The 44,605-nt window shown below is 69.8% G+C and carries 45 protein-coding genes; 18 read left to right on the top strand and 27 right to left on the bottom strand.

All coding sequences use genetic code 11. The annotated features are described in order from the left end of the window. Nucleotides 1–186 precede the first annotated feature (186 nt). Nucleotides 187–747, top strand: coding sequence for a hypothetical protein (locus tag E1293_RS12275; RefSeq protein ID WP_207938804.1), 561 nt, complete (start codon nt 187–189; stop codon nt 745–747). An 84-nt stretch (nt 748–831) separates the two neighbouring features. On the opposite strand, the gene E1293_RS12280 is transcribed toward E1293_RS12275, so the two are convergent. From E1293_RS12280 to E1293_RS12305, 6 genes are all read right to left on the bottom strand, one after another. Next, nucleotides 832–1,464 carry an HhH-GDP family DNA glycosylase gene (locus tag E1293_RS12280; protein ID WP_132197094.1) on the bottom strand — a complete coding sequence of 211 codons (633 nt, stop codon included), beginning with the start codon at nt 1,462–1,464 and terminating at the stop codon, nt 832–834. Between the two features lie 70 nt (nt 1,465–1,534). Beyond that, on the bottom strand, nt 1,535–2,284 hold the full coding sequence (locus E1293_RS12285) for a ribonuclease HII (RefSeq protein ID WP_424923623.1): 750 nt from the start codon (nt 2,282–2,284) through the stop codon (nt 1,535–1,537). 108 nt (nt 2,285–2,392) lie between these two features. Continuing rightward, entirely contained in the window at nt 2,393–2,998 is a 606-nt protein-coding gene (locus E1293_RS12290; RefSeq protein WP_132197096.1) for a response regulator transcription factor, read from the bottom strand. 5 nt (nt 2,999–3,003) lie between these two features. Then, on the bottom strand, nt 3,004–4,197 hold the full coding sequence (locus E1293_RS12295; RefSeq protein ID WP_132197098.1) for a sensor histidine kinase: 1,194 nt from the start codon (nt 4,195–4,197) through the stop codon (nt 3,004–3,006). A 45-nt stretch (nt 4,198–4,242) separates the two neighbouring features. Beyond that, nucleotides 4,243–4,974: an ABC transporter permease gene (locus E1293_RS12300; protein WP_132197100.1), complete on the bottom strand. Its 732-nt coding sequence runs from the start codon at nt 4,972–4,974 to the stop codon at nt 4,243–4,245. After that, on the bottom strand, nt 4,971–5,906 hold the full coding sequence (locus tag E1293_RS12305) for an ABC transporter ATP-binding protein (RefSeq protein WP_243716183.1): 936 nt from the start codon (nt 5,904–5,906) through the stop codon (nt 4,971–4,973). Before E1293_RS12305 ends, E1293_RS12300 begins: the two co-directional genes overlap by 4 nt. Before the next feature lie 185 nt (nt 5,907–6,091). On the opposite strand from E1293_RS12305, the gene E1293_RS12310 reads away from it, so the two are divergent. Both E1293_RS12310 and E1293_RS12315 read left to right on the top strand, forming a co-directional pair. Further along, nucleotides 6,092–8,623, top strand: a complete 2,532-nt coding sequence (locus E1293_RS12310; protein ID WP_132197102.1) for an AAA family ATPase — start codon at nt 6,092–6,094, stop codon at nt 8,621–8,623. 47 nt (nt 8,624–8,670) lie between these two features. Next, complete coding sequence (locus tag E1293_RS12315) at nt 8,671–9,366, top strand: histidine phosphatase family protein (protein ID WP_132197104.1); 696 nt, start codon at nt 8,671–8,673, stop codon at nt 9,364–9,366. On the opposite strand, the gene E1293_RS12320 is transcribed toward E1293_RS12315, so the two are convergent. From E1293_RS12320 to E1293_RS12370, 10 genes are all read right to left on the bottom strand, one after another. After that, nucleotides 9,363–10,211 carry a 5-oxoprolinase subunit C family protein gene (locus tag E1293_RS12320; protein ID WP_132197106.1) on the bottom strand — a complete coding sequence of 283 codons (849 nt, stop codon included), beginning with the start codon at nt 10,209–10,211 and terminating at the stop codon, nt 9,363–9,365. The genes E1293_RS12315 and E1293_RS12320 overlap by 4 nt on opposite strands. Beyond that, entirely contained in the window at nt 10,208–10,822 is a 615-nt protein-coding gene (gene pxpB / locus E1293_RS12325) for a 5-oxoprolinase subunit PxpB (RefSeq protein WP_132197108.1), read from the bottom strand. Before pxpB ends, E1293_RS12320 begins: the two co-directional genes overlap by 4 nt. After that, on the bottom strand, nt 10,819–11,571 hold the full coding sequence (locus E1293_RS12330; protein ID WP_132197110.1) for a LamB/YcsF family protein: 753 nt from the start codon (nt 11,569–11,571) through the stop codon (nt 10,819–10,821). The genes pxpB and E1293_RS12330 overlap by 4 nt, the downstream gene beginning before the upstream one ends. A 29-nt stretch (nt 11,572–11,600) precedes the next feature. Next, nucleotides 11,601–11,969, bottom strand: a complete 369-nt coding sequence (locus E1293_RS12335; protein ID WP_132197112.1) for a hypothetical protein — start codon at nt 11,967–11,969, stop codon at nt 11,601–11,603. Then, nucleotides 11,966–13,975 (bottom strand): SseB family protein, encoded by a 2,010-nt coding sequence (locus E1293_RS12340; protein WP_132197114.1) that lies wholly within the window; start codon nt 13,973–13,975, stop codon nt 11,966–11,968. Before E1293_RS12340 ends, E1293_RS12335 begins: the two co-directional genes overlap by 4 nt. A gap of 62 nt (nt 13,976–14,037) precedes the next feature. Beyond that, nucleotides 14,038–15,522 (bottom strand): SseB family protein, encoded by a 1,485-nt coding sequence (locus tag E1293_RS12350; RefSeq protein ID WP_243716184.1) that lies wholly within the window; start codon nt 15,520–15,522, stop codon nt 14,038–14,040. A gap of 96 nt (nt 15,523–15,618) precedes the next feature. Next, nucleotides 15,619–17,157 carry a hypothetical protein gene (locus E1293_RS12355; RefSeq protein ID WP_165978179.1) on the bottom strand — a complete coding sequence of 513 codons (1,539 nt, stop codon included), beginning with the start codon at nt 17,155–17,157 and terminating at the stop codon, nt 15,619–15,621. Between the two features lie 174 nt (nt 17,158–17,331). Beyond that, nucleotides 17,332–17,580 (bottom strand): hypothetical protein, encoded by a 249-nt coding sequence (locus E1293_RS12360; protein WP_132197119.1) that lies wholly within the window; start codon nt 17,578–17,580, stop codon nt 17,332–17,334. Nucleotides 17,581–17,727: 147 nt separating this feature from the next. Further along, nucleotides 17,728–18,486 carry a cytochrome b/b6 domain-containing protein gene (locus E1293_RS12365; protein ID WP_132197121.1) on the bottom strand — a complete coding sequence of 253 codons (759 nt, stop codon included), beginning with the start codon at nt 18,484–18,486 and terminating at the stop codon, nt 17,728–17,730. After that, nucleotides 18,473–19,177: a molybdopterin-dependent oxidoreductase gene (locus tag E1293_RS12370; protein WP_207938805.1), complete on the bottom strand. Its 705-nt coding sequence runs from the start codon at nt 19,175–19,177 to the stop codon at nt 18,473–18,475. Before E1293_RS12370 ends, E1293_RS12365 begins: the two co-directional genes overlap by 14 nt. 95 nt (nt 19,178–19,272) lie before the next feature. Here E1293_RS12370 and E1293_RS12375 point away from each other — a divergent pair, with 95 nt between their 5' ends. From E1293_RS12375 to E1293_RS12385, 3 genes are all read left to right on the top strand, one after another. Next, entirely contained in the window at nt 19,273–19,854 is a 582-nt protein-coding gene (locus E1293_RS12375) for an HhH-GPD-type base excision DNA repair protein (RefSeq protein ID WP_132197123.1), read from the top strand. 345 nt (nt 19,855–20,199) lie between these two features. Next, nucleotides 20,200–22,338 carry a SpoIIE family protein phosphatase gene (locus E1293_RS12380; RefSeq protein WP_132197125.1) on the top strand — a complete coding sequence of 713 codons (2,139 nt, stop codon included), beginning with the start codon at nt 20,200–20,202 and terminating at the stop codon, nt 22,336–22,338. A 253-nt stretch (nt 22,339–22,591) separates the two neighbouring features. Continuing rightward, nucleotides 22,592–24,271 (top strand): RNA polymerase sigma factor, encoded by a 1,680-nt coding sequence (locus tag E1293_RS12385; protein ID WP_132197127.1) that lies wholly within the window; start codon nt 22,592–22,594, stop codon nt 24,269–24,271. 50 nt (nt 24,272–24,321) lie between these two features. Here the strand turns inward: E1293_RS12385 and E1293_RS12390 are convergent, their stop codons facing one another. After that, entirely contained in the window at nt 24,322–25,065 is a 744-nt protein-coding gene (locus E1293_RS12390; RefSeq protein ID WP_132197129.1) for a YaaA family protein, read from the bottom strand. A gap of 24 nt (nt 25,066–25,089) precedes the next feature. Here E1293_RS12390 and E1293_RS12395 point away from each other — a divergent pair, with 24 nt between their 5' ends. Continuing rightward, a complete protein-coding gene (locus E1293_RS12395; RefSeq protein WP_132197131.1) occupies nt 25,090–25,815 on the top strand; it encodes a GNAT family N-acetyltransferase in 726 nt (241 codons plus the stop codon). Nucleotides 25,816–25,996: 181 nt separating this feature from the next. Here the strand turns inward: E1293_RS12395 and E1293_RS12400 are convergent, their stop codons facing one another. From E1293_RS12400 to E1293_RS12410, 3 genes are all read right to left on the bottom strand, one after another. Continuing rightward, nucleotides 25,997–26,227 carry a DUF7455 domain-containing protein gene (locus tag E1293_RS12400; protein WP_132197133.1) on the bottom strand — a complete coding sequence of 77 codons (231 nt, stop codon included), beginning with the start codon at nt 26,225–26,227 and terminating at the stop codon, nt 25,997–25,999. A gap of 119 nt (nt 26,228–26,346) precedes the next feature. Beyond that, nucleotides 26,347–27,420: an ABC transporter permease gene (locus E1293_RS12405; protein WP_207938806.1), complete on the bottom strand. Its 1,074-nt coding sequence runs from the start codon at nt 27,418–27,420 to the stop codon at nt 26,347–26,349. Next, nucleotides 27,417–28,319, bottom strand: coding sequence for an ABC transporter ATP-binding protein (locus tag E1293_RS12410; RefSeq protein ID WP_132197135.1), 903 nt, complete (start codon nt 28,317–28,319; stop codon nt 27,417–27,419). The genes E1293_RS12405 and E1293_RS12410 overlap by 4 nt, the downstream gene beginning before the upstream one ends. 212 nt (nt 28,320–28,531) lie before the next feature. Here E1293_RS12410 and E1293_RS12415 point away from each other — a divergent pair, with 212 nt between their 5' ends. From E1293_RS12415 to E1293_RS12460, 10 genes are all read left to right on the top strand, one after another. Further along, entirely contained in the window at nt 28,532–30,622 is a 2,091-nt protein-coding gene (locus E1293_RS12415) for a DNA gyrase/topoisomerase IV subunit B (protein ID WP_132197137.1), read from the top strand. Between the two features lie 81 nt (nt 30,623–30,703). Next, nucleotides 30,704–31,186, top strand: coding sequence for a hypothetical protein (locus E1293_RS12420; protein ID WP_132197139.1), 483 nt, complete (start codon nt 30,704–30,706; stop codon nt 31,184–31,186). Next, nucleotides 31,183–32,310 (top strand): sensor histidine kinase, encoded by a 1,128-nt coding sequence (locus tag E1293_RS12425; RefSeq protein WP_207938807.1) that lies wholly within the window; start codon nt 31,183–31,185, stop codon nt 32,308–32,310. The genes E1293_RS12420 and E1293_RS12425 overlap by 4 nt, the downstream gene beginning before the upstream one ends. 15 nt (nt 32,311–32,325) lie before the next feature. Continuing rightward, entirely contained in the window at nt 32,326–32,985 is a 660-nt protein-coding gene (locus E1293_RS12430) for a response regulator (RefSeq protein WP_207938808.1), read from the top strand. 73 nt (nt 32,986–33,058) lie between these two features. Beyond that, nucleotides 33,059–33,421: a hypothetical protein gene (locus E1293_RS12435; RefSeq protein ID WP_132197141.1), complete on the top strand. Its 363-nt coding sequence runs from the start codon at nt 33,059–33,061 to the stop codon at nt 33,419–33,421. A gap of 71 nt (nt 33,422–33,492) precedes the next feature. After that, entirely contained in the window at nt 33,493–33,858 is a 366-nt protein-coding gene (locus tag E1293_RS12440; RefSeq protein WP_132197143.1) for a nuclear transport factor 2 family protein, read from the top strand. 96 nt (nt 33,859–33,954) lie between these two features. Beyond that, nucleotides 33,955–34,506, top strand: a complete 552-nt coding sequence (locus E1293_RS12445) for a TetR/AcrR family transcriptional regulator (RefSeq protein WP_132197144.1) — start codon at nt 33,955–33,957, stop codon at nt 34,504–34,506. Then, the gene (locus E1293_RS12450) at nt 34,503–35,033 is read left to right on the top strand and encodes a DUF2867 domain-containing protein (RefSeq protein WP_132197145.1); all 531 of its coding nucleotides are present in this window, start codon (nt 34,503–34,505) and stop codon (nt 35,031–35,033) included. Before E1293_RS12445 ends, E1293_RS12450 begins: the two co-directional genes overlap by 4 nt. Further along, on the top strand, nt 35,030–35,464 hold the full coding sequence (locus tag E1293_RS12455) for a DUF6463 family protein (protein WP_132197146.1): 435 nt from the start codon (nt 35,030–35,032) through the stop codon (nt 35,462–35,464). Before E1293_RS12450 ends, E1293_RS12455 begins: the two co-directional genes overlap by 4 nt. Before the next feature lie 2 nt (nt 35,465–35,466). Continuing rightward, on the top strand, nt 35,467–35,973 hold the full coding sequence (locus tag E1293_RS12460) for a RidA family protein (RefSeq protein ID WP_132197147.1): 507 nt from the start codon (nt 35,467–35,469) through the stop codon (nt 35,971–35,973). A gap of 24 nt (nt 35,974–35,997) precedes the next feature. Here the strand turns inward: E1293_RS12460 and E1293_RS12465 are convergent, their stop codons facing one another. From E1293_RS12465 to E1293_RS47365, 4 genes are all read right to left on the bottom strand, one after another. Beyond that, nucleotides 35,998–36,474 (bottom strand): GNAT family N-acetyltransferase, encoded by a 477-nt coding sequence (locus tag E1293_RS12465; protein WP_132197148.1) that lies wholly within the window; start codon nt 36,472–36,474, stop codon nt 35,998–36,000. 92 nt (nt 36,475–36,566) lie between these two features. Beyond that, complete coding sequence (locus tag E1293_RS12470) at nt 36,567–36,908, bottom strand: ArsR/SmtB family transcription factor (protein ID WP_132197149.1); 342 nt, start codon at nt 36,906–36,908, stop codon at nt 36,567–36,569. Between the two features lie 204 nt (nt 36,909–37,112). Then, nucleotides 37,113–38,375 carry an MFS transporter gene (locus tag E1293_RS12475; protein WP_207938809.1) on the bottom strand — a complete coding sequence of 421 codons (1,263 nt, stop codon included), beginning with the start codon at nt 38,373–38,375 and terminating at the stop codon, nt 37,113–37,115. A gap of 181 nt (nt 38,376–38,556) precedes the next feature. Further along, the gene (locus E1293_RS47365; protein ID WP_165978180.1) at nt 38,557–39,780 is read right to left on the bottom strand and encodes an MFS transporter; all 1,224 of its coding nucleotides are present in this window, start codon (nt 39,778–39,780) and stop codon (nt 38,557–38,559) included. 141 nt (nt 39,781–39,921) lie between these two features. Here E1293_RS47365 and E1293_RS12485 point away from each other — a divergent pair, with 141 nt between their 5' ends. Next, entirely contained in the window at nt 39,922–43,308 is a 3,387-nt protein-coding gene (locus E1293_RS12485; RefSeq protein ID WP_165978181.1) for a DUF4132 domain-containing protein, read from the top strand. Between the two features lie 45 nt (nt 43,309–43,353). Here E1293_RS12485 and E1293_RS12490 read toward each other — a convergent pair whose 3' ends face one another. The 3 genes from E1293_RS12490 to E1293_RS48565 form a co-directional block, all read right to left on the bottom strand. Beyond that, complete coding sequence (locus E1293_RS12490; RefSeq protein ID WP_132197152.1) at nt 43,354–43,554, bottom strand: DUF397 domain-containing protein; 201 nt, start codon at nt 43,552–43,554, stop codon at nt 43,354–43,356. After that, nucleotides 43,551–44,411 (bottom strand): helix-turn-helix domain-containing protein, encoded by an 861-nt coding sequence (locus E1293_RS12495; protein WP_132197154.1) that lies wholly within the window; start codon nt 44,409–44,411, stop codon nt 43,551–43,553. Before E1293_RS12495 ends, E1293_RS12490 begins: the two co-directional genes overlap by 4 nt. After that, nucleotides 44,404–44,605, bottom strand: a 202-nt coding sequence (locus E1293_RS48565) for a hypothetical protein (protein ID WP_207938810.1), incomplete at its 5' end; no start/stop codon positions are given. The genes E1293_RS12495 and E1293_RS48565, both read right to left, overlap by 8 nt.

Here is a 44,605-nt window from a genome sequence, read left to right on the forward strand (position 1 = left end):
CCTCCGCCCCCGCCTCCGCCCGGCGGGCAGTACGTTCCGCCTCCGCCTGGCGGCCAGTACACGCCGCCGCCTCCTCCTCAAGCCGCCCCTCCCCAGCCGCAACCGCAGCAGCAGGGTGGCGCGATCTCCCTGACGAAGAACGCTCCGTCGGTGTCGCTCACCAAGCACGGCGCGACCTCCGGCCACATGCGCGTCAACCTCAACTGGACCGCGCGTGAGGGCGTCGCCAAGGGACGACTCGGAAAGCGTCGCCGCGGTGTCGACCTCGACCTGGACCTGTGCTGCCTTTGGGAGCTGCAGGACGGCCGAAAGGGCATCATCCATGCGCTCGGTGACATGGGAGCGCTGGACCGTCCACCGTTCATCAAGCTCGACAAGGACGACCGCACCGGGGCCATCGAGGCGGGGGAGAACCTCCACATCAACCTCGACCACATGGCGCAGTTCAGGCGGATCCTCGTGTTCGCCGAGATCTATGACGGCGCGGAGGATTTCCGTGGCCTGGACGCGATCGCCACGCTTTTCCCGGTGGGCGCGCCACCGATCGACATGCGCATGAACGACTGTGTCGACGCCTCCCGTGACGCGGTTCTGGCGCTCATCGAGAACGTGAACGGCGAATTGGTCGTGCACCGTGAGGGCCGCTTCGTTCTTCCGCCGCCCGGCCGTCCGCGCTGGGGGAAGATGACGGTCGACCAGGCGTACGCGTGGAACCTGGAGTGGGTCGCCTCGCGCGGCAAGGACTGAGCGTTCGGCCGCGTAGCCGAAACGCCCAGAGTGCTGCAACGGGCCCGGAACGTTGGCTGACCCTGCCGATCGTCCCGGGCCCGCTTACGCGGCCTTCACGTGGTCCGCGAGCTTCTTGTCGCGGGCCACCCTGACCAGCGCCGCCGTCAGCCTGGCAAGGTCCTTGTCCGGAACCTTGGAGGCGAGCTCGCCCGCGTCGGTGGGAAGGCCGAGCCGCTCGGCGCCCTTCTTCACCTGGTCGTCGACGTAGGGGCGAAGCCACGGCCAGATGGCCTGTGCCTCGCGGCAGAAGATGTCCACGCCGGTAGGCCCGATGCCAGGGAACTCCTGCAGCAGTTCCGACGCCTTCTTTGGGTCGCGCTCCGCCTCGATGGCGAGACGCCGCAGGTCGCCCTGGTACCTGTCCTGGGCGATCTCCGCCGTGTCCCCCAGGCGGGACGCGGTGCTCTCGTCGTAGCGGACGTAGTGGCCGCGTCCGAGCGCGTCGACGCGTTGCTGCCACGTCAGTTTGCTCATACCGCGTGCGGTGCCGCCTCCGGCCTCGAAGAGCTCCCGGGCGGCGGCCAGTGCGATCTCAGAGGAGATACGGGCACTGAGCAGGTTGGCCAGGACGAGGAGCTTGAACAGCGCTGCCGGCTGGTCCTTCAGCGGTATTCCAGCCTCTTCGGCGAACGTTTCGCCGGACTCGTGCAGCAGCTTCTTCACGACGGCATCCATGGCATCTACCTCCTGTTGCGCCGCCTACCCGAGCGGAGGGAGATGACTCATGCACGCGCGCGAGGCAGGGTCACAGAAGGCTGAGTTGGCCTTCACCGGCGAGCGGGTCGCGGTGCTTCTTCAGGTGCCGCCAGCGTGGGAGGTCGTCCATATACGACCACGACAGCCTGTGGTGCGGCGTCGGGCCGTGCTCCTCCAACGCCTTCTGATGGACGGGGGACGGGTATCCCGCACTGTCCGCGAACCCGTAGCCGGGGAACTCGCCGTCCAGTTCGGCCATGAGGCGGTCGCGGTGGACCTTCGCCAAGACGGACGCGGCCGCGACCGTGACCGACCGCTGGTCCGCCTTGACCTCGCACCGAACCCGCCAGGGCCGGCTGAGGAAATCGTGCTTGCCGTCGAGGATGACCACGTCGGGCCGCTCAGGCAGCGACTCCAACGCGCGGACTGCGGCGCGCCGCAGTGCCTCGGTCATCCCCACTTCGTCGATCTCGCCGGGTCCAGCCGCGCCGATGGCGTGGCCCGTGAGCCAGCCGGGGAGAAGCTCGGCGAACGACTCGCGATGCGCCTCGGCGAGGAGTTTGGAGTCGGTCAGCGCGATCGTCTTGTTGCCGCGTCCGGGCAGCGCAGGAGGCGGACTCAGATCGGTGACCGCGGCGCACACCACGACAGGTCCCGCCCAGGCGCCGCGTCCGACCTCGTCCACCCCGGCGATCGCGACGGTGCCGCCACGTCCGGACGGTGCGGCGCGCAATTCATGCTCGATCTCGTAGTCCGCGGCACGGGAGACGCCCTTGGCGGCAGCAGAAGCGGGGACCAGGCCAGGCAGGGCACTGGTGGAGTCGGTCAATGGGTCTCCTCAGGACAGGGAACGGCCCGCGGCACCGATCGTAGAGGCGCGGCTCCCTGCACGCGCGGAGGCTGCCGGTCAGAGCCAGCCGTTCTGGCGTGCCGTGCCCACCGCTTCGATGCGGTTGCGCGCGCCCGTCTTGCCGATGGCGGCGGACAGGTAGTTGCGGACCGTGCTCTCCGAGAGGTGCAGCCGCCCGGCGATGTCGGCGATGGTCGATCCGTCGGCCGCGGCGGTCAGCACGTCCCGTTCCCGGTCGGTCAGCGGGTTCGGGCCCACCGACAGTGCCGCCGTGGCCAGGGCCGGGTCGACGACCTGTTCACCGGCCAGCACCCGCCGCAGGGCGGCGACAAGGTCCTCGATGGGCCCGTCCTTGACCAGGAACCCGCGTGCGCCCGCCTCCATGGCGCGGCGCAGGTATCCGGGCCGCCCGAACGTGGTGACGATCAGGACCTTGCAGGCGGGCAGTTCCCGGCGCAGGTCGGCGGTCACGTCCAGGCCGCTGCGGCCGGGCATCTCGATGTCGAGCACGGCGATGTCAGGGGTCGTCCGCAGTGCCTCGGGCAGTACCTGCGCACCGTCGCCGACCTGTGCGACGACCTCGATGTCGTCCTCCAGGCCGAGCAGCAGTGCGAGCGCGCCCCGCATCATGCCCTGGTCCTCGGCGAGCAGAACTTTGATCACGGGCCTCATTTTCCACCGGCGCCCAGGGCCGACGCGACGGGGACGGTGACGCTGAGCAGGAAGCCGCCCTCCGGTGCGGACCCCGCCTGGACCGTGCCGGAGACCGCCTCCATCCGCTCCGACAGGCCGCGCAGACCGTGTCCGCCGGCCCCACCGATCCCGCCCTTTCCCGTGCCGTCGTCCTTCACCTCTAGGACGGCATCATCCTCGTCTATCCGGACCGTGATTTCGCAACGCGCGGCGCCACTGTGCCTGATGACGTTGGTGACTCCCTCACGTACGGCCCAGCCGAGGAGAGCGTCCTGCTGGGGCGGCAGTGGCGGGCCCGTGCGCCGGACGATGACGTCCACCCCGGAGTCCGACAGCGCGACCCGTGCCGCGTCCAGTTCGTCGGCGAGCCCGCGGCCGCGATAGCCGCTGACGGCCTGGCGCACCTCGTCCAGGGCCTGCCGGCCCACGGTCTCGATGTCGGCGGCCTGTTCCGCGGCCACCGCAGGGTCGCGTTCGGCGATGCGACGGACGGCCTGTGCCTTGACCACCATGAGGGACAGCGTGTGGCCGAGCAGGTCGTGCAGGTCCCGGGAGAATCGGAGCCGTTCGCTCGCCACGGCCGCCTCGGCGAGTTCCTCCCGGGCGTCGCGAAGCAACCCGATGACGGTGAACAGGCGCAGGATGACCGCGGTGACGATTCCCGCCGTCACGGTCCCGTACCAGTTGGCCGCCAGGGCGCCGTTGTCCTCCCCACCCACCCAGCCGACCAGGACGCTCAGGCATGAGACGGTGCCGATCCCGATGAGCATGTGCAGTTCCGGGCCCTTGGCCCTGCGGGGCATGTGTCCCACGACGACGCCGGTGGCGAGCCCGAGGAGCGGGAACAAGGTGAACCAGCGTCCCTGGAACCCCAGTGCGGCGGCGGACGCGACACCCGTCTGAGCGACGAGCAGCAGAACCGGCACTCGCATCGGGAAGCGACCGTCGAACGAGGTACGGACGACGGCGAGATGCAGGAACGCGAACGCGGCCAATGCCAAGGCGGCGAGCCACAGGGGATGGTTGTGCCCCTTGGCCATGTCCCACACCGGCCATACAAGAACGATGAGCCAGAACACGAACGCTTGGCCACCGGGACCATTGCGGTCCACCTGCTCCAGGTCCAGGTCGGGAACACGCCGTTGCGGGGAGCCCTTCCAAGGGTTCACCTGTCATTCTCCTCGTTCACGGGGACACGCTACGGGGCCGGAGGTTCATACCGTCCGGGACGAGCAGCGATAGCCGTACACGGCGAACGCCGCGAAAACGGCCGCCCATCCTGCAAGGACCAGCACCCCGGTCACCGTCGGGGCGTTGCCGTCAGTGACGCGCCAGGAAAGCTCTCCGTACCGATTGATGGGCGTGGCGGTCGCCACGTGCTCCAGCCAGCCGGGGAACTTGGCGATTGGCACCCACAGGCCGCCGAGCAAGGACAGGCCCATGTAGCAGACCAGACCTGCCATCTGCGCTTGCTGCCCCGTGAGCAGGTAGCCGACGCCGATGCCGAGCACGGCCATCGGCGCGATGCCCACGAAGAGCAGTACGAGTACCGACGCCCATTGGGCGGCGCTGAGCGACACGTCATTGACCAGGGCGCCCGCCAGGCAGACCGAGACGATCGGCGGGACGGTGCCGACCATGGCGGTCAATGTCCTGCCCACGACCACCTCGAACGGGCGCAGGGGAAGCAGACGCAACTGGCGTATCCAGCCGAGCGGCTTGTCCTCGGCGATGGCCACGCCATTGCCCATCACTGCACCGACCGCGCCGAACCCGGCCATGCCGACCATCGCGTAGGCCGCCGCCCCCTGATGCCCGGACTCTCCTGTCAGGTCGAGATTGGTGAAGACCAGATACATCGTCAGAGGCGACACCAGGCTCAGCACCAGGTAGCCCGGGTCGCGCAGCAACCGAAGCATTTCCAGCCGGATGTAATGCACGATCATCGCGCGTCCTCCTGTGATCCGGTCAAGGTGAGGAACGCCTCTTCCAGGCCGGCGCCCGTCACCTCCAGGTTGCGGACGGCCCCGGCACCGGCCAGCGCCAGCACAGTCGCGTCCGAGTCGGTGGTGTGCAGCTTGGCGCGGTTGCCCCGGACCTCACTGCTGACCACACCGGGGAGGCCGTCCAGCGTCCCCATGGAGCCGTCGAGGTCGAAGCTGACCGTCCGTCCGGGTACGCGCTGCTTGATGTCGTCGCTGGTGCCGTCTGCGATGACACGGCCGCGGTCGATGACGACAATCCGGTCCGCGTGGGCGTCGGCCTCGTCCAGGTAGTGCGTTGAAAAGAGCACGGTCCCTCCTTGCGCGGCGTAAGCGCGAACGCTCGCCCACAGTTCGCGTCTTGCCTCGATGTCGAGCCCGGTGGTCGGCTCGTCGAGCACGAGGAGTTCGGGTGCGCCCGCAATGGCTATGGCGAATCTGACGCGTTGCGCCTGCCCGCCCGACAACTGGTCTGCCCTGCGGCGTGCCAGGTCGGTGACGCGCGTGGCCCGCATCAGCTCGTCCAGGGGAGGGACGGCTTTCGCTCGTGCGCGTGCCTTGGCCGCGTAGGAGCGGCGGACAAAGGCGAGCAGTTCGCGGACGGTCACGCCACTGATCAGCCGCCCGCTCTGCGGCATCGCTCCGATCCGGCCGTCCCGTACGGCTCGCTCTGGAGACGTACCGAGGACCTCGACCGTGCCGGAGTCGGGCGCCAGTAGTGCCAACAGCATCGCGATCGTCGTCGACTTGCCGGCACCGTTCGGTCCCAGCAGCGCCACGGACTTCCCTTGGTCGAGCCTAAGGTCGAGACCGTTCACCGCTCGCACGGTCCCGTAACTCTTGGTCACGCCGGCCAAGACCGCCGCCCCTGCCATTTCCGTCGTCTTGACTTCCATGACGAAGACGTTACGAATACGGCCGGAGGTGGCTGCAGAGCAGAACATCCACGTCTGGGCGGGACAAATGTCCTGGTGCGTGGACTGATCTGTGCTCCGGTCCGCGCCGGGCCGGATTGGTGGAAGCCAACGAACCGGGCGCGGGGAGTCCCGTTCCGGGCGGTCCTGCGCTTTACTCGCTCTTGATGGCTTTGTTCGGCAGGTCCCGCTCCCGCCCGGCGAAGGACGCCGCTGCGCGGGATCTTTTCGAGCGCCTGAGATGGCGCTACTTCCAGGTCACCCCCGGGGTGAGGTTCCTGGGGGCGCTACTGGTCGCGGCGCTCGTTCTCGCCGCGACGGTCGTCCTGGACGGGCCGATCCTGGGCGCGGCCGCGTTCACGGTGATCCTGCTGGTCGTCGTCCACCTGACGCTGCGCTCGCCCACGGGGATGGCCGTGGTCGCGGTCATCCTGTCGTGGCTGGCACTGTCGGTGCCGCTGGGGAGGCTCTACCCGGACGACGGAAAGCCTCCCTATCTGAGTCCGACTCTGCTTCTCGGAGCGCTGGCTCTGCCCGTCGCGTTCGTCGCCTTCCGCCTGCGCGGGTACGCGCCGTGGCGGACGACCCTCCTTGCGCTGGCCGCCGCAGGGGTGGTGACGGCGGCGTTCGTCAATCCGCTGCCGGAAGCGAGCGTGGCGCCCGCTTGGGCGGCGGCCTTGGGCGTCGTCGCCTACCGCTGGGACCGGGCCAGGCGCACGGTCCCCGCAGAGGCCTACGAGACGGGCTGGGTTCAGGAGCAGGAGAGCCCGAAAGGGGACGGCATGGCAGGGCCGCGCGAACGGCCGGACAAGCCGGGCAGGCCCGAACAGCGCAATTCCGGTGAGGGCAGCGGGGCGGGGGCGCAGGCGGCGCACGACCAGCGTGCCGCCGCGCAGGCCGCCGATGCCGCGGCCGTGCCCGAAGCGAAGGCGCCGCCGGAGCGCCGGACGGAGGAGTCGCCCGACATCTCCGTCGCGGACGCGCTCGCGGAACTGGAGAACATGATCGGGCTGGAGCCGGTCAAGCGCCAGGTCCGCTCCATCGCCGCGTCCATCGAGGCCGCGCACATGCGCGCCGCCGCGGGGGTGCCGACCGAGAAGCCCATGCGCCACTTCGTCTTCGTCGGGCCGTCCGGGACGGGCAAGACCACCGTCGCCCGCGTCCTGGCCAAAATCTTCTACGCATTCGGGCTGCTGCCGGAGCCGGCTCTGGTCGAGGCGCATCGCGCCGACCTCGTCGGTGAGTTCCTCGGTGCCACGGCCATCAAGACCAACCGTCTCGTCGACTCCGCCCTTGGCGGGGTCCTGTTCATCGACGAGGCGTACAGCCTGGTCAACTCCGCCGAAGGGCAACCCGACCGGTTCGGGGATGAGGCGGTCCAGACCATGCTCAAGCGCGCCGAGGACGACCGCGACAACCTGGTCATCATCCTTGCGGGGTACGACGCGCAGATGGCCGAGTTCCTCGACTCCAACCCTGGGCTGGCCTCACGGTTCGGCACCCGCGTGCATTTCCCGTCGTACCGTCCCTCAGAGTTGCTGCAGATCGCCGACTACCACACGGGTCTCCGCGAAGACCGGCTCGATGCGGAGGCCCGCGGACGGCTTTCCACCCGCTTCGAGGAGGTCGAACGGCGCGGCATCATCGACGACCTGGGCAATGGAAGGTTCGTCCGGTCGCTGACCGAGGCGGCGGCGCGCGCGCGGGACGTGCGCGTTGTCGAAGCCGTCTCCTCGTCGGGGGAACCGGCCAGGCCCACGGCCGACGACCTCGTCACCGTGCGGGCCGAGGACGTCGAGACCGCCTTCGCCGAGGTCACCGAGCGGTTCCGCGGCTACGCGGAGACGCCCACGCTGGACGAGGCGCTCGGCTCCCTCGACGCGATGATCGGCCTGGAGCCCGTGAAGCGGCAGGTCAGGGAGATCGCCGCCCAGCTCCAGGTGGCCAGGATGCGACAGGAGCAGGGGTTGGTCACCCGCCCGCCTACACGTCATTTCGTCTTCACGGGACCGCCCGGGACGGGCAAGACCACCGTCGCGCGCGTTCTCGGCCGCATCTTCGCGGCGTTCGGCCTCCTCGCCCGCCCGGAGGTGGTCGAGGCCCAGCGTGCCGATCTCGTCGGTGAGCACCTCGGTGCGACGGCACTGAAGACCAACAAAATCATCGACTCCGCCCTGGGCGGGGTCCTGTTCGTGGACGAGGCGTACGCGCTCAGTAACCCGGGCTACTCCGGCGGCGACGCGTTCGGCGCGGAGGCGGTGCAGACACTGCTCAAGCGTGCCGAGGACGATCGCGACCGCCTTGTCGTCATCCTGGCCGGTTACGAGGCAGACATGGGCCGCTTCCTGTCGTCCAACCCCGGGCTCGCCTCCCGCTTCGACGTGCGCGTGGACTTTCCGTCCTACGGGCCTGACGAACTGCTCCGCATCGCGCAGCTCATCGCCGAACAGGGCGGTGACCGATGGGAGGAGAGCGCCCTTGACGACCTCGCCCTCGTGTTCCAGCGCGCATGCGGGACGGGCCGGATCGACGAGCTGGGCAACGGGCGCTTCGCACGCTCCATGTACGAGAAGGCGTGCGCGCGCCGTGCGCTTCGAGCGGCCCGGCTCGGCTCCGCGGCGACCGCCGCGGACCTGACGCTCCTCCTCACCGACGACGTCCGGGACGCCTTCAACGAGCTGGCCCAGCGGCTGGCCTGACCCACCTCCACACCCGACCTGCGAAACGGGTCGTCTAGGGTGCCAGCGTGGATGAGCGCGACGAGCCGACCGAGTACCGGCAGGCACGGTACGAGACACCCGACGGCGCCACCGAGGTGCTTCTGATCCGGCACGGCGCGTCTGCGCCGGCCCGTCCCGACCGGCCCTTCCCGCTCGTGGACGGCCAAGGCGACCCCGAACTCGCGCCAGAGGGACGCGAGCAGGCGGAGCGGATAGGTGAGCGCCTTGCCGAAGAGAAGCTCGACGCGATCTACGTGACGCCTCTGCGCCGGACATCGGAGACGGCGGCACCCCTGGCCGGGCGTCTCGGATTGGAGCCTCATGTAGAGGCAGGTCTGCGCGAGGTCCATCTCGGCGACTGGGAAGGCGGATTGTTCCGCAAGATGGTCGCCGAGAACGATCCGGTCGCGCAGCGGATGTTCGTCGAGGAACGCTGGGACGTCATCCCGGGAGCGGAGTCCGGCGAGGTATTCGCCGGACGCGTCGAGGAGAGCCTCACACGGCTGGCGGCGGCGCACGCGGGCGGCCGGATCGCGGTGTTCACCCATGGCGGCGTGATCGCGCAGGCGCTCGCCGCCACGACCGGCTCCAGGCCGTTCGCGTTCCTTGCCGCCGACAACGGATCGATCTCCCGGCTGGTGCGGCTAGGCGACCTGTCGTCGATCCGCGGGTTCAACGACGTCTCGCACCTGGACTGGTCCGTCCCCGCGCCGCTGACCTAGGAGCGGAACCGGAGCCGCTGCCCGGGACGCAGTTGCGCGGCTTCGGCCACCGAAGCGGAGGCGAGCACCGCGACGACCGGATACCCGCCCGTGGTCGGATGGTCGGCCAGGAAGATGATGGGCAGCCCGCTGGGCGGCACCTGCAGGGAACCCGTGACCATGCCCTCGCTGCCCAGTTCGCCGTCGCGCGCGCGTACGAGGGGAGGCCCGTCCAGCCGCACGCCCACGCGGTTGCTGTCCGGCGACACTTCGTACGGCGTGGACGTGAGCGTGGCCATGGCGTCGTCGGTGAACCAGTCGTCACGGGGACCGGGCAGGATGCGGAGGATCGGCGTCTCCGGAATGGCCGGCGCAGGCGCGAGGTCCACACTGATGTCCGCAAGGCCCTCGGAAGAGCCGATGGGCAGACGGACACCCGGCGAAAGCGGTGCCGGGCCCAGACCGGACAGGAGATCGGTCGAGCGGCTCCCCAGGACCGCATCGACCACGACACCGCCTCGCACGGCGAGATAGCTGCGCAGCCCGGACGAGGGCGTGCCGAAATCGACTTCTGCACCGGCCGCCACATGACAGGGCGCATGCGTCCCGTAGGCGCGGCCGTCGATGCGCAGCGGAACCGGAGCGCCGGTGACCGCGATCCAGGCGCGGCCATGGAAACGCAATGCCGCCCCACCGAAGGTGAGTTCCACACCAGCCGCGTCCTCGGGATTGCCCACGAGCCGGTTGGCGAGCCTGAACGCGCGCTCGTCGGCGGCCCCGGACCGTGGGACGCCGAGGTGGGCACGGCCGGGCCTGCCGAGATCCTGGACGGTCGCCAGCGGCCCGGGCCGCACGACCTCGATCAAGGACGCTCCTTCGCGACGAACCGGACGCGCGTACCCGGCCGGAGCAGGGACGGCGGATCCCGCGACACGTCCCACAGGCGGAGTCCGCTGTGCCCGAGAAGCCGCCAGCCGCCCGGCGACCGGGACGGGTACACGGCCGCGTACGGTCCGGCGATCGCGACCGAACCGGCCGGAACGGCCGTCCTGGGGGACTCGCGCCGGGCCACGTGCAGCGCCGGGTCCAGCCCCGACAGGTAGCCGAAGCCGGGGGAGAAGCCCAGGTAGGCGACCGTGTACGAGGCCGCCGAATGCCTGCGGACGAGCTCGTCGCGGGACAGCCCGGTGAGGTCGGCGACCTCGTCCAGATCCGCACCGTCGTAGACGACGGGAATCTCGACCGGGTCGGCATCGCCCTCCGCGTCGCCGGGCAGCGGCAGCCGCGGCAGGCGTGCGGCCAGGCGATCCAGGTCGGCCGAGGCATCGGCGACCACCAGGACGGTCTGCTCCCCGGGAACGACGTCCACTACCCCCGGCAGGGGCGTGTCCCGTAGGGCCGCGTTCAGCCGGTGCGCGGTCGCTAGGTCGCCGGTCTCCACGAGCAAGGCCGCGTCACCGGCCCGCAGCACTCTCACGCGAACGGCTCCAGCGCGACCCCGGCGTGCGACAGGGCCGACCGGACGGAGCGGGCCAGAGCCACCGCACCGGGGGTGTCGCCGTGCACGCAGATGGAACGAGCCTGCAAAGCGACCTCACTGCCGTCCACGGCGACGACAGTGCCGTCGACCGCCATCCGTACCGCGCGCTGGACGACGGCTTCCTGGTCGTGGACGACCGCCCCCGGTTCCCGACGGGACACGAGCGCGCCCGCCGGCGTGTAGGCACGGTCGGCGAAACACTCGGCGACCACGGTGAGCCCATCGGCGACCTCGTGCACCGCGGACGTGGGCAGGGTCAGCAAGGGCAGCGACGGGTTGTACGCCCGTACCGCGTCCGCCACCGAGCGGGCCTGGGCAGAGTCACGCGTGACTCTGTTGTAGAGCGCCCCATGCGGTTTGACGTAGGACACGCGTCCGCCTTCCGCGCGCGCGATGCCGTCCAGTGCCGCAAGCTGGTAGAGGACCTCGGCGGTCAGTTCGGGTGCGGCGACGTCCATCTCGCGGCGGCCGAACCCGGCCAGATCCCGGTACGACACCTGAGCGCCTATGGTCACCCCGCGCTCGACGGCCGCCGCACACACCCGGCGCATGATGAGCGGGTCGCCCGCGTGGAAGCCGCACGCCACGTTCGCGCTCGTGATGACGTCGAGCAGCGCCAGGTCGTCGCCCAGCTCCCAGATGCCGAACCCCTCGCCGAGGTCGGCGTTGATGTCGATGACCGCCATGCCCAAGACCTACCACCGATCCCCGTGCCTCAGACGGTCTCCTCGTGCACGTCCTCGACCTCGTGCCGGGACGCCCACGCCTGGTACACGCCGCGGTCGAAGAGCTCCAGCCCGAGCCCTTCCGCCACTGGGGCCTTGCCGCCGCTGTACTCCACCCGCAGCCAGCCCTCGTGTTCGCCGAGCACAACGAACGGCTCGCCACGCCACGTGCAGTGCGTCGTCACGTAGTGGAGGTGGTCGACGTCCGCCAGAGGCACCACCTGGACGTAGCGCTCAGGTGCGATCTGGCGGAACCCGTCGGCGTGCCGCGCGGCGTAGAGCCGGACACTGTCGCCGTCCGGGCTCGCCTCGTACTCGGCGCCATGCCAGGCCGCGTAGAAGCCGTGCCGGACGCTCATCCGCGTCCTCCCGGCAGTTTCACGAGCCACCTGCGCAGATCCGCGTCGTAGCCGGCCGCGAGTGTCTCGGCACCGTGCGCGTCGAGCCGGTACATCTCGGCGCCGTGCGGCAGCCGCTGGCTGTCGACCTTGAACTCCGGGATGGCGGGCCCGTCCCCTGGCGTGTACCCCGACCCGGGGAACGGCGCCTTCTCGATCACCCAGCCGCCCGGAATGATGCCCATGCTCCACTCGTCGATGCCGCCCAGCGGGCGCCGGAACAGAGCGGGCTTCACCGCCGGCCAGCGGAGCATGAAGATCTGCTCGTCCGCATACGTGAAGGGCGACCCTTCGTAGACCAGTCCCAGCGCCCGGATCAGCGCCGCGGGCGACGTTATCTCCCGCACGTCCTGTAGCCGGTGGACGTAACCGGCGACCAGGTCGTATCCGCCCTCCAGGTAGTGCTGCACATGCTCGGGCCGTACGACCTTCTGCATGACCACGACCTGGGAGGCGTCGTCCGCAGGCGCTTGCTGCGACGGTGCGCTCCGGGCTTGGGCCGGCGTTTCGCGGGCGACGCCGCGAGCACCCTTGCCCTTTCGCTCGCGTTGGCCGTAGAGGGGCGCCACCGGAAGGCCGTGTGGGTCGCTCGGCGTTTCGCGGGATGGATTCGGGCGTCCGGCGGGCTCGTGGACGGGCAGCCCACGGGGGTCGACCGGGGTCGCCCTGGGAGCCGGAGTCTCCGGACGGCGCTCTCGCGGTGGAGCGGAGGGACGCTGCCCGTGCGGCGGGGCGCCCATCGCGGGGCTCGGCTGAGGCTGAGTGGGAGCCGGCTCCCGCGGAGCCGGAGCCGGAGCCGGAGCCGGAGCGGGTGCCGGAGCCGGAGCGGGCGCTGGAGCCGGAGCCGGGGTCGGTGCCGTCGGCTGCGGTGCCGTCGGCTGCGGCGGCTGCGGAGCCGGCGGCCGGGACACGGGCGGGGCTGTGGCCGCCGCTGCGGGCGCGGGAGCCTCGGAGGGTGTCTCCGGTCGGGGCCGGCGCGGTTCGGGTCTCTGCGGCGACGTGGCGGCCCGCCGGCGATCGGCCGCCGCGCGCCGGCGGGACCGGGTGCGCGTCGACGGGCCGGCCACATGGACGTCCGTCGGAACCGGAGGCGTGGGGGTGGCGGCGGTCCTGGGCTCCTCGGGTTCCAGGAGCGCGTTGGCGTCCAGGTAGCACGCGCTCGGAAGACCGGGATTCACTGCGAGCTGCCACTCCGGGTGAGGCCAGTGCCGGGACAGCTCCGCCAGCGACGCCTGCCGGTGATGGACCGCCTGCCCCTGGAGGGAGCGGTCCATCGCCTCGGGCGAGGTGAACGCGAGGACGAACGTGCCCTCGCCGAACTGCGCGGTGGCGAACTGGTACTCGGCCGCCCCGGGGTCGCCCGGCGATGGAAGGTACAGGACAGCGCGCGCGAGAAGCTCCAGGTATCCGTGCTGATCCCCGAGTTCGCGGGCCTCGGTGAGGGCCATCTCCAGGCTGGAGCCCGACGGCCGCGCACGGCGCGCGGAGGACGACGCGGAACGGCCCTGGTTCTCGGGCACGGCCAGCGGGATGCCGAGCCCTGGCAGCGCCAGCGGCCCGCCCTCAGCCCCGGACTTGCTCGCCTGGTAGACGAGCTCCAGCGGGGACTCGACGCGGTAGACGTCGCGGAACGCGCCCATCATCTGCCCGGCGAGCAGAGCGGACGCCTCCAGGAGCTCGGCGGACGCACGGCCACCGCGCTCACGGAACGTGTGCCGGTCCCACCAGTTCTTGCGCTCCTCCTCGTCCGGCGGTTCCCAGCCGAGCGCCCTGAGCCTGCGCTCCTGGCGCGGGGCCAGCGGACGGGGCAGGAACGCGCTGCCGACGGCCTCGGCGTCGAGCACCCCCTCGGACCTCATCGCCTGCACGTAGGGGAGACCGCTCGGCCCCTGCACGATGAGGAACGACGTGATCGGCAGCCGTGAAAGCTCCAGTGTCAGCCGTTTGGCGAAGTCGTTCCAGTCCACTCGGATCCACTTTCACGTCCACGGGGCGGGGATTCCGTACTCGACGGTAGCCGAACGGTGCGTCACTCGGTCCAGGGAGCCGGTACGGCGTCGGCCCGTACCTGCGCCCAGACTCCGCCGATGGCGTCGTAGATCGCGACGGGCGTCCGGTCCCCCTCGCCTGCCGAACGCCAGAGGCGGGTTCCGTGCGGCGGCCGCAGCGGGACGCCGGCGGGGCGCCGTTCCGAAGCGGCGGCTTCGGCGGCCTCCCCGTCGGGTGGGGCGGCCAGGGGGAGCGCAGCGGCGGGTTCCGGTTCCGGGGTCTGCGGCGGAGGGATGCCGGCGTCGAGTGCCGCGCGCAGGTCGGCCGTCGTGTAGGGGTCGATCGCGGTGTGGGAATCGTCGTGCGGACCGTCCACGCCTGGGACGGAACCGTTCGCGACGGGGGTCGAGCCCCCGGCGACCGGGTTCGGCCCAGAGAGCGCGTTGGGGTCGACCGTTCCGTACGGGTTGGGCACGTCCTGCCCGGCGGCAGGGGGCACGTCCACGCCACTGGCGTCCTGTTCACCGTGCAGACGGCCGATGACCGACGAGTCCAGGAGGACTTCGCTCGGCAGGCCCCAGTTGATGGCAAGCCGCCACATGGGGTCGGGCCAGCCGGCGGCCAGCCGCGCGAACGAGGTGCGCCGGTACAGGCCCGGATGCCGGTCACCGGTGCGCGCCAGGGCACCGGGCGAGGTGAACACCGTGACGTAGGTGCCGCTCCCGATCGTGATGGTGGGGAACTCGGCGCGGTCGGGGTCCTCCACGGCGGATGCGGTGGCGGGCAGGACCAGGTCAGCGTTCGCCAGCAGCCTGAAGTAGGTCGTGTTGTCGCCGTTCGCCTTGGCCTCCGCCAGGCGCGGTTCGAGGAGTTCGGCGTCCACCCCGGGGACCCCCTGCGATTGCAGCGGCATCGGGTTCTCAACCGGAGGAGGACCGGCCGGCAAGGGGTTCGCCTCTGGGAAGCCCTCCGGGAGGCCAGGTGGGAGACCCTCCGGGAGGCCAGGTGGGAGGCCCTCCGGGAGGTTGCCGCCGGACGATGCGCGGCGCTTGTTCACGCGCGACGGGTCGGCCACATCGATCCCGAAGTCGAGGAGTTCGATGAGGCCGGTCCCATGCCGGTGGAACGACTCGTACACCAGATCGGACGGGCGCCGGACGCCTTGGACGTCCCGCAGTGCCGTGACCATCACGTCGGCCAGCCGCGAGTAGTCGGCGTCGGTCACGGTGAGCATCCCGCCGGGCATGCCCGCCTCGGGCAGTTCCGTCCACCAGTTGCGCGGGGCAGGCTCGGCGGGCGGACGCCAGCCCGCGTCGCTCATGACCTCCTCGTCGGCCAGCGTGAGCAGCAGGGGCCCTTCGAGGAAGTTGTTGCTGACGGCCTCGGCGTAGAGCCGGTCGGGCTCGCGCATCGCCTGGACGTAGTGACGGCTCTCATCGCGCTCGCGCACGATGAGGATCGTGTCCCGTTCGAGACCCGCCAGCTCACGTCCCAGCCGCCGGGCGAACTCGGACCACTCCAACAAGATCACTCCCTACGACCGGGGGCCGGCCCGGCCCCCGCGAGACCATGCCCGGGAACCGATGATTGTCGCCGGGAGCGCCGGGCGCAAACCGGGAGTTCACTCGGGTGGGGGTTCGTGACGAAGCACACTCAGGGCCTCGCGGAGCGCTTCCGGATCGTGCCCGGAACGGTCGAGGACGTCGATGAGCCTGTGCAGGATCTCGTGGCGTTCGTAGCCGACGTCCAGCAGCGATTGGGCCGTGTCCCACAGTTGCGGAGGCTCGCCCCGCCACAGCTTCTCGGTCACGCGTTCGTGCGCGTCGAGGTGGTCTTCGCCACTGCCGGGATGCTCGAACTCCAGGATGACGCGGCGGTCCTCGGGGTCGGCCGGGTCCAGTTTGGACAGGTCGATGTAGCCGTGCCGTCCAGAGCGCCTGTGCGTGCCGGACAGGAACGGCAGGGCGAACGCGCGGCGGGGGAGGGCCTCCAGGTCGCCGTCGGGCAGCAGCCGGTCGACCAGCTCGCGGTCGAGGCCGAATGCGGACGGATCCCGGTACGCCTCGGCGAATTTCCCGGTGGCGTCCCAGAGGGCGTCCAGTGTCGCCCTGATGCCTTCCTCGGGCAGCCCCGTGCGCTTCCCGGCCCACCGCACCCACGCGGCCAGGACGTGGGGGACGGCCTCCTGTTCCGACGGGGAGAGCAGTACCTTCCGCGGCAGCCAGTCGAGGAGGAACATCTCGCACTTGACCGGGCTGACCCGCAGCGGCCGTCCGAAGTCGTGTGCGCAGCCGTAGTCGATGATGCGGTCGATGCACCGGCTCGCGGCGGAGAGGTCCGACAGCTCCTCCGCCTCGTCCGAAGCGAGGAAGCGGGCCGCGATCGTCGCGCGCCTGTCGCGTCCGTAGACCGGCGGCTGGGGCAGACGTCCACCCGGCGGAAGGATGTCCACGCGCGCGCGGACGAACGCGTGGTAGGTACCGAAGTTCTCGTTCACCGGCGGGTGATCGATGTCGTCGGTGAGGTCGAGAGCGCTCTGCAGCAACGCCTTGGTGTCGCGTGGGTCGAGTTCCTCGAATCGCATCAGGGGGTTGTTGCGGCCTTCGCGGCGGCAGTGGTCGAGGAGCTTGTCGACCCGGGAGGAGACCCACGCGTCCCGGACCATTCCGCTCGTCGACGGCTTTCCGGTGCGCACGGCAGGTGCGAACAGGCCCCCGGACGGCTGCACGGCCCCGGCCTTGTTGCGATCGACCAGGATGACGAGGGCGTGCCGTTCCGCCCCGCCGTAGGTGTAGGTGCAGACGATGGAGTCCTGGTCGCCGTAGACGTCCCTCGACACGAAGCACGCCTCGGGTTCGACCATGCCCACGTGGTCGGCCCACCCAGGCCTGGCGACGCCGTCGGCCATCAGTTGCAGGGCCGCGCGTTCCGCCTTGGCCGCCTGCCGTGGGGTGCCCATGTAGGCGATCCCTGTGAGCAGTGCCAGCGCCGCCGGTGTCCCCGCCGATCCGGCATAGCCGACCAGGGCCTCGCCGATGACCTCCTCGACGTCGCCGCCCGGTACGCGTTGTCCCCACCACGAACCGAGGATTTCGCTGACGATGAGTTCGGCGTCCAAGGGGCTGCGCACGGCGAGCAGTTCGCGGGCGTGCTGGAGCATGCCATCGAAAATCGCCGAGACCTCGTCCGGGGGGTGCGGTCCGTCCCGGGCAGGGTCCCCGGAGGAGCGGCTGCGGGGACTCACCCTTCTAGCTTCTCAGATCCGGCGCGGGCGGTGGTGGGGACACGGCCGAAGACCGGAACGGGCCGCCGCCGCGCCATCGGCCGTCTCGGCTCAGCCGTCCACCCCGCCGGCGGGGTTCCGCCCAGAGGGCGGCTCCGATTTCAGGATTCCGGTGAGATGTTCACGCGCCATCCGCTCGACCTTGGCCGGCGTGGCTTCGAGCCCCAGATGGGCCATGCACGCCTGGACGTCGGCCACGCACTGGTGGACGGCGTCCGAGGGGAAGGTCGTGAATTCGTCGCAAAGCCGGCGAGCGAGCGCGTCGCGGGTCTCGCTCCGGTGATCGGCTAGTGCAGGCATCTACGCACACACCTCCGCGCACGGGGTTCCGGCGGACGGGGACGCCGCCGGGGGCGAGACGGAGCGCGACATGGACCGACCCTGGTATGGGAGCTTCCGTGGAGAACTCCGCCTCGATGTCCCATTCCAGCGCTTTTACGGGGAGAGTCAAGACATACCCGGACGTCGTTTCGCAAAATTCGGACCGGGTTCACCGGAGCCGTCGTCCGGATCGCCGTCCACCGTCCTGACCTGCGCGTCTTCCTGGCTGTTCGGTGATTTTCCACCGGCCTCCCGTGATCTGCTCACGGCGCCGGCCCAGTCCACGTGATGGCGTGCCGCCCAGTCGGGGTCCACGCGCCCGGTCAGCATCCCGGTGAGGGCGCCGCGGTCCCGGGACGCCTCCCACAGGTGCCCTGCCGTCACCACGACGATGATGAGGAAGAGCCAGTCGTGGACGAACGTCGCGCCCGTCCGCCACCGATCGCCCCACGGCCCGGGGAACGTCATGATCTCGCCGGTGCCGAGCATGATGAGGATCGCGCCCGCCGTGAACGCCGCGTTCAGCTTCTGGCCCGCGTTGAACTTCCCCACGGGAAGGATCCCGCGTCCGCCCTGCACGGCCCTGCGGTCGCCGCGCTTGAGCCACTCCCAGTCCGCCGGGACGAATCTGTTCAACCGGCCGAGGTCGGCCCGGAACGCCCGGGACAGAAGACCCAGAACGATCGGCACGGGCAAGGCGAACCCGCACCACACATGGACGGTCTTCACCATCTCCCTGCGGCCTACCAGGGTCGACAGCACAGGCACGTAGAGCAGCGCCGCGGTCGCCAAACACGCCAGCATCAGCAGTGCGGTGACGTGATGGATCGACCGTTCCGCCCTGGTGAACCGCAGAAGCCACCTTGATGGGTCAGGTCGGTTCATCGTCACGCCCGTTCGACCGTCCCACCCAGGCGTCCACGTCGTAGCCGAGATCCTCCCAGTAGCCGGGCTTCACCTTGTCGGTCAGCTCGATTCCGCCGAGCCACTTCAGTGACTTGTAGCCGTACATGGGCGCCACGTAGAGCCGCGTGGGCCCGCCGTGGTCGTGCGTGACCGGCTTGCCGTCCATCTGGGTCGCCACGAGGACGTCCCGGCGGCGCGCCTGTTCAAGCGTCAACGACTCGGTGTACACGCCGTCGAACGACGTGAACCGCACAGCCTTGGCTTGGGCGGACACTCCGACCGCGTCCAGCAGGTCGGGCAGTGCCACGCCGACCCACCGCACGTCGGGTACCCGCCACCCCGTCACGCACTGGAAGTCCTTGTCGAGCGTCATCTGCGGGAACCCCGCCAGATCGGCCATGCTGAACGACCGCGGCTTGCCGACGAGGCCGGTAACGGCCACGTGGTGGGTCTCGACGCTGTGCCGCTTCACGCCGGCGGTGACGGAGTAGTAGCGGAATCCTCCGGCGGCCGGCAGGACATCGCCGATCGGCCCCACCGGCGCCAGCGTCCGCGCCACCCTGTCCTGGACGGACGCTCCCACGGCGACCCCCGCCGCGCCGAGGCCGAGCATGCCGAGCACGACCCGGCGTCCGACCGGGCTGCCTGCGGCTCGTTCCTCCTCGTTCACCTCTCCATTCGAGCACCACGGCCCCGCGCCCGCCAGGTCTCCCGGATCCCCGTAAGACTTCTGACAGATCTGGACACCGCCCTAAGCTTGAGCCCATGGCCACGAAGGTTCACCTTGCACAGCGTCCCGAAGCCGACGAGCTGCTCGGACGTAGCCCGCTGGCCGCGCTGGTGGGCATGCTGCTCGACCAGCAGATCCCGATGGAATGGGCGTTCTCCGGTCCGTACACCATCGCCCAGCGGCTCGGCGCCGACGACCTGGACGCGCACGAGATCGCCGCCCAGGACCCCGAGCGGTTCGCGGCGCTCCTGTCGGAGAAGCCGGCCGTCCACCGCTATCCCGGTTCGATGGCCAAGCGCGTGCAGCAGCTGTGCCAGTACCTCGTGGACCAGTACGACGGGGACGCCGAGAAGGTGTGGGAGGGCGCCGGCAGCGGCAAGGAGCTGTTCAAGCGGCTCAACGGCCTCCCCGGCTTCGGGAAGCAGAAGGCCCAGATCTTCCTGGCGCTGCTGGGGAAGCAGTACGGGATCCAGCCGGAAGGCTGGCGCGAGGCGGCCGGCGCTTACGGTGACGAGGGCTCGCACCGGTCCGTCGCCGACATCACCGGTCCCGAGTCCCTCGCCAAGGTGCGGGCCTTCAAGCAGGAGATGAAAGCCGCCGCCAAGGCCGCCAAGTAGGGGAGACCCGGAGCGGCCGCGGCAGAGGTGCGGCGGCCGGAACTCGCCGAACGATTCGAGTTGACGCCCTGTGACGCCGCAGCGCCGTAACATCTCCTACTCGCCGACCCGGCGGGCCGCCTCCGCGTCCTTCCGTGACGGTGACCGAATCCGACGAGTTCGTCCGGGGCCGAAGGGACAAGGATGTTCATCAGGGCTTCCGTACGCGGCGAACCATCGGGATGATGATTACCTGACTCCGACCGGTGTTGTGATGGAGGCGGGAGCGCTAACCTGCTCCCATTCACTCATAGTGATGAAAACTTGCCGCGCGGTACGGGACCCTCTGGGGCGGAGGTGTTGTCCTTGAGCACCGAGACGTCCGTCCCGCATCCCCGCGTCTCAGGGGTGGAGGGCCAGCCCATGGATGCGTCCGACGCCGCACTGTACGTGACCTTGCTGAAGGAAGCCCCCGGTGGGCTGGCGTTCTTCGATCCCGAGCTGCGCTGCCGCCGGGCCAACGACGCGCTGGCGGCGCTGCTGGGCGTCGCCGTGCGCGATCTGCAGCAGCGCAGACCGTCCGAGGCGCTGCCCGAGGTGCTGGCGTCGGCGTTCGAGGCGGCGCTGCGGAAGGTGATCGCCGAGGACCGTCCGGTGAGCGACCCGGATCTTGTCGTCCCCGCCGACGCGTCCCAGGGGACGTCCGGTGATGCGTCAGGCGTCGCCACGGCCGTTGAGGAGCGCATCCTCGCGTGCACGTGGCTCCCGGCCAGGGGCGGCGACGGAGAGTGCCTGGGCGTCGTCCTGACGGCCTTGGACGTGACCGAGCGGCGCAGGGCGGAGGAGGTCATCCGCCGCAAGGAGCAGCGCTACCGCTCGCTCGTGGAGGCCAGCGCCCAGGTGGTGTGGGTCGCGGCCCCGGCCGGCGGCGTGATCGACGACGCGCCGGAGTGGCGTGCGATCACCGGCCAGACGCCGGACGACTACGCGGTCGGCGGCTGGCTGACGGTCGTGCACCCCGAGGACCGCCCCCGCATCGAGGCGGCCTGGGGCGACTGCGTCGAGGAGAACCGGGTCTTCGAGACCAACTACCGCATTCGCACCAAGAGCGGCACCTACCGGCACTTCGACGTGCGGGCCGTCCCGATCTGGCAAGGCGACGCGGTGATCGAGTGGGTCGGCGCCAACACCGACGTCACCGGGCAGCGCGAGGCCGAGGAGATGCGGGGCCGGCTTACCGAGCAGCTGTCGGCGGCCGCGCTGCGCACCGCGCGCTTGCAGCAGGCCACGTCCATGCTGGCCGAGGCCCTGACCGTCTCCCAGGTCGTCCAGGTCATCACCGAGGTCGGACGGTCCGCCATCGGCGCCGACTACTCCGCGGTCGCGTTGCTGGACGACGACAAGCTCCGGCTCAGCATCGTGGCCCCGTCCCAGCCGGGAGCGGAGGGCGAGACCGCTTCCGCCTCCCGCGACGCGATCAAGGTCAGCGACCAGACCGTGATGTCGGTCGCGGTGCGTGAGAGCCGGCCGTTCCTGGCCGAGCATCCCGACAGCCTGCGCCTGCAACTGGGCCACGGCGAGCGGGATCTGTTCGCTCAGCACACGGAGGAACGAGCCTGGGTGGGTCTGCCGCTCCTCGCGGCCGGCGCGCCCATAGGTGCACTCCGTTTCTCGTTCACCCGGCCTAGGGAGATCACCGAGGAGGAACGGGTCTTCCTGGAGGCGCTCGCAGGCCAGTGTGCTCTGGCCGTGGAGCGGGCCCTGCTGTTCGAGCGCGAGCACAAGACCGCCGAGGAGCTCCAGCGCAGCCTCCTGCCGAGCGACCTCCCGCAGCTGCCGGGGATGGTCCTCGCCGCCCGCTACAACCCCGCGACACGCCACGTGCAGGTGGGCGGCGACTGGTACGACGTCTTCCGCCTCCCCGACCAGCGGCTCGCGGTGGCGGTGGGCGACGTCATGGGCAAGGGCGTGCTCGCCGCGGCCGGAATGGGCCGCGTCCGCAACGCCCTGCGCGCCCTCGCGCTGAACGATCCGCGTCCCGCCGCCGTGCTGGCCGGCCTCGACCGGCTCTTCAGCGCGACCGAGGACGAGGAGCAGTTCACCACCGTCGCGTACGTGGTCATCGACCCGGTGTCCGGGGAGGGAGAGTTCAGTAACGCGGGCCACCCGCCGCCCCTGCTGATCTCGCACGACGCGCCCGCGCGCGTGAGCACCCTGGAGCCGGGGACGCCCCTCGGATGGCCGAGCCAGCGGCAGCAGACAAGTTTTTCCATCGAGACCGGCAACACTGTGGTGTTCTATTCCGATGGACTTGTGGAGAACCGTAGGCGTGGGGTGGACGCCGGGCTGGACGAGCTTGTCGCCGTGGCGGCGGACGCCCCACCTGAAGTGGTAGGAGATCCCGAGAGACTCGTCGACTTCCTGGTCGATCGGATGCTTGCCGGGTATGAGCAGGTAGACGATGTGACCGTGCTTGCCCTGCACGTCCCGCCCGAGCCCGTGTGAAGCCGGCCGAAGACGGCACGAAGTCGGTGTAGCGCGTTCGAAGGACCGTCCGGAGCCCTCTAAGGTGGAGTGTTACCGGGTAGGACTTCAGGGTGGAATGCGCAGCAGTGCCAGAATGCTTGACCCAGAGAGAGCGGGTACGCTGCGGTCCCGCACCGGGAGGTCCGCTCCGTGTGTGGTCCCACCCAGTGTGAGGCCGAGCCCGTCAGGGCACTTGGGTCAACCAAGCCACACGTTCGTTCGAGAGGTATTTGTGTCGCCTGCTAGCTCGACCTCGAAAGCGTCAGATCTGCACGATCACGTCATCGCGCAACTGATCGAGCGTGGACGGTCCCAGGGTTACCTCGAAGCCGACGACGTACGACGTACGTTCGAGGAGGCCGACATCCCCGTGTCGAAGGCCTCCAGCATTCTGCGGAGCCTCAGCAAGGAGGGTGTGACCGTCATGGTGAGCGCTGCCGACTCCGCGGCGCCCAAGCGTCCGCGCAAGCGTGCGACGCAGCCGGCACGCAGGCCCAAGACCGCCGCCGCCGCCAAGGAGCAGCCCGACACGGTGACCGCCGTCGTCGGGGACGACGCTCCGGAGGAGGCCGCCGCCGAGCCGCGCCCGGCCGCGCCCAAGCCCGGGCCGCCCAAGCCCGCGCCGCCCAAGAAGGCCGCGCCCGCCAAGGGCGCCAAGGCCAAGGGCAAGAAGGCCGCGCCCGCGAAGAAGGGCGTCGTGCAGGCGGCGAAGCCGGAGCAGGGCAAGAAGGCCGACGACGCGGACGTCGACGACGAGGTGGTGGTCGACCTCGACGAAGACCTGACCGACCTCGACGTCGAGCTGGAGACCGACAACGACACGGCCGCCGAGGCCGAGGAGTCCGAGACGCCCCGCGCGCCCGAGGAGGACGAGGCCCCTGCCGCGCCCGCGGCGAAGGTCGAGCCCGGCGCCAAGAAGGACACCCCGTCCGAGGAGGAGGGCTTCACCCTCGGCGACGACGACGAGGACGCCCCCGCGCAGCAGATCGCGGCCGCGGGCGCCACCGCCGACCCGGTCAAGGACTACCTCAAGCAGATCGGCAAGGTCCCCCTGCTGAACGCCGAGCAGGAGGTGGAGCTCGCCAAGCGCATCGAGGCGGGCCTCTTCGCCGAGGAGCGCCTCGCCGTGTCCGGTCCCGCGATGTCCGAGGAAGACCTCGAGGACTTCGAGTGGATCGCCGAGGACGGCCGCCGCGCGAAGAACCACCTCCTGGAGGCCAACCTCCGGCTGGTCGTCTCGCTCGCCAAGCGCTACACCGGGCGCGGGATGCTGTTCCTGGACCTGATCCAGGAGGGCAACCTGGGCCTGATCCGCGCGGTCGAGAAGTTCGACTACACCAAGGGCTACAAGTTCTCCACGTACGCCACCTGGTGGATCCGGCAGGCGATCACCCGCGCGATGGCCGACCAGGCCCGCACCATCCGCATCCCGGTGCACATGGTCGAGGTCATCAACAAGCTGGCGCGCGTGCAGCGGCAGATGCTCCAGGACCTGGGCCGCGAGCCCACCCCGGAGGAGCTGGCCAAGGAACTCGACATGACCCCGGAGAAGGTCGTCGAGGTCCAGAAGTACGGCCGCGAGCCCATCTCGCTGCACACGCCGCTCGGTGAGGACGGCGACAGCGAGTTCGGCGACCTCATCGAGGACTCCGAGGCCATCGTCCCGGCCGACGCGGTCAGCTTCACGCTGCTGCAGGAGCAGCTCCACTCCGTCCTGGACACGCTCAGCGAGCGTGAGGCGGGCGTGGTGTCGATGCGGTTCGGCCTCACCGACGGCCAGCCGAAGACGCTGGACGAGATCGGCAAGGTGTACGGGGTGACCCGGGAGCGCATCCGGCAGATCGAGTCCAAGACGATGTCGAAGCTGCGCCACCCGTCCCGGTCCCAGGTCCTGCGCGACTACCTGGACTGATAGCGGAGAACCAGGGCCCTGTCGATGCGGCGGGGCCCTGTTTCGCGTCGTCAGTCGTGCAGGATGACGTCGAGGTCGGTGCCGTTCAGTTCGGCGGTGTGGCCGAGGTCGGCGACGGCCTTCTGGAGTTCCTCCGGGGTGCGCGGTGACGCGCCGGTCTTGAGGAGGTCGTGGGCGATCCGCCCGCGGGTGGCCTTGGCCATGTGGCTGACGACGGTCCGTTCGGGGGCGCCCCCCACGAGCCGTTCCCGGAACACGCGTACGGCGACGGCCGGGCGCGGCGGCTTCCATGCGGACGCGTACGGCCCGGACCGCATGTCGACGATCAGGTCGTCGTCCAGGCGGAGGGCCTCGCGCATCGCCGGGCGCCACAACGCTCCCAGACGGCCCTCAGACGGCAGCGACACCGCCATCGCCAGTCGGTAGGGCGGGACGCGGTCGGTGAGCCTCAGCGCGCCCCACAGGCCCGAGAAGACGATGATCTGCTCGGCGGCGGCCTCCGCGTCCAGGTCGGCGAGGTCGAGGTTGTCGTAGAGGACGCCCGTGTAGAGCCGCGCCGCCGGCAGTGCCGGTGCCTCGTGGAGTGCCTTGTTGCGGGCCAAGGCTTCGGCCACCTGGCCGGCAGGCAGGTTCAGTACGTCTGGAGCGTCGTCCCGCCGGCACGCCTCGTCCAGGGCCGCGAGGACGCGCTCGCGGGCCTGGGTGAGGCCGGGGAAGCTCAGCGACGCAAGGTCGAGGGGCGGACCGTCCCCATCGGTAGCCTTCTTCTCCGACGGCGGCAGCAGGATGTGCACATTCCCCCCGAAAGCGGTGACTCGATGACGCGGTTCCCGGAGCTCGGCAGGCTCGTCGCCGAGGCGTGGCCCGCGCCGTCCAGCCAGGATATGGGCGGCTGGCTGCTACGCCATGCCGAGGGCGTGACCAAGCGGGCCAACTCCGTCCTGCCTCTGGGCGACCCAGGGGAGGTGGGCCACGCCGTCGATCAGGTGGAGGGCTTCTACAGCGCCCTGGGGCTGCCGACGGTGTTCTCGATGGACGCCCAAGCGAGACCGGACGGTCTCGACGGATTCCTGGAGGGACGCGGCTACGAGATCGTCGATCCGACGCTCGCCATGGTGACGGATATAGCCGGCCCTTACGAGGAGGACGGTGTGGAGGTCGAGCAGACGCCGTCCAGGGAGTGGCTCGACCTGTGGTGGTCGGTGGACGGCCGCTACCACCACCAGCTGCCGACGGCGGAGAAGATCCTCACCGGTGTACCGGCGGGCTACGCCTCCCTGGACGGCGTCGCCGTCGGCCGTGGCGTGCCCCAAGGCGAGTGGCTCGGCATCTACGCGATGGCCGTCGCGCCAGAGGCGCGCAGGCAGGGTCTAGGACGGCGCGTCCTGCGTGCGCTCCTCGCCTGGGGTCGCGACCAGGGATGCGGACGGGCGTACCTGGTCGTCGTCGAGCGGAACGCTCCGGCGCGGGCGCTGTACGAGGCGGAGGGCTTCGTGCGGGCCGGCGGCTACCACTACCGAGTGAAGAATGTCACGTCCAGGTGAGAACTTAGTCGATCTTGTGATCCGCCTCACCTGAGTGCATTTTCATCACTACGATACGCGATCATTCAATTACGCTGTGAAGTCATGTCCAATTGGCTCGGTGAAGGGCCGAACGGGCGGAATGCGAACGGCGGCCACCGTCGCCGGTGACCGCCGTCCTGGGGCTCGTGCTATTGGAGGGCTACCGCTCGTCCTCCTGGGCGGTGGCCGGGGTTTCGTTGAGCCGGTCGGTCTCGTCCTGAATGTCGGCCCCGTTGGAGCGGAGCGCCTCTGCGTACTTGCGCCCGTGGTGGGCGCAGAACAGAAGGTCGCCGCCGCCTACAAGGACTGCACGGACGTAGGCCTGGGCGCCGCAGCGGTCGCATCGGTCGGCGACGGTCAGCGGCTTGGTTGGGGCAAGGGCTCCAGTCACGGCACCTTCCTCATGCTCGGGGTCGGTACTTAGGACAACATCTAACCCGACGCTGGCGTTCCCAACCTGGTTCTTCGTACGCCCACAGCAGAATGGCCCAATAAGTGACCGAGGTCACATTAGACGGCATCCCACCGGAACAACCGGACGGCGATCAGCGCGCCGACGACCGCGACGCCCAGCAGAACGCCGATTTGCGGCAGTGCGGAGGACGGCCCCAGGCCGCGGCCCATCACATTCAGCATGCCTTCGTTGAGATACCGCAGCGGGAAGATGTACGACAGCGTCCGCATCCAGGCCGGCGACGCGTCCAGCGGGAAGAACGAGCCGCCGAGGAACGCCATCGGCAGCACCACCAGCTGCGTCACCGCCTGGGCGGTCTCCTGCGTCTTGGCCCAGGCGCCGATCAGCATCCCGATCGACAGGAAGGCGAGCACGCCCGCGATCACCATCGGGATCGCCATCCACCAGGCCCCGCTGAGCTTCAGTCCGAACATCGGCAGCTGCGCCACCACCACGAACAACGCGAACTGGACGAGGGCTATGGCGAGGCTGACCGCGACACGCGCGGCGAACACGGTGGGTATCGGCGCAGGGGACAGCTGGAGGCGGCGCAAGATGCCCTTGGTCCGCCACGTCACCAGTGTCTGGGATGCCCCGAAAACGCCGGCCGACGCCAGGGCCCAGCCCAGGAGACTCGGCGTGAAGAACTGGATCGCCTTCAGCGAGTCGTCCTCCACCTGCTTGTTGGCCACCGTGAAGGCGGGGGGCTTGCCGGTCGCCGACACGTTCGCCGACTCGACGATCGAGTTCATCAGCCCCCGCACCGTCCCCGACTTGACCTGGTCGGCCGCGGAGTAGTGCACGACCAGCCGGTTTCCGTCCTGCTCGACGACCGCGTCCGCGTCGCCCTTCTCCACCTTGCGCAGGGCGTCGGTGCGGTCCGACGTCTTCTTGACCTCCATGACCTTGCCGAGCTGGTCGGATCCGCCCGCCACGGCCCGGTCGATGATCGACGCCTGGCCGACCTCCAGGACCTTCACCTTCGACGTCGTCTGGTGACCGAAGATCCCGCCGAAGATGACCAGGAACATCAAGGGGAACAGCACCGTGAAGAACAGCGCCGTGCGGTCTCGCTTGAAGCCCAGGAACATGGCCCGCGACAGGCTCTTGAAACTCTCGTACGTGCTCACGCCCTGTACTCCCGTCCGGTGAGCTCCAGAAAGACGTCCTCAAGGGTGGCGCCGCGGATCTGGACGCCGTCCAGCGCGTCCTTGGCGGCCATCGCCGCGACCACGGCGGACGGGTCGCGCGTGGAGATCGTCAGCGAGACGCCGTCGTCGCCGGCCTCGTCCGCACCCGGCAGGACGCGCGCGTCCTCGACGGCCAGGACACCGCTCGCCACGCTGATCCGGGCGGGTGCGTCCAGCCCGCGCACGAGGACGGCCGGTGGGCCGAGCTTCAAGATCTTGCCCGCGTCCATGATGGCGACGCGGTCGCAGAGGCTCTCGGCCTCGTCCATGTAGTGCGTGGTCAGGACGATGCTGCGGCCCTCTGTGCTGATCTCGCGGAGCACGTCCCAGAGGTTGCGGCGCGCCTGCGGGTCGAGAGCGGCGGTCGGCTCGTCCAGGAACAGGAGCTCTGGGTCGTGCACGAGCGCGCACGCGATGGAGAGGCGCTGCGCCTGGCCGCCCGACAGCTTCTCCACCCGTACGTCGGCCTTGTCGTCCAGCCCGACCAGTTCGAGCATCGCGTCGGCCTTCTTGGCGGGGACGCCGTAGAGCGAGCCGAAGGTCTGCAACTGCTCGCGCGCGGTGAGCCGCTCGAAGAACGCCGACGCCTGCAACTGGACGCCGATCCGGGGCAGCAGTTTCGGATTGCGCGGCCACGGGGACAGCCCGAGCACCGTCAGGTCGCCCTCGTCGGGTTCCCGCAGCCCCTCGATGATCTCCAGCGTCGTGGTCTTGCCGGCCCCGTTCGGGCCGAGGATGCCGAAGAACTCGCCCTCCTCGACCGCGAACGTCACCCCGTCCACCGCCCGGACGTCCCCGTATCGCTTGCGAAGGCCCGTGACCTCGATCGTTTGCGCCATGGGGAGGACTTTAGGAACGTATGTGTCCTGCGCACACCCACCTAAAGGTGGACGTCCGGGTCTAGAAGTCGAAGTGCGGGTAGCCTGGCGAACCGTCCAAGCGCGCCGCGCGGACGTGCCGGAACGTCGGCGGCGGCGAGCCTTTCGGTGGATTGTCGGTGGCCGGGGGTACCCTGCTGCCGACCGTCCTACCCCCGAGGAGCACACGCACGTTGACCGCCGCGACCGCCGAAGTGCCAACCGATGACCCGCACGGCTACTCCGCCCGGCACCTGTCGGTGCTGGAGGGCCTGGAGGCCGTGCGCAAGCGACCCGGCATGTACGTCGGGTCGACCGACAGCCGGGGCCTCGCCCACTGCCTGTGGGAGATCGTCGACAACTGCGTCGACGAGGCCCTCGCCGGCTACTGCACCCACATCAGCGTGATCCTGCACGCCGACGGGTCCTTCGAGGTGGGTGACAACGGCCGCGGTATCCCGGTCGACCTGGAGCCCAAGACGGGTCTCCCTGGCATCGAGCTGGTGATGACGCGGCTGCACGCGGGCGGCAAGTTCGGCGGCGTGTCCTACACGGCGTCCGGTGGTCTGCACGGTGTCGGCGCGTCCGTCGTCAACGCCCTGTCCGCCCGGCTCGACGTGGAGGTCGACCGTGACGGGCACACGCACGCGATCAGTTTCCGGCGGGGCCTGCCCGGCGAGTTCGCCGACGAGGGACGCCCCAACGCCCGGTTCAAGAAGAAGTCGGGCCTCCGGCAGGTCCGGAAGGTCGCCAAGAAGGTCACCGGCACCCGTGTCCGCTTCTGGCCGGACCTGCAGATCTTCCTGAAGGACTCCACGATCGACCAGGCGCTCGTCCTCGACCGGATGCGCCAGACCGCGTTCCTCATCCCCGGCCTCACCATCGATCTCCGTGACGAGCGCGGCGAGGAGATCCTCGACGAGACGTTCCGGTTCGACGGCGGCATCAGCGAGTTCTGCACCTACCTCGCCAAGGACACCGCGCTCATCGACGTGCTGCGGCTCCAGGGGCGCGGCCACTTCACCGAGACCGTCCCCGTCCTGGACGACCAGGGCCACCTGACCCCCACCGACGTGGAGCGCGACCTCGAGGTCGACATCGCGCTGCGCTGGGGGAGCGGCTACGACACCATCACCAAGTCGTTCGTCAACGTCATCGCGACCCCGAAGGGCGGCACCCACCTGCGCGGCTTCGATCGCGCCGTCCTCAAGGTGCTCAACGAGCAGCTGCGCGCCGTGAGGCTGCTGAAGAACGGCGACGAGGACGTCATCAAGGAGGACGTCCTGGAGGGCCTCACCGCGGTGGTGACGGTCCGGCTGCCCGAGCCGCAGTTCGAGGGGCAGACCAAGGAGGTCCTCGGCACGTCCGCGGCCACCCGCATCGTCTCCCAGGTCGTGATGCGCGAGCTGCGCGCGATCTTCGAGAACCCGCCGCGCGGCCAGAAGCAGCCGCTCCGGGCCGTCCTGGAGAAGGTCGTCGGCGCGGCCAAGACCCGCATCGCCGCCCGCACCCAGCGCGACAACCAGCGGCGCAAGAACGCCCTGGAGAACTCCGCCCTGCCGGCCAAGCTCGTCGACTGCCGCACGGCCGACGACCGCAGCGAGCTGTTCATCGTCGAGGGCGACTCCGCGCTCGGCACCGCCAAGCTCGCCCGCAACTCCGAGTTCCAGGCGCTGCTGCCGATCCGCGGCAAGATCCTCAACGTGCAGAAGGCGTCCGTCGCCGACATGCTGAAGAACGCCGAGTGCGCCGCGATCATCCAGGTGCTCGGCGCCGGCTCGGGCCGCACGTTCGACATCGACGCCGCCCGCTACGGCCGCGTGGTGATCCTCGCCGACGCCGACGTCGACGGCGCCCACATCCGCACCCTGCTGCTGACCCTCTTCCACCGCTACATGAGCCCGATGCTGGAGGCCGGGCGGATCTTCTCCGCCGTGCCGCCGCTGCACCGCATCGAGCTCATCAAGCCGAAGAAGGGGCAGGAGAAGTACATCTACACCTACTCCGACGCCGAGCTGCGGCAGCGGCTCGTCGAGCTGGAGCGCAAGGGCCAGCGCTGGAAGGAGCCGATCCAGCGCTACAAGGGCCTCGGTGAGATGGACGCCGACCAGCTGGCCGAGACGACCCTCGACCCCCGGCACCGGGTGCTCCGGCGCGTCCGCATCGAGGACGCCGAGGAGGCGGCGAAGGTGTTCGACCTGCTGATGGGCAGCGATGTCGCGCCGCGCCGCGCGTTCCTCACCGCCGGCGCCACCGAGCTCGACATGGAGCGCATCGACACCTGACGCTCCACCTCCGGGTGGAGAACGGGAAGTCCAACCGCGCTCCGATCCGCGTCCAGGGCGCCGCTCCATAGCGTCGAGCCCATGAGCTTGCTGGCCAATGTTCTTCTCGCCGTCGTCGTGCTCGCGCTGGTCATGTACGAGCAGTTGCGGGCGCGTCCCCTGGGCGGCCGCCGCGCGTACACCGTTCCGCTGGTCCTCGCCGTGGTCGGGATCGCCCAGGGCGGGCTGGTCGACGATGCGCATCCCGCGCTCAGCATCGCGCTGCTCGCGGGCGAGGCCGTCGCCGCCGTCGCGGTCGGTGTTCTGCGCGCGGTCACTGTCCGGCTGTGGCGGGGAAACGACGGGGCACTGTGGCGCCGCGGTACCCCCTGGACGCTCGGGGCGTGGCTGTTGACGCTCGCGGTCCGCGTGGCGTTCATCGGTGCCGGGGACGCGGCCGGGATCGAGCCGGCGACCGGAACCGTGCTGCTCTTCCTCAGCGTGACGCTGCTCGTCCAGAACCTCATCGTCGGCCTGCGGGCCAGGCGGCTCGGCGGGTCCGGACCGGTTAGCGTCGTACCGTGAAGACCACCGGGGAACGGGTCACTCGCGTTCTCGTCATCGGCATCCTGCTGACCTGGGGCATAACCTCCTACGTCCGCGGCTTCCTGCACGAGGAGCCGAAGCCCGCCTGGCATGGCATTGGCCTGGCCCTCGTCGTGCTCAACCTGGTCATGTTCGCCCTGCTGGGAGCCGGCATCTGGCTCGGACGGAGCAAGGACGCGCCGTACCGGGTGCCGGGGATCGTCCTGCTGGTCGCGTCCATGGTGGCGGCGATGGTGCTCTACACGATCGCACCGCACGCCGGAGGCGGGTTCTTCTTCTGCATGGCGGGGCTCTGGGTGCTGATGATGCGGCTGCCGCTGAGATGGGGCATCACGGTGAGCGTGCTGACGATCGCCGCGATCGGCGGGCTCGGGGAGGGTTTCCGGTCCAGTGGCGCCGATCTCGGGCTGATGTCGGCGTTCGTGGGGCTGACGCTGGGGGCGGTCGCCAGCCGCCAGGGCAAGGCCGCGCAGGAGGCGACCCACCGGGCGGAGGCCGCGAACGCCGTGCTCGCCGAGCGGTCACACCTTGCACGGGAGATCCACGACATTCTGGCCCATTCGCTGTCGGCGCAGATCGTCCATCTGGAAGGGGCCCGGCTACTCCTGGCGCGGGACGGTGACCGCGTCCAAGCCCTGGACCGGGTAGAGCGCGCGCGGAACCTCGCCCGCTCCGGCCTGGAAGAGACAAGGCGGGCCCTGGCCACGCTCCGCGGGGAGGTGGCGGAGCCCAAGGAAGTCATCGCGGAACTCGCCGAGGAGTTCTACGCCAGCACCGGCCGCCCGTGCGACGTGCAAGTGACCGGTGTGCCGCGCGAAGTGTCACCGCAGGCAGGGCTGGCCGTCGTACGCACCGCGCAGGAGGCGCTCACCAACGTCCGCAAACACGCTCCCGGCGCGCGCGCACAGGTCACGTTGCGCTACCTCAGGGACGAGGTCCAGCTCGAAGTGACCGATACCGGCGGGACCGAGCCCGTCGTGGAACTGCCCGGGGGCGGCTACGGCCTGGTGGGCATGCGGGAGCGCGCCGAGCTGATCGATGGCACGCTTGTCACCGGGCCGGACGGCAAGGGATTCCGGGTGTCCCTCCGGGTGCCGGCGTGACGGGAGACGGACGCGGTGAGCGACAAGACGAGGATCATGGTCGTCGACGACCAGACGGTGGTGCGTGAGGGGCTGGTCCTCCTGCTGGAACTGCTGCCCGGCATCGAGGTGGCCGGGGCGTGCGGCGACGGCGAGCAGGCCGTCGCGATGGTCGGCGACCTGCGTCCGGACGTCGTCCTCATGGACCTGCGGATGCCGCGCGTGGACGGCGTCGAGGCGACCCGCCGCATTAAGGAGTCGCACCCGGACGTCGGCATCGTCGTCCTCACCACCTACGCCGACGACGAGTCGATCTTCGCCGCGCTGCGCGCCGGCGCCCGCGGCTACCTCACCAAGGACGCCGACGCCGACGAGATCGCCCGCGCCGTCGCCGCCGTCCGCGGGGGAGCGTCCCAGCTCGACCCGGCCGTCCAGCGCCGCCTGGTCGAGGCCGTCGCCGTCGGTGAGAGCCCGCACCGGGCCGCCCAGAGCGCGCTGCCGGACGGCCTGACCCGGCGCGAGGCCGAGGTGCTCACCCTCATCGCGCAGGGACGCTCCAACTCCGAGATCGCCGGGGACCTGTTCATCTCCGAGGCGACCGTCAAGACGCACATCAACAACCTGTTCGCCAAGGCCAACCTCCGCGACCGCGCCCAGGCGGTCACCTACGCCTACCGGAACGGCCTCAGCGGCTGATCATCGGTCAGCGTCCGGCAAGGGCTCGGTCAAAGCCCGCGCCCGCGCGCCCGCGCGGCTCCAGCATGAGAACGTGCTCAGAACCTGCATGATCGCGGACTACCTGCGCCCGTACGCGCAATGGCGGATCAACCGGCCCGACCCCTGCGACGACGGCCGCAACGCCCGCGCCGCGATCGGCCTCATCGACGCGGCCGCCTACGTGGCGCAGCTGGACGACAGCTCCCGGGTCATCGTCCGCCTGGCCATCGCGGGCTGCTTCGCCCTGGGCCGTTTCAACCCCGGGGTCGAGGGCGAGACGCTCATCCGCTTCTGGCACTACGACGACGCCACCGCGGGCCCGTCCGATCTCCTCGAAGCCTTGGCGGCCTGCGCCGAACGCGGCCTGCAGCCCGTCCTGCCGCGCCCTCGCGAGGGGCAGGCCGCTCCGGCGTGATCACACCGGCTGGTGGCCAGGGGCGTCCGCGGCCCGTGGAGCGGTAAGCAATCGCTTGCTAGGCTTCGTCCATGCCGACGCAGGAACACATGAAGCAGGTACTCCAGGCCTACATCGACGCCTTCAACGCCGGTGACGCCGCGGCCATAACCGGGCTCTACGCCGAGGACGCCGTGGTCGAGGACCCGGTCGGCAACCCGCAGCTCGTCGGCCGCGCCGCGATCGAGGAGTTCTACACGGGCGCCATCGCCGGCGGCGCCAAGCTCGGCCTGGACGGCCCCATCCGCGGCTCCCACGGCGACCGCGCGGCCATGGCCTTCACCATCGACGTCCCCGGCCTGCGCATCCGCGCCATCGACGTCATGACGTTCGGCGCGGACGGAAAGATCGTCCGGATGGACGCCCACTGGGGCCCGGACGACATCGAGAAGACCTGATCACCACCTTTCCCGCGGCATGCCACGCCCCCCGGGGAGCCGCGTCGGCGGCATGGTGCTAAGCTCCATACCAAAAGGTTTGGTACGGAGGTGGGCATGGGAAACGGCGGCGCGACGGCGTGGCTGGAGGAGGGCCTGGCGCTGCTCGCGGAACAGGGCGCCCCGGCGGTGACCCTGGACCGGATGTGCGAGCGCATGGGCATGTCCAAGGGCGCCTTCTACCACCATTTCGGCTCCATGCCGAAGTTCCGGACCCGCCTGCTGAGCCATTACGAGGACCGCTACACCACGGCGATCATCGACGTGGTGGAGGAGGCCGGTGATCTGCCCGCGCGGGAGAAGCTGGAACGGCTCACCGCCGAGGCGGTCAACGACACCGGCCCCGGGCTGGAGATCGCGGTGCGCGCGTGGGCGAAGCAGGACCCCGAGGCGGCGGCGATGCAGCAGCGCGTGGACGCGAGGCGCATCGAGTACCTGCGGGGGCTCTGCGAAAGCGCCGGGCACGCGTCCCCCGTCCAGATGGCCACGCTGCTGTACCTGGTGCTGATCGGAGGCGCGCACCTGATGCCGCCGCTGCCCGCCGCCGGGAAACACGAGATCTACGAACTGCTGCTCCCGCTCATGGACCTCGGAGAGGACCCGTCATGAGAATCATCGGCACCGTTCCCGAACTGGCCGGCCTGCTGGCCGGCGCCGACCACGTGGGCGTTCGGACCGTGGAGTCCGAGGCCACCCTGCGAGAGTTCACCGCCGGCGCCATGGGCTGGCGTCCCGCCTGGATGAGGGGGCTGTTCAAGGCCAGGGCCCTCTTCGCACGGCTGCTGCGCCTGCGTGAACCGGACGTGCCGCTCGGTACACCGGCGAGGCCCGAGGACCTGTCCTTCACCCCTGGCGACCACATCGCGTTCTTCACCGTCACCGATGCGGCCGAGGAGCGCTACCTCGTCCTCGAGACGACCGACGACCACCTGACCGCCTGGCTCGCCATCACCACCGCGCCATCGGCGGACCCGCGCACCCGGTTCGAGCTGGCCACCCTGGTGAAGTACCACCGCCGGGCCGGCCGGTTCTACTTCGGCGTCATCCGCCCGTTCCACCACATGATCATCGCAGGGATGGCCGCCGCGGGCGCCCGCGCCTCGTCCGCCTCCGCAGAGCGGATCGCGCAGCCGTGACCGCCGCCACGACGAGCCTGCGCCGCTGGATCCCGCGGCTGATGCTCACCGTCGCCACCGCGCACGTGCTGGTGGGCCTGAGCGAGAGCCGCTCCCAGTGGCGCGGCATCGTCTCGGAAGGGCTGTGGAACACCGTCGCCAACGACGACGATGCCCGCATGACGGCGCTCTGGTTCCTGCTCGGCGGCGCCGCCCTCTTCAGCCTGGGCCTGCTCGTCCGGCGCTCCGTGATCGCCACAGGTGAGGTGCCCGCCGAGACCGGCTGGATCCTGCTGGTCCTCGGCGCGGCGATCTCCGTCCTGGAACCCGCCTCGGGCGGCTGGAGCCTGCTCGTCCTGGGCGCCCTCGCCCTCGCGGCGCGTCCCCGTACCGCCGGTCGCCGGACGGCCCAAGGGGTTTCGGCGGGCCCGGCGCCCAGACGAAGATCGTGAGCATGACGACCAGTGAATCTCCTGAGCAGGCTCTCGTCCGCCTCGGACTCGACGAGGTGCGGCCGCCGGACCCCATCGGCAACTTCGTGTACGGGGTGCGGGCCGGCGGGTTCTTCTTCGTGTCCGGCACGTACGGGACGCAGAAGGACGCCGACGGCCGGGACCACCTGCCCATCACGGGCAAGCTGGGCCGTGACCTGACCGTCGAGGAGGGACGCGCCTCGGCGCGGCTGGTCGCGATCAACCTGCTGGCCATGGCACGCGCCGAGCTGGGCAGTCTCGACCACGTCGCCCGCGTCGTGAGACTGGCGGGCCACGTCAACAGCGCACCGGGCTTCGCCGAAGCACCCGCCGTCGTGAACGGTGCGTCCGACCTCTTGGTCGACGTCTTCGGCAAGGAACTCGGCACGCACGCGCGGATCTCCCTCTACCAACCCGACCTGCCAGGCGAGGCTCCCATCGCCGCCGAACTGACCCTTCTGCTCAGAGACGACGTCCAGAGCGAATGACCTGAGCGAATCGCCCGCGGCCGGTCAGAGGACGCTGGGGCTTCGGCGTTCCAGGAGGACGACGTCGCGCCAGCGGCCGTGGAGACGGCCGATGCGCCGACGTGTACCGACGGTGCGGAATCCGGCTCTGGCGTGCAGGCGCAGGCTGGCGGTGTTCTCCGGGAAGACACCGGACTGGATGGTCCAGATGCCGTCGGCCTCGGTGGCGGCGATCAAGGTGCTGAGCAGGGCCGCGCCGATACCGAGCCCGCGGGCGCGGGGACCGACGTAGACGCTGTGCTCGATCACGCCGGCGTAGCAGCAGCGGTCGGAGACCGGGCCGGCGGCGACCCACCCCAGCACGCTGTCCGCTTCGGGTCCGGTGGCGACGTACCGGTACCGGTCGAGCTTGGCGGCGTCGAAGTCGGACCAGGTGGGAGCGACGGTCTCGAAACTCGCGTGACCGGTGTCGAGCCCGTGCTGGTAGATCGCCAGTACTTGATCGGCGTCCGCTGGGCGCATGGCGCGGACACCGATACCGAGTTCGGTTCGCTGGTGCGGTGACATGGTGGTCTGCCGTTAGCCGGTGGCCGGATCAGCGGCGGAGTCGTGCATCAGGTGTCCTTCTCGGGTGGGCAGGCCGGGGCGGGCAGCCCCATGACGATGTCGGCGACGGTGGGGAAGCACGCCACGCACGCCTGGTTGATCCGGTAGTAGCGGGCGGTGCCGTGCTGGTCGGCCAGCACGAACCGCACCTCCGACAGCACCTTGAGGTGCGCGGAGACGGTCGACTGGCCGACGTGGACGGTCTCGACGATCTCCCCGACGCTCATCGGACGTCCTTGGCGCGCCAGCAGCGACACGATCTGGATGCGCGTCGGGTCGGACAGCGCCTTGAACCAGGACGCGTACTCGGTCGCGGCGGCCCGGTCGAGCGGCCCTTTCTCTTGATCCATCGTTAATCGACGATAGACGATAAAGGGAGATCAGAGAAGGGGGAACGGCCGGGTCAGGAGCCGACGGGCAGAGTCCGTAGCCAGATGTGCTCGTAGCTGCAGCCATAACGAAGCGCGAGGGGCGTTCTGCCCAGTGACAAGGAGCGGCGGGATCCGCCTTAGGTGCCCATGCCTTCCGAAATGGGACGGTGGCCCGATTCCCGTTCACCCGAACGGCGAGGCGCGGCCCAGCGATCGCCAGGATGTCAGCGTGACCAGGGACGTCAGGGCGGCGGCGATCCAGAACGGGGTCGTGACCGCGACGCTGTGCGCCGCGAGCCCGCCCCACAGCATGCCGGCCGCCACGCCACCGGCGTCTATCAGTGCATGGACGCCGCTGACCCGCCCGCGCAGGCGGTCGGGCGTCATCCGCTGGCGCACGGTGCCGGCGATCACGCCCCAGACCATCGTGTGCACCCCGAAGATCACCAGGATCGCAGCGGCCAGCCATGTCTGCCGGGTGAGGGCGAGGGTCAGATGGGTCGCCGCCTCGACCACGAGGCCGGCCCGCAGGAGCACGGCCGCGCCGAGGCGCCGCTGCAGACGGTCCGCCAACGCGGTACCGACAAGACCGCCGACGCCGAAGGTCGTCAGCAGGAGTCCGTACCCGGCTGGGGAGAGCCCGAGACGCTCCTCTGCGTAGAGGACGAAGACCGCGAACGCGCCGCAGAACGCCAGATTGGCGACCGCCATGGCCACCGCCAAAGTGCGCAGCAGTTGTTGCGACCACAGCCATCGCAGCCCTTCGGCGATTTCGTTGCGCAGCGCACGCCGAGGCTGTGGGACGTCATCGATGTGAACCGGACGCATCGACGCGACCAGGACCGCCGCGACCACGAAGGTGACGGCGTTGACCCCGAACGGAACCGCGGCGGCCATGAGGAACAGTGCCGCGCCCAGTGGCTTGGCCAGGAACTGGTTGCCGATGGTGAAGGTGGCCATCAGCAGTGCGTTCGCCGATGTCAGGCGTTCGGGCGGCACGATGGCGGGGAGCCGGGCCACCGATGCGGTGTCGGCGAGGGTCTCACCGGTGCCCAGCAGGAAGAACACCCCATAGAGCAGCGGGATGGTCACCGTGCCAGTGGCGATCAGCGCCGAGAGCGCGGCGAGTGTGGCGCCGCGGGCCAGGTCGACCGCCAGGATCAGCCGCCGGCGGTCGACCCTGTCCACGTAGGCGCCGCTGATCAGGGAGAACAGTAACCAGGGGAGGGCTTGGACGAACGCGGCACCCGCTATCAGCGCCGGGTCCCGGGTCAGGGTGCTGGTGAGCAGCGGACCGGCGACCATGGTGACGCCGTCACCGATGTTGGAGACGGCCGAGGCGGCCCAGAGCTTGGTGAAGTCCGCGCCCAGACGCGCGGAACTGAGGGCATGCAAGGAGAACTCCTCGGGAGAGGCGGAAATAGGCCATGACCTGGCCCGCCCCACAACAGGGAGTTGCGGCCCTCAACCCGTCCGGCGACGGGTCAGGCGTAACGGAACTCCAGGCGCGAGGCGGCAGCCGTGCCCATCCCGAGTCGCATGCGATGCCCTTCTTGCCGAGACGACGATTCCCGCGGACGGTAACCGTCGCCGCGTGGCCACTGCAACGCGGTTTACGGCCGAGGACTCAACGCCGGGTCAGGGACCGGTCGTCATCGCGTAGGCCCGCGTACCAGCCGGCCACGGCGGTGGCTACGACCAGCGTGCCCGCACCGAGGAAGACCAGGCGCGGGTCGCCGCCCAGAGCGGTCGTCAGGGTGCCGGTGATGATCACGCCCAGGGGATCGACCGCCAGGAACAGCAGTCTCACCGTGCCGGTCACGCGGCCCAGCAGTGGCCGGGGGACGATCTGCTGCCGCCGGGTCCGGTTGACCAGGCTCGCGACGACCAGTGTCCAGAGGTAGGCGGCGTTCACGAGGATGAGGGCGGGGAGGGAACCGGCCGCGCTCATCGCCGCCACGGCCGTGCCGCAGGCGGCGATGGCCACCACGATCAGCCGGGTCCGGCCGATCCGTCGCACCAGCCACGACACGGACAGTGCTCCGAAGACGCCGCCCACGCCACCGGCGACCATCACGATGCTCACCGCGGAAGCGGACAGGCCGAGGGTGTCGCGGCCGTAGTAGAAGACGAGCTTCTCCGCTGCCAGGCAGAGGTTCACCATCATCTGGACGGCCGTCAGGATGACTAGCGTCCGTACCGAAAACAGGTAGCGCAGCCCCTCCAGGAAGTCTGCGGTCAGCTGCCGCCATCGGGACGGCAGCCCCGGCACGGCGCGGCTGACGGTGCGGCGCCGCACCGCGGCCAGACTTGCGAGCGAAACAGTGAACGTCAGGGCGTTGACCAGTAGCGCGACGCCGATCCCGCCGACGACCGCGAGCGCGCCCACAGCAGCAGGCCCAAGGGCGAAGGAGAGCCGTTTGGCCAGTTCGATCGTGGAGTTGGCGCGCAGCAGCGCGTCGTCGGGGAACAGGTCCTTGACGACGACCACCAAGGCGGTCTCGAAGAAGACCTGGCACGCGCCGTTGACGACGCCAAGGCTCAAGATCAGCCAGATATTGAGGAGCCCGGTCGCCCATAGTGCGAACAGCACGGTGAACACCAAGGCCCGTGCCGCGTCCATCGCGATGAGCACCCGATAGGGGTCCAGGCGGTCGACCAGCACCCCCGAGGGCAGCCCGACGAAAAGATGCCCCAGCGTCACCGATGCCGCGGACAGCCCCGAGACCAGCGGATTCCGGCTCAGTTCCAGCACCAGCAACGGGATCGCGACGAGCGCCGAACCGTCCCCGACGAGCGAGAGCGCCTGACCGCCGATGAACAGCCGCAGATGCCGGGGCCGGCTCCCCATCACCGCCCCCTGACTCCGGTGCCCATTCGCGCCAGGAAAATTGCCTGCCCGCTCCATTGCGGGTGCCCCTGAACGGCGGTGGGCGCGGAGTCGATCCGCGTCCGCCGCACGGTGTCGGTGGATGGCGCTACGCTCCCGACCATGATCAAGCCGAGCCTCGCCCTTCCGGGGGAAGACGACCTCGAAATACCCCGATCCTGGGTGCGGCACCTGCATCCGCGACGCGGCGGACATCCGGGGCCGACTCTCACGTTGGCCGATATCGGTGAGGACGAGTTGCTCGCGAAATACGCGGCGCAGATCAGGATGGTCCTCGACCGTTCCGAGACCGAGCCGGAGCTGGCCGTGGCGGCGCGCGAGCACCTGGCGGGTCAACCCACTCCGCTGGGCGCGGCGGGTGTCGCGGCCATCCCGGAGTCGGACTTCTACACAGGCGAGATGGCCGTGCAGTTCGTGGACGCCTGGATGGTGACGTACGGTCTGCCGTTCGCCGTCCATGCCTTCCTCGAACGCTGTGCCATCGAAGTCCGTTCGTACGGTGCCGGCAAGGGCAGCCTGGCGTGGTACCAGGGGACCGGTTTTGACGGCTACCGGCTGGAGGACGCCGCCAAACGGCTGCGTGCCCTGCTCGCCGTGGCGGACGATGCCGAGTACGAGGAGGTCGTCACGCTCCTCTCCGGGCTGCGCACGACACCGCCACGGCAGATGCTCAGCGCCTATCTCGTCCCGACGGAAATGCATTGGGTCGCCGAATGCTGCGAGGCGCCGCCGAACTCCCTGCCGCACGACCTGCTGCTGCGTTCTCTTGGATCGACCGAGCATCTTGAAATCCTGGGTGCCGCGGCCAGCCTCGATGTTTCTTTCTGTTGTCGCATGGAGAACCTTGTCACCTTGATGGAAGGCGTCGGTACGGCGATCGCCCCATTCCTGGCGGAGGCGTTCGACAATTTCCATCATGAGGTGACACGCCGCAGGTACCTGCTGGAAGTACTGGGACGAGTGCCTAGCGATGAGGCGTTCCGGCTGATGCTGGAACGCGCCGGCAACTCCCACATGCGGGCCGCGCTGCGTAAGACCATGGAGCGCTACCCGGTACGCGCGATCCGCGTTCTGGCGGCGGCGTCCGAGGAGAACGCGGGGGACCTGCTGACCGACCATCTGCGCGCCAACTCCGATTCGCTGCCCCACGTCCTGCCCGGGTTGCCCGGCGAGAGCCGCGCGACCGTCGAGCGACTGATCAAGGCCGGTGACCGCGTCGCCGAGGCCTCGCCGGACGAACTACCGCGGCTCCTGGTCGACCCCCCTTGGACCCGCACCGTGCAGAAGGCCAAGCCGGTCGTTCTCAAGGGCCTGATCATGCCCGCCGACCAGGCCGTCGTATGGAAGGCCGGCGAACGTGACACGTGGCTGAGCAGCGATATCTTCTACCCCTATCCCGACAGTTGGCACCTGGGCCGAAACGAGCGCGGGTACGGCGACGTCGGCGTGATCCCGGCGCCCCAAGAGCGAGCCGAACGATGGGATCGGTGGATCGCGCGCTTCCAGGCCGGCCGGGTCAATGAGGACCAGGAATGGATGGCCGGGCTGCTCGCGATGGGGCCCGAGGAGCTCGTCAGGCCCGCGCTGCGCGAGTGGGTACCCGGCGAGTGGAAACATCCGGGTGGCTGGTGGAGCCCGGAGAACTGGCTGAAGGTCCTGATCGCCCGCTTCGGTCTCGACGCGCTGCCGGTCACGCTGCGCTTCGCCCGCGCGAAGCCCTCCCGCGGCGCCGCGCTGCTGATGTCGTTCCTTGACGGCGAGGTCGCGGTGGCCATGGCCGACTGGCTACTGCGCACCAGGTCGATGCGCGACGTCGCGACCGCCTGGTTCGACCGGCACGGCCCCGCCGCGCTGCCGTACCTGGTGCCGGTCGCGGCGGGTAAGGCGGGAAAGGCTCGGACCGCCGCCGAGTACGCACTGCTCTTCCTGGCGCGCCGCGAAGGCGAGGAGGCGGTGCTCGCCGCCGCACGCGCCCACGGGGACCAGGCCGTCGAACTGGTCGAGACCCTGCTCACCGGGGACCCGGAGAACCTTCTGCCCCGCCGGAAGATACCGGGTGACCTCGGCGTGCAAGCCGAGACGCTTCCGCAGGTGCTGCTGAACGGCCGGGAACGCGCGCTGCCGGTGTCGTCCGTCCGGCACCTGCTCACATTGCTGGCGATTTCCACGCCCGAGGATCCCGATCCCGGCCTCGCGGGTGTGCTGGCGGCGTGCGACGACCATTCCCTCGCCGAGTTCGGCCGCGCATTGCGCGGGCATTGGGTGGAGTATGGCGCGGACGCCGCGACCGCTTGGCAGTTCAGCGCGCTGGGCTGGCTCGGGGACGACGAGGTCGTGCACGAACTCGTCCCGCTCATCCGGGAATGGCCGGGGGTGGGCCTTCATCACCATGCCGTACGGGGGCTCGACGTCCTGGCCGTGATCGGAACCGACCTCGCCCTCCGCGAGATCCACGCCATTTCCCAGAAGGTGAAGTACAAGGGCCTGAAGAAGCGTGCGCAGGAGAAGGTCGAGCAGATCGCCGCGGCCCGCGGACTCACCGGCGAACAACTCGGCGACCGGCTCGTCCCCGATTTCGGTCTGGACGCCGACGGCGCACTCGTCCTCGATTACGGCCCGCGCCGCTTCACCGCCGGGTTCGACGAGGCGCTCAAGCCCTACGTCATCGACGAGAACGGCAAGTTCCGATCGACGTTGCCCAAGCCCGGGGTGCGCGACGATGCCGAACTCGCTCCCGCCGCTCACCAGCGGTTCGGCAGGTTGAAGAAGGACGTCCGCGCCATCGCCGGCATCCAACTCCAGCGCCTCGAACGGGCGATGACGACGCAGCGGCGATGGTCCTTGGCCGAATTCAACGCATTCTTCGTCCGACACCCCCTGGTGTGGCACATCGCACGACGCTTGGTGTGGCTCAGCGAGCACGGCGACACGGCGACCGCGTTCCGGCTCGCCGAGGACCGCACTTTCGCCGACGTCGACGACGACGTGCTCACACCGTCCGAGGACGCCACGATCACCATCGCCCACCCGCTGCATCTCGCCGAGACGCTCAAGAGGTGGTCGCAAGTTTTGGCCGACTACGAGATCCAGCAACCGTTCCCGCAGTTGGGACGGGACGTGCACACCCTGACGGACGCCGAGCGCGACGACGCCGAACTGAAGCGGTTCCACGACAGAACCGTCCCGACCGGCAAGGTCATCGGCATGGAGCGCCGCGGGTGGCAGCGCGGTACACCGGAGGACAACGGCATCCAGTTCTGGATCCTGCGCCCGGTCCCGGGTGGCCGCGCCATCGTGGTCGGCCTCGACCCGGGCATTCCGATCGGGACCCTGGACCTTTGGCCGGAGCAGCGCATCGAGCGAGTCTGGCTGAACGATGGCACCGGACTCACCTGGCACTCCGACCGCGGCAGCCCGCTCACGTTCTCCGAACTGGATCCGGTCACGGCCTCAGAGATCATCAACGACCTCACCGTCCTGACGACGTGACCCCCGCGCACGGGCTCCGTCTGACGGCCCGGCCGGGATGGCCGCTCACGGCAGGTCGTGGGCGCCGGTCTTGATGGTGCTGAGGAGGCTCGTCCACGCGCCGGGGGTGAGGCTGAGGACGGGACCGGCCGGATCCTTGGAGTCGCGCACCGCGCGCTTGTCGCTGACCTGGGCGACCTCCACGCATTCAGTTCCACCGCCCTGCGAATGGCTGCTCTTCCGCCAGGTGGGAGCTGCAGGAGTCACTCGTCGCCCTCAATCAGATCCAGAAGGAATGCGCGTGTAGCTGTCGCGTCGAGCGCGATCGCGCACAACCGGTCGAATCTGACCTTATAGGACTGGAGTTCATCTTTCTCTTCGAGCATCCGGTCATCGACGCTGGTCTCAAGAAACACGATGTCGCGTTCCCCCGGGTCGGAGTAGCCAAGTTGTGTGAAGGACTCACCTGCTCCTGGGTATAGTCCGGCGGTCGTCGGGATGACCTGGAACTCGATGTTCGGAAGGTCGGACATCTCGATGAGGTGCCGGACTTGCGGGACGCGTATGGGCGGTGAGACGAGCCGCCGGAGGGTGTTCTCGTCCACCACGGCGTGCAGCCGGCAGGGGGTGTCCGCCGTCGTCAAGATCTCCTGGCGTTGCAGCCGAGCGGCCACGTGTCGTCGGACTTCGGCAGGGTCATCGATCCCGGCGGCGTTGGTGACGAGTTCGATGTAGCCGGCTTCTTGTAAGAGCCCCGGGAGATAGGTGTTCTGGAAGGTCCGGACTGTCGAAGCCGAGGCTTCGAACCCCGGGTACTCATTGCGGAAGACGTCGTTGTATCTCGTCCACCAACCGCGCTCACGTGCTTCGCGCGCGAGACGCGTCAGGGCCTCGCGTTCCTTGCCGTCTACGCCGTAGAGCTCGCAGAGATCATTGACTGCGTCGGCGTTGGGGGTGATCCACCGTGCCTTTTCGATGTAGTTGAGCTTGGTGGCGCTCCATCGGAGGCGCTTGCATACCTCGGTCGTGGTCATGCCGATCTCCTTGCGGGCGGCGACCAGCTTGCGGCTCAGGGCGCGCTTCTTGATCGTCGGGCTATAGCCGTCGACATGAATCTCACTCACGGTGACACCTTGCCATGCGCTGGGTGATGCTGTCCGGCGAAGCTTGCTCTGAAGTCTCTTTTAGAGAATCTATTGCGATCTTGCATGTCCGCCTGTCACCTTGTGTTGCGACAAGAACACGCTCGGCAATCGAGTTGGACTCTTCACGCGGAAAGTGGTGGTCGCGGTGCGGGACACACTGGGTGGTGCTGGGA

Origin of the sequence: Actinomadura darangshiensis (assembly GCF_004349235.1) — a bacterium.
GTDB lineage: Bacteria > Actinomycetota > Actinomycetes > Streptosporangiales > Streptosporangiaceae > Spirillospora > Spirillospora darangshiensis.

Bases quoted from the DNA above. Each gene is read 5' to 3' on its own strand.
- E1293_RS12275 (WP_207938804.1), top strand. From the start codon at position 187: ATGCGCGTCAACCTCAACTGGACCGCGCGTGAGGGCGTCGCCAAGGGA.
- E1293_RS12280 (WP_132197094.1), bottom strand. From the start codon at position 1,464: ATGGATGCCGTCGTGAAGAAGCTGCTGCACGAGTCCGGCGAAACGTTC.
- E1293_RS12300 (WP_132197100.1), bottom strand. From the start codon at position 4,974: ATGATCGTGCATTACATCCGGCTGGAAATGCTTCGGTTGCTGCGCGAC.
- E1293_RS12305 (WP_243716183.1), bottom strand. From the start codon at position 5,906: ATGGAAGTCAAGACGACGGAAATGGCAGGGGCGGCGGTCTTGGCCGGC.
- E1293_RS12310 (WP_132197102.1), top strand. From the start codon at position 6,092: ATGGCTTTGTTCGGCAGGTCCCGCTCCCGCCCGGCGAAGGACGCCGCT.
- E1293_RS12330 (WP_132197110.1), bottom strand. From the start codon at position 11,571: ATGGCGGTCATCGACATCAACGCCGACCTCGGCGAGGGGTTCGGCATC.
- E1293_RS12335 (WP_132197112.1), bottom strand. From the start codon at position 11,969: ATGAGCGTCCGGCACGGCTTCTACGCGGCCTGGCATGGCGCCGAGTAC.
- E1293_RS12355 (WP_165978179.1), bottom strand. From the start codon at position 17,157: ATGCTCCAGCACGCCCGCGAACTGCTCGCCGTGCGCAGCCCCTTGGAC.
- E1293_RS12360 (WP_132197119.1), bottom strand. From the start codon at position 17,580: ATGCCTGCACTAGCCGATCACCGGAGCGAGACCCGCGACGCGCTCGCT.
- E1293_RS12365 (WP_132197121.1), bottom strand. From the start codon at position 18,486: ATGAACCGACCTGACCCATCAAGGTGGCTTCTGCGGTTCACCAGGGCG.
- E1293_RS12375 (WP_132197123.1), top strand. From the start codon at position 19,273: ATGGCCACGAAGGTTCACCTTGCACAGCGTCCCGAAGCCGACGAGCTG.
- E1293_RS12395 (WP_132197131.1), top strand. From the start codon at position 25,090: ATGACGCGGTTCCCGGAGCTCGGCAGGCTCGTCGCCGAGGCGTGGCCC.
- E1293_RS12410 (WP_132197135.1), bottom strand. From the start codon at position 28,319: ATGGCGCAAACGATCGAGGTCACGGGCCTTCGCAAGCGATACGGGGAC.
- E1293_RS12420 (WP_132197139.1), top strand. From the start codon at position 30,704: ATGAGCTTGCTGGCCAATGTTCTTCTCGCCGTCGTCGTGCTCGCGCTG.
- E1293_RS12440 (WP_132197143.1), top strand. From the start codon at position 33,493: ATGCCGACGCAGGAACACATGAAGCAGGTACTCCAGGCCTACATCGAC.
- E1293_RS12445 (WP_132197144.1), top strand. From the start codon at position 33,955: ATGGGAAACGGCGGCGCGACGGCGTGGCTGGAGGAGGGCCTGGCGCTG.
- E1293_RS12450 (WP_132197145.1), top strand. From the start codon at position 34,503: ATGAGAATCATCGGCACCGTTCCCGAACTGGCCGGCCTGCTGGCCGGC.
- E1293_RS12460 (WP_132197147.1), top strand. From the start codon at position 35,467: ATGACGACCAGTGAATCTCCTGAGCAGGCTCTCGTCCGCCTCGGACTC.
- E1293_RS12465 (WP_132197148.1), bottom strand. From the start codon at position 36,474: ATGCGCCCAGCGGACGCCGATCAAGTACTGGCGATCTACCAGCACGGG.
- E1293_RS12470 (WP_132197149.1), bottom strand. From the start codon at position 36,908: ATGGATCAAGAGAAAGGGCCGCTCGACCGGGCCGCCGCGACCGAGTAC.
- E1293_RS47365 (WP_165978180.1), bottom strand. From the start codon at position 39,780: ATGGGGAGCCGGCCCCGGCATCTGCGGCTGTTCATCGGCGGTCAGGCG.
- E1293_RS12485 (WP_165978181.1), top strand. From the start codon at position 39,922: ATGATCAAGCCGAGCCTCGCCCTTCCGGGGGAAGACGACCTCGAAATA.